The sequence below is a fragment of the Schaalia radingae genome, from assembly GCF_900106055.1.
Taxonomy (GTDB): Bacteria; Actinomycetota; Actinomycetes; order Actinomycetales; family Actinomycetaceae; genus Pauljensenia; species Pauljensenia radingae_A.
Genome location: NZ_LT629792.1, coordinates 1,095,761 through 1,153,431 on the forward strand (window position 1 = coordinate 1,095,761; position 57,671 = coordinate 1,153,431).

A 57,671-nucleotide genomic window follows, 5' to 3' on the forward strand; every position below is an offset into this window, starting at 1 on the left:
ACCAGATGCGTCCAACCTGTTTTAATCACCCCAACCAAGGAGAAACCCATGAGTGAAATGCCACATGGTCACCATCCGGCACCGGTTCACGACCCTCGCGACCGGACCGACATTGACCCCGAAGAAGTCAACGCGCGCGACAATTACTCGCTGCAGTGCGTCTTCCGCACCGTGGTGCCGTTGCCGGCCGACAGCGCACACGACTTGGCGGCGGCAATGGAACGAGCCGTGCGGGACACCGGCGTGGAAATTCGAGGGTGGTATGACGTGGGCGGATACCGCGCTGACGCTGACCTGATGATGTGGGCACTGTCTGACAGCGCCGACAAACTGCAGGCCGGCTACCATGCGATCGTTGCGTCTGACTTGGGCGCAGCTCTCGAACCCGTGTGGTCAGCAATGGCGGCACACAAGGCTGCCGAATTCAACACCCGTCACCTGCCCGCCTGCTTCAACGGTGCAGCGCCGCGCGGATACTGCGCCGTCTACCCCTTTGTGCGCAGCTGGGACTGGTACTACCTGCCGAAAGCTCGCCGCGCTGCCATCTTGAAAGAGCACGGCATGAACGGCGTCGACTACCTGGACGTGCAGGTTTCCACGCTGGCCGCATTCGCGCTGGGGGACTACGAGTGGACGGTCGCCCTCGAATCCGACAGCCTCGACCGCGTCATGGGTGTGCTGCGTCGCCAGCGCGACGCGGAAGCTCGACTATTCGTGCGCGAAGACACTCCGTTCTTCACCGGGCCTCGCGTCGAACTGACCGAGTGGACGGATCGCCAGCCGCTACAGTAGAAGGATGACTACAGACCTTCTTCCCGTCATTGTCGGCGGTGACATCGGCGTGTACGCCATCGGGCGTTCATTCCACGAAGCCTACGGGTGCCGCTGCATCTGCCTGGCGGCATCCCCAACAGATGCGATTACACGCTCCGTCTTTTTTGACGTGGAAACACTTCCGCCACATGCGGATGACCGGCAGACACTTGCAGTCCTCCGCGGGCTGGCAGCTGCGAATCCCGGCAGGAAACTCGTACTCATGGCGAACGACGACCGACACTCGGTATTCGTCGGGCGCTATCACAGCGAACTTGAAAAAGCAGGATACTCACTGCCTTTCCCACCCGTTGAGGTCACCGAATGCGTCACAGATAAAGCTCAGTTCGCACAGATCTGCACCGAACTTGGCATTGACACACCTCGCACCGTCAGCGTGAACGTGGGGAGTGGTGAGACACCCTCGTTACCGTTCGACTTCCCCGTCGTTGCCAAAGCGGCGCGAGGGGACGCCTACGACCAGGTCGACTTCCCAGGTAAACGGAAGATCTATTTCATCGAGACCGCAGCCGAACTGGACGAGCTGTGGGCGACGCTGCGTAAGGCAGGATTCGACGATACGTTCCTTGTGCAGGAACTCATCCCCGGAGACAACACGCAGATGCGTTCCATCACCGCGTACGTCGACTCTCACGGCGACGTGACAATGATCGGGTCGGCACGCGTGCTGCTCGAGGACCATGCGCCCACCATGATCGGCAACCCTGTTGCGATGATCACCGAGCCATTCGACGATCTGTGGGACAGTGCCCGTGCTTTTCTGACCGACACCGGATATCGCGGATTTGCCAACTTCGACGTCAAAGTGGATCCGCGTGACGGCCGAGCCGTGTTCTTTGAAGTCAATCCGCGCATCGGACGCAACAGTTGGTACATGAGCGCCGCCGGCGTGAACCCCATGTCCATCATGGTGCGCGACCTGATTGACCATGAGCACGTCAAGCCGCAGGAAGTGCACAACAAAATTCTCTACTCCCTAGTTCCCGATGCACTGCTGCGCCACTACGTGCGCGATGAAGAACTGCGCCAACGCGTCCACGCGTTGCAGCGCAGCGGCAAGCGCAAGAATCCGCTGGTCTACACCGCTGAAACGTCACTGGTACGATCGGCGATCGTCGCTCTCCAGACGCTCAACCATATCCGCAAGTTCCGACGTTTTTACCCTGAGGCCACAGACCGCTCATTCTAAGGAGGAGCCATCATGGCAACCGAGCTGCGTGAACTGACCGCAGATCAGATGAGGATCGCCGCCGCTGGCGTGATACCGCTGCCGATCGAACAGGCAGCGCCGTGGGAGGCATTCGAACAGACGCAGGGACGGCGACTATGGGGCCGTTTTGCATGGGAAAAAGACGATAAAGACCAGGCGATCATCGCACTGTACGAGTATTCGCTACGCGGAGTGAAGTACTTGTGGGCCAAACACGGACCAGTCTGGCTGAAAGAACAGTCACCCGATAGTGAAGCTGCCTTGCGGGCCGACCTGGTACGCATGGTCAGGAACCGCGACAGAAGCATCGCCTTTATCCGCATGCACGCCTTCTTCCAGGCGCCGGACCTGCATGAGTCACTCCAGTTCATCACATATGACCGCACCGCAATCATTGACATCAGCGGCGGCACTGAGGATTCGATTCTCGCGACCATGACGAAAGACGGACGCCGTGCAGTACGCAGAGCCAAGAAGAAGATGGCCGAGGGAGGCGCGCGAGTCGTTGAAGAAACAGGCCTGACGCGCGCAGCATTCCGTGAGTACTACGAGGTGATGAAGGAAACAGCGCGCAGGGATGGGTTCCATCCACATCCGCCGCAGGTCTACTGGTCGATGCTGGACTCCATGCCCGAATCTTCCCGACTGTTCGGCGTGCGTCTGCCCGATGACACACTGGTGTGCTGGGATCTGGTGTTGGTGCACGATAAGCAAGCTGTTGCCTACTACGGCGCATCGACAGATCAGGCGCGCACCGTGCTGGGGCCTGACGCATTGGATTTTGACGTGGCTGTTCGGCTGGCGAAGGAAGGCGTCAAGGGGCTTGACCTGATGGGCGTGTATTCGCCACGTGTGCCGGAGCTGTATTCGGTGGGCCGCTATAAGCGTCGCTGGTGCCAGTCATTTACTGACGTGGACGGAGCGTGGGACGTGCCGGTGATCCCCGGAGCAGTCAGCGCCCTGAAGGCTGCGTTGGCCACGAAACATGCAGTGGAGAATCTGGTTCGCCGCGCACGCGCTACGATGGCTTGGGACATTGATCGGCACGCACCCGTACAGCGTGCCAGAGAAGGAGCATCATCGTGTCAGAACTGACCGCGACCATTGACGGCAACATTGAACAGATTGACGAAGGAACAACAGGAGCTACGTGGTACTCCTCCAACCGGCGGGTAATCGCCATGAACGTCAACGGCGCACCGACCGATCTGACCGCTGAAATTCCCAATGGCGCTGAAGTCAGCGCTATTACGCTGGATTCTCAGGAAGGTCTGCAGATTCTGCGCCACTCCACCACGCACGTGCTGGCCCAGGCAGTGCAGGATGTATTTCCGGACGTCAACCTGGGAATTGGCCCGTTCATCACGGACGGCTTCTACTACGACTTCGGCAACATCGATGCAGTGACCCCAGAAATGCTTCGCGACCTCGAAAAACGCATGAAGCGGATCATTAAGGAAGGCCAAACGTTCCGCCGCCGCGTCGTCACCGAGGACGAGGCGCGCGCCGAACTGGCTGACCAACCTTACAAGCTCGAATTGGTCACTACGAAGGGATCAGGCGCAGAAGGCGCGTCCGTTGAGGTCGGCCACGGCGAACTGACAATCTACGACAATGTGCGGCGCGACGGCAGCGTCGCATGGAAAGATCTGTGCCGCGGCCCGCACCTGCCGTCCACCAAACTGATCGGCAATGGCTTCGCATTGACGAAGTCGTCGGCAGCGTACTGGAAAGGTGATCAGAACAACGATCACCTGCAACGCATTTACGGCACCGCGTGGGCCAGCAAGGACGACCTCGTCGCCTACCAGGAACGAATCAAGGAAGCACAGCGCCGCGACCACCGGCGACTGGGACAGGAACTTGACCTGTTCTCATTTCCCGAGGAAGTTGGCCCCGGCCTGGTTCTGTTCCACCCCAAAGGCGGTATTTTGCGTCACGTGATCGAAGAGTACGTCACGCAGCGCCACCTGGAAGCAGGCTTTGACTTCGTACATACGCCTGAGATCACCAAGTCAGGCGTATTCCACACCTCGGGTCACCTCCCGTACTACGCGGACACGATGTTTCCGCCGATGATGGTCGATGAAGAACGCGCAGAAGACGGACACGTGACGCGTGAAGGCCAGGAGTACTACCTCAAGGCCATGAACTGCCCGATGCACAACCTGATTTTCCGTTCACGAGGGCGTTCCTACCGTGAACTGCCTCTGCGATTTTTCGAAATGGGACACGACTACCGCTACGAAAAGTCCGGAGTGGTGCACGGCCTGACACGTATGCGCGGATTTACGCAGGATGATTCGCACACGTACTGCACACCTGAACAGGCGCGCGACGAAATCACGATGCTGCTGAACTTCTTCTTGTCGATTCTGCGCGAATTCGGATTGACGGACTTTTATCTGGAACTGTCCACCCGCAGTGATGACGAGTCGAAGAAAGACAAGTTCATCGGCTCGGATGAGGACTGGGATGCGGCAACTCGGATCCTGGAGGAAGCATGCGCGTCAACAGGGCTGGACCTGGTGCCAGATCCAGGCGGTGCCGCGTTCTACGGTCCGAAGGTTTCCGTTCAGGTCAAGGATGCGATCGGCCGCACATGGCAGATGTCCACCGTCCAGTACGACTTCAATCAGCCTGAACGCTTCGGCCTGGAATACACCGCGCCCGATGGTACGCACCAGCGTCCGGTGATGATTCACTGCGCCAAGCTCGGATCCGTTGAGCGCTTTATCGGCGTGCTGACTGAGCACTACGCCGGCGCATTCCCGGCATGGCTGGCACCTGTGCAGGTCAAACTCGTTCCCGTAGCAGACGCATTCGATGAGTACGTCGACCAGGTGGCTGCGAAACTGCGCGCGCGCCACGTGCGTGTTGAGGTCGACCATTCCGATGATCGTTTCGGCAAGAAGATTCGCAACGCCTCGAAGGAAAAAGTGCCGTTCGTGCTGATCGCGGGCGGTGAGGACGAAGAAGCAGGCGCTGTCTCGTTCCGCTACCGTGACGGAAGCCAGGATAACGGCATTCCGGTTGATGAAGCCGTTGAACGCATCGTGCACCACATTGAGACTCACAACAACGAGGACAAAGCGTAGAGAAGGGGAGCAGCGACATGAGGAACGGTCAGCCTCATCCGGGTGACCCGCAGGCGGAAGACTCAGGCGATTTTGCCGGTGAATTGGATGGCTTTGACCGGCTGTGGACGCCCCACCGCTGGGTCTACATCCAGGGAGATCACAAGCCTGCGGACTCGTCAGCAGGAGAATGCCCCTTCTGCGCGGCGCCGGACAAGACAGATGAAAAGGCACTGATCGTTCACCGCGGACGCACCTGCTTCGTATTGATGAATCTGTTCCCCTACAACTCCGGCCACATGCTCGTGTGCCCGTACCGCCACGTTGCCGACTACACGGATTTGACGGACGAGGAACGCATCGAGCTGGGCGAGCTGACCGCCACGGCCATGCGTGTGGAACGTGAGACGGCGGGTGCGCAGGGCTTCAACCTGGGCATGAACCAGGGACAGGTTGCCGGAGCCGGAATCGCCGCGCACCTGCATCAGCACGTGGTACCCCGATGGGGAGGAGACTCAAACTTTCTGCCGATCGTGGCCCGCTCACGTGCACTCCCCGAACTGCTCGGTGATGCGCGGCAGCGTCTGGCCAAGGCGTGGCCTCAGGGAGATGACAAGTAGATGCTCGGTAATCATGGCAGGTCGGTGGCGGCGACGATCTTCACACCTTTCGCCAAACTTCTGCATCGCCTTCACGTCACACCGAATATGGTGACAGCAACATCGACGACACTGGTCGTCATGATTTCCTGTGCGGTGCTGGCACGCGGCTACGTCTGGCAGGCTGGCGTCATACTCGGCGTGATCCTGTTTTGTGATTCCGTTGATGGAGTGCTTGCACGCTACAGCGGACAGACCTCACGGTTTGGCGCGTTCCTGGATTCGACGATGGACCGCCTCGGTGACGGGGCAGTGTTCGGTGCGCTGCTGGTCAATGCCGTATTCCACCTGGAGCCTTCACCTGAACGCACGACCGCGATCATCGCCGGAACAGTCGCGATGGTGGGCGTGGCAGCCGTTCCTTATGCCCGTGCCAAGGCTGAAATTATGGGGATTACCGCGTCGGTCGGTATAGCTGAACGCACTGACCGACTCATCATCGCGCTGGTGTGCGCAGCCCTGACCGATTGGAACCTGTGGTCGTGGTTCTACCCGATCGGACTGATATGGGTGGCATTCGCCTCGCTTATCACGGTGACGCAGCGCGTGCTGTACACGAAGAAGCAGATCGAGGCAGGCGACGCGGGTGAGTAACGCCTGGCAGCTGTCAGCATTTCGCCTCGCTCCGCGCCTGCCACGCTCACTTCTGTTCGGTGCGGCACGAACGGCAGGTGACATCGTCGCCGCACTCCCGCTAGACGTGACGGCGCGGCTGCGCTCCAACCACGAGCGAGTCGCCGGGCATTCGCTCCCTTCGAGCCACGTGCGCCAGGCCGTCCGACTGAGCGCGCAGACCTACGCCGAACAATTCGCGCTCACACACCTCATTGACGGCAACTTGGATGACATGGTGGACGTGCCGCGGATGGACATGCTGCGCGAACTGGCTGCTGACGGCCCCGTTGTGCTCGCCCTCGCACATGCCGGAAACTGGGACCTGGCCGGCGCATGGATGTGCCGCAACGGCCTTCCCGTGTTGACCGTGGCTGAAAAGCTCGACCCACCGGAATTGTTCCAGGCATTTGTCGACCTGCGCGAAGACCTCGGTATGGAAATTATCGGGGTGGGGAAGAAGGAATCCGTCTTTCACCAGCTCGCTGCCCAGGCGAAGGGACGCGCCAACCTTCTGGTACCGCTGCTGGCAGACCGCGATATTTCAGGCAGAGGCGTTGACGTTGATTTTGGAGGCCGCCGCGCACTTGTCGCAGCAGGCCCCGCGGCGTTGGCACAGCGCCTGGACCGCCCACTGGCAGCCGCGATGATCTATCACACCACAGGTAGCCACATTCGCATCGATATTTCCGACGTGATCGACAATCCCGGCGCTACCCAATCGCGTACCAGTGTGGAAACACACACCCAGGCGTGGGTCGACGCGCTTGTCCCTATGATTCGTGAACATCTGGCACACTGGCACATGATGCAACCGCTATTTGTCGACGACCTCGATCCAGAACGCCTGGCCAGGGCCCGCCGACGCGTCGAGGACTCACAGTGAAAATCGGAATCGTCAACCCCTACGCATGGGACGTGCCTGGAGGCGTCCAGTTCCACGTGCGTGACCTTGCTGAAGAGCTTATCCGCCGAGGCCACACCGTCTCCGTTCTGACTCCGGCCAAACACGACACAGACTTACCGAGCTGGGCCGTCGGCGCGGGTGAGACCATTCCGATCCCCTTCAACGGGTCCGTCGCACGCCTCTCATTTACTCCACGTTCAGCCGTACGCACCAGGAAATGGCTCGACGAGGGCGACTTCGATGTCGTCCATATCCATGAACCAGGGGTGCCATCTGTGTCCTTCCTGGCCTTGATCAATGCGGATGTGCCCATGGTGGGAACATTCCATTCAGCAATGGAGCGCTCCTACGCCAGGGAAATCACCGCGGGCATGATCCGCCCCCTCATGGAGCGCCTGAGTGCGCGCATCGCAGTGTCGGCTGAAGCGCGCCGCACCCTGATCGAACACCATGGTGGTGACGCTGTGATTATCCCCAACGGCGTTGAGACGGAGAACTTCCGTCGCGCTCAGCCGCTGCCACAGTGGGAAGCCACCCAGCACAGGCCGGTGGTCGTCTTCTTGGGACGCCTCGATGAGCCGCGGAAAGGACTGGGCATATTTGCCGGTGCGATCCGCACAGTGCTTGAACACGTCCCCGGGGCGCGCTTTATGATCGCAGGACGCGGCGATGCCGGCCAGATACGAACCGATCTGGAAGGCCTGGGAGACTCAGTGGAGTTCCTGGGCGAAATTACGGACGAGGAAAAAGAATCACTGCTGGCTGGCGCGACAATCTATGTTGCGCCGCAAACAGGGGGAGAATCCTTCGGCATTGTGCTGGTCGAAGCGATGGCTGCAGGGTGTGCCGTCGTCGCATCCGATATCGAAGCCTTCCGAGCCGTTCTCAACAATGGTGACGCCGGAATGTTGTTCCACAGCGGCGATTCGGCTGCACTGGCGGACGCCCTCGTCAATGCCTTGAGCGACGCGGACGCTTTGGACGAACTTGCCGTACGAGGGCAGGCCGCATCAGCCGCCTATGACTGGTCGACCGTCACTGATCGCATTATGGCTGTGTACCAGACCGTTGTGGCCGGGGCGCGTGAAGATCCTGGCAGGCAGAACGCCTTGTCGCTCATGCGTGGCGGACGGCTGCGGGAGGTTGACCAATGAGCCTGTGGCAGTGGATTCTCCTGGCCGGTGTCATCGTGGTTGTGGCGGTATTGATCTGGCAGTGCGTCATGTTGGCTGGGCGCCTGGACAGGTTGCATTGGCGCGTGACGATGTCACGCGTCGCCCTCGACACGCATTTGATCAGACGAGCCGTCGATGCAGGGCTGCTGGCGGCCAGCGGACTGGCAGGACAGGGAAGCGCCGACTTGGACGATGCTGCCGCGCGCTGCCTGGCGTTGAGCGGAACCCCACTGGTGGATGACGATTTCGACCGCAAGCGTGACATTGACGGACTGTCTGACGGCGATGCGCAGATGGCTGCAAGACGTCTGAATGCCGAGTCGGCCCTGTCGCGACAGATTCGTGCGTGCATGACACCCCAGTTGCGCGACGAGGCGCGTGACGATGCCGATGCTGCACACCTGATCAGCGCTCTCGACGCGTCGCACTACCGCGTGCATGTGGCTCGTTCAGTGCATAATCTAGACGTGACACAAATTAGGCGACTGCGTGCTCATCCGTTGGTGCGCATCGCTCACCTGTACGGCCATGCACGAGTGCCATCGAGCATCGACTTCGACGACGCGCAGTAACTAAAGGCGGTGAGACCCGTGAGCGAGCAACGTGTGAAGTGGGGAGGTCCCGGCGAGGACTACCGCCTTGACAGGATTGGTCGCGTCGGCGGGAATCAGTGGGCTGACGCCCCGGCAGGCGCGCCGGCAACGGGTGTGCCCAGTCCGCAGGAAGTCGCTCCCGTATGGTCTCCGCCCACGCGCAAGCGCTCGATTGCGTGGTTTGAAATCATTTTCACCATTGTTGGCGTGGCGGCACTGGGTTTTGCGCTGTTCGGATACGTGCGCACCGGTGGTTTACCGTCAACAGTTCTGACCGGAGTGCTGGCATTGATTCCCTTGGGATTCATCATCGCAGTGCTGCGTTTTATTGATCGCTGGGAACCCGAACCGTGGGTCGCGATGCTCGTGACCTTCGTGTGGGGAGCGGGAGCTGCAGCAGTGGTGGCGATGGTGATCAACACTGCGCTGCAGACGAACATCCAGTTGATCACCGGGCACTCAGGCCTGACGATGGTAGCTACGGCCTCGATCGTGGCACCCATCGTGGAAGAGACCCTCAAGGGCGCGGGCGTGGTGTTTATTCTGGCCTGGCGACGTCACCGCATCAACTCGCTGATTGACGGTATCGTCTACGCCGGAATGGCAGGCGCAGGTTTCGCGTTTATCGAGAACATCCAGTACTTCCTGCGCAGCTCAGAAGAGGGCCAACTGATGATCACGTGGTTCCTGCGCGGCATCATGAGCCCGTTCCTGCATCCGATGGCCACCTCGTTCATCGGGCTGGCGGCAGCGTGGGGCGTGGTGCGCCACAAGTCGGATCTCGCATGGGTCTGGACCTTGCCGCTGGGGTGGATCGTCGCGGTCCTCATCCACGGATCGTGGAACTACCTGGCCAGCACGTCGATGGAACGGTGGTTCGTGTTTTACCTCTTCGTCGAGGTCCCGATTTTCATCGCGTGGATCGTCGCGCTGCTGGTCATGTCCGCGCGGCAGGCGCGCACCATTGCCAACGGGCTGGAGCCCTATGTGCGTACCGGATGGATCCTGCCGGGCGAAGTGACAATGGTGGTCAACCGCGGTGCCCGCCGTTCAGCCGTTAGGTGGGCAGCTCAGGGCGGTCGCGCTGCCAAACGCGCCATGAAGAATTTCCAGCGACTGGCTGCCGCATTGGGAATGGATGAAATGATCCACCGTAAGGCGGGCAGGCACGCAGATCGCGTGGCACAGGATCAGGACATGCTGCAGCAGTTGATCGCGTCCCGAGACGTGTTCCTGACGCGCACGCGCAGTGCTCACGCCAACAGGCAGATTGGACGATAACGAGTGAGTGACCTTGGACCGGAATGGATTCCAGACCAAGACGGCATACCGTTCCGACGCGCTGCCCGCGTAGCCGTATTCGACGAGGACGGCAAGCTGCTCCTCGTGCGCGGACACGATTCAGAAAATGTCAGACGCTCCTGGTGGTTCACCACAGGAGGCGGGCAGGAAGAAGGCGAAACACTGCAGCAGACGGCGGTGCGCGAAATTCGTGAAGAGACGGGGATCGCCCTGGATCCGACTCGTCTTGTTGGCCCTGTCCTGCATCGGCGCGCGCTGTTCGATTTTCTCAACGTGACAGCGCGCCAGGAGGAATGGTTCTTCGTTGCGCACGTGCACCGCACAGAGTTGAACTGGGACGGCTGGACTGAACTGGAGCGCAGCGTGCTCGATGCGATGACGTGGTGGGACTTGGACGATCTTGAGGTCGAAGCCCGAAGAGCGGAAGTCTATCCACGTGACCTGGTCGCGATGGCTCGTCAATGGAAAGACGGGTGGGATGGGACCATGATCGAGCTTGACGAGTCATCCGTCGGGTAAAGTAGCCACCACATCAGCCACTGAGGAGAATGTCATGTATGTGCCCGTAATTCCCACTGTCCGACATGCCGATATGTCCGAGGGTGCAGGACGGTTCTCACCTGTCACGACGAAACTGGTTCAGGACGCGACGCAACTGGGTATTGACACGGCACTGGAGCCTTTCCAGGAAAAGGAGGCGTACGCCCTGACGATCGGTGAGGACGGCACTCATATTCGGGCCATCACCGAGGTTGGTGTGGTGCGCGCCAGCCGCACACTGAATCAGCTCAAGAGAGGCGGAGTCGCGCTGAGCGGAACGATTGTGGACTGGCCCGAATTCGAATGGCGCGGCCTCATGATCGACACTGTGCGCCACTTCTTTTCCCTCGATGTCCTCAAGGAGATCGTCGATTTGATGGCAAGCCTGTCACTGAACGTCCTTCATCTGCACGTGAGTGACGACCAGGGGTGGCGAGTCGAAATTCCCGCTCTTCCCGAACTGACGGAAAAATCATCACAGAGTGCCGTGAATGGCGAAGGTGGCGGATACCTGACTGTCGAGCAGTACAACGATCTGCGACGCTACGCGAGTGCCCGCGGAGTTGACGTGGTGCCTGAGGTTGATATGCCGGGACACACCAACGCCGCACTGCACGCGATGCCGGGTCTGAATCCCGACGGTCAGGCGCGGGATGTCTACGAAGGTATCGACGTGGGAATGTCGACGCTGAGCACGCAGGCAGCCGACACCGAACGCTTCATGGACGAAGTGATCGGACAGCTGGCAGCTGACTCGCCGCTCGGTATGCATATCGGCGGCGACGAAAGCCATTCCACACCTCACGACGAGTTCCGCGCCCTGGTCACAATGGCGGTGGAACGCGTCCACGCATGCGGCAGGCGGGCGATCATGTGGCAGGAAGCGGGCGCAATGGCACACGAGGGCGACATCGTGCAGCTGTGGGATACCACCAACAATCATACTGAGGGCGTGCTGGCGGGCATTGAGCGCGGTGCACGCGTCATCGTGTCGCCTGGACAGAAATCATATCTGGATATGAAAGAGAATGCCGATGAGCCGTGGGGCCAGGACTGGGCCGGGCCTCTACCGTTCCGGACAGCGCTGGAGTGGAATCCGCGCACCGCGCTCGAAGGGCTGGATCCTCGGGCGGTGATCGGTGTTGAAGCATGTGTGTGGGCAGAGTACATCCGCACGCGTGAACAGCTCTTTGAGAAGCTCCTGCCGCGTCTGACTGCCATTGCTGAGGTCGCATGGACCGGCAGTGGTGACGACAAGTGGGAGGAATTCTCCCGGCGCGTCACCTCACTCACGGAACTGTGGGATGCCAAGCGGCTCACCTGGCACCGTTCAGAAGGCGTCGACTGGAAGTAGCCGAACCTAGAACAGGGCAGCGACGAGCGCGTCGAGGCGACGCACGGCCAGAGAATTGGGAATCGCGTCGCGGACAGCGGACTTGGCGCAAAAAGCGACGCCCCATCCTGCGGCCTGCATCATGGGGATGTCGTTCGCGCCATCACCAATGGCAACGCACCGTGAGGGGGATACTCCCAGCTGAGCTGCCCATTCAGTGAGCTTACGGACCTTCACGTGCGATGTCACGATCTCTCCGAGGACGTGGCCGGTCAGGTGCCCGTCACGCACTTCCAGTCGGTTCGCACAGTAAAAATCGATGCTCAGTCGCGTTGCCAATGGGCCGACGACTTCCTCGAACCCGCCGGAGACCACACCAAAGGCACCGCCGGAAACGGAGTGGACACTTTTGATGAGTTGCTTGGCGCCGGGGGTGACGGTGAGGGAGCGGGTAACGTGGCGGAACACGGTCTCAGGGACGCCGGCAAGTGTGGCGACCCGCTCCCGCAAGGACTGCGCAAAATCGATCTCACCGTTCATTGCCCGCGCGGTCACTGCCGCCACTTCCTGACGCGTACCGGCCCACTCGGCAAGTTCTTCGATCACTTCCTGAGCGATCAGCGTTGAATCCACGTCGGTGACGATCAGCGCTGGCCCGCCTTCTTCACGAACAGAAACAGGGACAACCAGAACATCTCCCCACCGTGACAACGCGGCGTGCGCACCGTCAAGATCCAGCATGCCCACACCGTCATCACCCTCGCGCACGCAGGCCACCACGCACGCAGGGACGTCCCCGCCAATCGGGTTCGCCACGAACGGCAATGCTCGCACATGTATTTTTGAACGGCGCACACCGGCAAAATCTGCCAGTGCGCGAACTGCCGGAGCCTCGTACGGAAAACTTGCGACGTCATGCGGGGCAATGACGCAAAGTGCTGCGCCAGCCCGTTGGCTCACTTAGTCACCACCATGCCCTTGGGGACGACGGTGATGCCGGACTCGGTGACGGTGAAACCGCGAGCGCGATCATGTTCCAGGTCCACACCGACCGTCGCTCCTTCTTCCACGACGACGTCCTTATCCAGGATCGTCTTGGAGACGATGGAGTGGCGACCCACGCGGGTGTTGCCCATGACGACCGAGTCAGTGACCTGAGCCCACGAGTGCACGTACACGCCAGGCGAAATGATCGAATGGTAAACCTCGCCGCCCGAGACAATCGAGCCGGGGGAGACAAACGAGTCGACGGCGTGCCCCATACGCGAATGCTCATCGCCGTAGACGAACTTTGCCGGCGGCAAGGAGCCATCGATGAGGGTCATCGTCGGCCAGTCGCGGTTATAGAGGTTAAAGATCGGGTGGACGCTGATCAGGTCCATATTCGCGTCGTAGTACGCGTCCAGTGTGCCGACATCGCGCCAGTAGTCGCGGTCCCTCTCTGTGGACCCGGGCACGATGTTGTCCTTGAAATCGTAGACACCGCACTGCTGACGTTCGACGAACCACGGGATGATATTGCCACCCATGTCGTGATTTGAATCCTCGTTTTCCGCGTCTGCACGAAGTGCGGCGACGAGGGCGTCCGTATCGAACACGTAGTTACCCATAGATGCGAGCACTTTGGTCGGATCATCCGGCAGACCCTCAGCGTTTTGCGGCTTCTCGAGGAAGTTCTTCACCACGCCACCTTCGGCGTCGATGACGCCCAGAGCGGGGGCGAGTTCAACCGGTTGGCGGATGCCTGCCACAGTTGCCGGAAGACCGGACTCAATGTGGTGCTCCACCATCTGAGAAAAGTCCATGCGGTAGATGTTGTCGGCACCAATGATCACCATGTAGTCAGGGTGCTCGTCCTCAATGACGTTCAGGGACTGGTAGATCGCGTCGGCACTGCCCAGGTACCAGTGCGGTCCCCGTCGTTGCTGCGCCGGTACGGGAGCAATGAAGTTACCCAGCAACGGTGACATATACCACGTCTTTGTAACATGTCGGTCCAGCGAATGCGACTTGTATTGGGTGAGCACGACGACACGCATGTAGCCGGAGTTGACGATATTGGACAGCGCGAAGTCAATCAGTCGGTAGTTTCCACCAAAAGGTACTGCAGGCTTGGCTCGATCCATGGTCAAGGGCATGAGACGCTTGCCTTCGCCACCCGCAAGAACGATTGCTAGGACATGTTTTTTTGCCATGTCTCAAGGGTAGGCAATAATCAGCGTGAATGTGCGCAAACGACACGAGATGCGCTGCTGTTCGATAAGCTCTCAGTAGGAGGCAGCCATGCGTATAGATTTATTGACACGTGAATATCCGCCGCACGTCTACGGCGGTGCGGGTGTTCACGTGACTGAACTGGCTCGCGTATTGCGAAGCCTAGGTCCTGACATTCGGGTTCACGCATTCGATGGTCCCAGGAAGCCGGGGGACGAGGGTGCCCTCGACGGTGTGCGAGGATACGACGAACTTGCCGAACTGGACGGCGCAAATGCAGCGTTGCGCACACTCGGGGTGGATCTGCAGATGGCGGCCCACACCGACGGAACTGACCTGGTGCATTCGCACACGTGGTACGCCAACTTTGCCGGATATGTGTCGAAGCTGCTGTACGACGTCCCTCACGTTGTTTCCGCACACTCGCTCGAACCGTTGCGTCCGTGGAAGGCCGAGCAGCTGGGCGGTGGCTACCGTCTGTCCAGCTTCGCTGAGCGCATCGCCTACGAGAACGCTGACGCGATCATTGCGGTGTCCAACGGGATGAAAGATGACATCCTGCGCTCGTATCCCAGTGTCGAAGAGGACAGGGTTCACGTCATCTTTAACGGTATCGATCTGAATGAGTGGCGCAAACCCTCCACCGAGGATGAAAAAGCCAACCAGGCGCGCGTGCTCAAGGAATTCGGTATTGATCCTGACCGGCCTACAGTGGTTTTCGTTGGGCGGATCACCCGTCAGAAAGGTCTGCCGTACTTCCTGCGCGCAGCTCGCCAGCTTCCACGAGATGCTCAAATCGTGCTGTGTGCAGGAGCGCCGGACACCAAGGAAATCGCCGCTGAGGTCGACACGTTGGTCAAGGAACTGGCGGCCGACAGAGACGGGGTCGTGCTCATCTCCCAGATGCTGCCGCGAGCCGATCTGTGTGCAATCCTGGACGTGGCGACCGTCTTCATCACTCCGTCTGTGTACGAGCCGCTGGGCATCGTGAACCTGGAGGCTATGGCGATGGAGTTGCCGGTGGTGGGCACACGCACCGGCGGAATTCCCGACGTTATTGTCGAGGGAGAAACCGGCTACCTTATTCCCATCGAGCAGAAGACTGACGGAACCGGAACCCCCATTGATCCAGAAGCGTTCGAATCTGCGATGGCTGAACGCATCGATGCCGTGCTGGCTGATCCAGGGCAGGCGCGTCAGATGGGCAAAGCCGGCCTGGAGCGGGCGCGCACTGAATTTTCGTGGGACACAGTCGGCCAGCAGACACTCGACCTTTATCGCGCGCTGGTGGGCTGATGAGGCAAGGTTCTGGCTACACTGAAGACATGGAGAACGTTGTTGATCTACACGACGTCACGCTTGAGCGCGGCGGATCCCACCTTGTTGATTCCCTGACGCTGTCGACGCATCGCGGTGAACACTGGGTCATTGTTGGCCCGAACGGTGCAGGCAAAACCAGCTTGATCCGACTGATTAGTGGGCGCGAGCGCGCAACCAGCGGTTCCGTGACCATTCTGGGCACGCCGATCGAAGAAGCCGACCCCGGGGAATTGTCCGCGCGCATCGGCTTTGCTTCACAGTCACTGACGGCACGAATTTCAGTGTCCATGCCGGTGCGCATGGCGGTGATGACCGCAGCATGGGGCAGGTCGATTACCTACGGCGAACAGTACGACACTGAGGACGAGGGGCGCGCAGATAACCTGCTGCACCTGTTCGGCGTCTCGCACCTGGCGGAGCGCCGTTTCGGAACGCTGTCAGAAGGGGAGCGCCAACGCGTCGCACTGGCTCGCGCACTCATGGCGGACCCGGAAATTCTGATACTTGACGAACCGAGTGCCGGACTTGATCTGGGGGCGCGTGAACTGCTGGTGGAGGCGCTGACGGAGCTGAGCGGGGATACGCGTTCACCACAACTGCTGCTGGTTACCCACCAGATTGAAGAAATTGCACCCGGCTTCACGCACGGCGTGGTGATGTCACAGGGCCACCTCGTTGCGAGCGGGCCAATTGAACAGACTTTGACCAGTGAGACCCTGTCGACGGCATTCGATCTGCCGCTGGAGGTCGGTCACGGTGACGGGCGCTGGTGGGCGCGTATGAACAGGGACCGGAAGCCCGACAGTTCCCGTCGACACTGAAACGGAGGAAACAGTGGTCTTTTATTGGTGGCTTCTCATCGCACTAGGCTTGGGCATCGTCGAGATGCTGTCACTCGACCTCTTCTTCCTCATGCTGGCTATTTCGGCACTTGCAGGCGGAATTGCCAGCGCTGCCGGAGGGGAAACAGGCGTGCAGGTGGCCGTGTTTGCGGTCGCCAGCCTGCTTCTTCTCCTTCTCGTTCGTCCATGGGCTAAGGCGCATCTGACACGCACGAACCCGAATATTCGAACCAATGCACAAGGGCTGATTGGAACAGACGCCCTCACGCTTACTCGAGTCAACAGAATCGACGGGCGTGCCAAAGTTGCCGGCGATACGTGGAGCGCGCGCTCGGCGGATGGGCGGGAAATCCCCGCCGGCGTCCACGCGCACGTTGTCCGCATCGATGGGGCAACAGCCATTATTGAACGTAACGAACCCCCTATGCAGTGAGAGGCTGTCACAATGTTTAACTCATTCGGGCAGACAATCGGAATGGCGCTGATCTTCCTCATCGTGCTGTTCGTTGTCGTCACCGTAGCCAAGTCAATCCAGGTGGTCCCGCAGTCGCGGGCCCTGGTGGTGGAACGTCTCGGCAAGTTCCAGTCGGTGCTCTACGCCGGACTTCACGTCCTGGTACCTTTCCTTGATCGCATCGCAAGCAAGGTTGACCTGCGTGAACAGGTCCAGTCGTTCCCACCCCAACCTGTCATTACCGCTGACAACGTTGTGGTCTCCATCGATTCGGTCATTTACTACCAGGTCAACGATCCGCGTAGCGCGACCTACGAAATCGCGAACTACATTCAGGCTATCGAGCAGCTCACCGTCACGACGCTGCGTAACGTGATCGGCTCAATGGACCTCGAGCAAACACTGACCAGCCGCGACCAGATCAACTCTCAGCTGCGCGGCGTCCTGGACGAGGCAACCGGCCGCTGGGGTATTCGCGTGAATCGAGTCGAGCTCAAGGCCATCGATCCGCCGCCGTCCATTCAGAACGCGATGGAGCAGCAGCTGCGCGCTGAGCGCGACAAGCGTGCCGCCATTTTGACTGCTGAAGGTGTGCGCCAGTCTCAGATCCTCAAGTCTGAAGGTGACAAGCAGTCCCAGATTCTGCGCGCTGAAGGTGCCGCACAGGCCGCAGTGACGAAAGCTCGCGGTGAATCCGAGGCCATCCAGACCGTGTTCAACGCCATTCACGCCGGCAAGCCGACCCCGGATCTTCTGTCCTACCAGTACCTGCAGATGCTGCCGCGTATCGCTGAAGGTGAAGCATCGAAGGTCTGGGTTGTGCCAACTGAGCTGACAGCCGCCCTCGACGCTGTGGCGAAAGGCTTTTCAGGTGGGGGAACGGATGGAGAATCCGGGCCGGCTAAGCCGACCATGCCGCCCAACCCTGTGAGGCACTCAAGCCAGGCACCGATTGTAGACACCCGTCCCAAAGGGCCGAGCGTCCTCGATGAGCCAACGCAGGCCCGCCCCTCCGAAAAGCTCAAAGACCTGATTGAGCCGATCGAAGATGTGGAGCTGCCTCCAGAGGAGAATGAGAAATAGATGGATCAGTTGTCCGACTCGGTGATGCGTGAAGTTGCCGATCAGGAAATTCGCTTTATCCGCCTGTGGTTCACGGATGTGGCCGGCGTACTCAAATCGCTGGCCATTGATCCAGGTGAATTGGAGGATGCGCTCAGCGAAGGTATCGGCTTTGACGGTTCCTCGATCGAGGGGCTGACACGCGTCCACGAGTCGGACATGCTCCTGAAACCAGATCCCAGCACCTTCCAGGTTTTACCGTGGGGTAGTGAGGACGACAAAGTTGCACGCATGTTTTGCGATGTGCTCACCCCCGACGGTGAGCAGGCTCGATCCGATCCGCGAGGAACGCTGGAACGTACTGTGCAGCGTGCAACCGACATGGGATTCACCGTGATGGTGCATCCCGAGATCGAGTTCTACCTGCTGCATAAGCCTGCAACCCCCGATCACCTCGTTCCCATTGACGGTGCCGGCTATTTCGACCATGTCACGCGATCCATTGCCCACGATTTTCGTCGTCGCCTGGTTCACATGCTCGAAAGCATGGACATCGCCGTCGAACTGTCCCACCACGAGGGCGGCCCTGGGCAAAACGAAGTTGACCTGCGGGCAGTCGATGCGGTTCGGGCAGCCGACAACATCATTACCGCCCGCACGCTCATTGAATACGTGGCACTGAGCGAGGACGTCGTCGCCACGTTTATGCCTAAGCCGTTTGCCGATTACCCCGGCTCAGGCATGCACACCCACCTGTCACTGTTCGAAGGTGACCACAACGCATTTTACGATCCGGCCGGCACGTATCAGCTGTCAGCTACCGGACGCCACTTCATCGCCGGACTGCTGGCGCATGCCCGCGAAATCAGCGCGATCACCAATCAGCACGTCAACTCGTTCAAACGTTTGTGGGGCGGGGGAGAAGCTCCCTGCTACGTGTGCTGGGGTCACAACAATTCATCGGCACTGGTTCGTGTGCCACTGTATAAGCCGGATAAACGGCGCTCAGCGCGGATTGAATACCGCGCACTTGATCCGGCGTGCAACCCCTACCTTGCGCTGTCAGTGCTCATCTCCGCAGGCTTGGATGGCATTGACAAGAAGATGGAGCTCATGCCTGAAGCTGAGGACAACGTGTGGGACCTGTCCGAACACGAACGTCAGGTTCTTGGCATCGATTCCCTGCCCGCCTCCTTGCACAGCGCCCTGGAATGTATGAAGAATTCCGATCTTGTCGCTCAGACCCTGGGTGAAGAAGTCTTCGACTACGTGCTGCGCAACAAGTTCAAGGAATGGGCTGAGTACCGCCACCAGATCACGCCCCAGGAAATCAGACAATTCATTAAGGCCAATTGATGCGCAGCGAGCGCATTGAAGCGCACCTGCGCAGTGCAGGCTTTCACGATGCCCGCACCAGCGCGGACTATTTCAGGCAGCTTCCTGACAGTGCCGACATCTGGATGCGGGCAGCTCAGACCAGTGCCGATCCAGACCTGGTTGCCCTCCAGCTCGTGCGACTGCACGAAGCTGACCCGAATGCTCTGCGCCACGTACTCAACCACGGTGCGGCGCGCCAGCTTGCCGCCGTGATGGGCGCATCGCGTCCCCTCGGCGATTTTATTGTTGCCCACTCTGACGCCATTGACGCGGTGTGGGTCGAGGCACGTGATGCTCGCCAGGTCATCCTCGACGCTCTTGCCTCGGCTACCGCAACAGCAGATGACCTGCGACGAGCGTACAGAAACGTGTTGATTTCGATTGCCGCCACTGACCTGACGGACTCCGACCCGGTTGGGCACTTGCCTGAGGTGGCTGCACGGCTGACTGATGCTGCTGACGCGGCGTTGGAAGGTGCCCTGTTGCTGGCACGGCGCCAGATCGACCCCGATCACACCGTCAAGTTCGCGATCATCGCTATGGGTAAGACGGGGGCGCGTGAACTGAACTATATTTCCGACGTTGACGTCATGTACGTGGTGGGCGTGCAGGAAGGCCAGTCAGAGCGCAGCGTTATTGAAATCGCCACGCGGCTGGCAGCGATGACCGCTCAGGCGTGTTCTGGTGCGGGCAGTGAGCCACCGCTGTGGGCAGTTGACGCCACGCTGCGGCCGGAAGGCCGTGACGGCGCGCTGGTCAGAACCGTCGAATCCTACGTCGCCTACTACCAGTCCTGGGCGCACACCTGGGAGTTCCAGGCACTGCTCAAAGCGCGCCCGGTGGCAGGGGATCGTCATGTCGGACAAGACTTCATTGACGCGATTACTCCATTTGTGTGGTCCGCCGCGGACCGCGAAGGGTTCGTGGACAACGCCCGCACCTTGAGGCAACGCGCCGAAGCCCTGGTCCCGGCTGCGGACAGCGACCGGGAACTTAAACTCGGTGCCGGAGGACTTCGGGACGTCGAATTTACGATTCAGCTGCTCCAGCTTGTTCACGGGCGCACAGACGAATCGATCCGTATTGCCGACACCGTCGGAGCAATCCGGGCACTGTCCGACGGAGGATATGTTGCCCGAACGGATGCACGCGACCTGACGCACTGCTACTGCTTCCTGCGCACTGTTGAGCACCGGGCCCAGCTGGCACGCATGCGCAGAACACACATGATCCCCTCATCAGGACACGAACTGCGGCGTATTGCCCGAGCGATGGGGCCGGAGCTCATGAGCGCGGAAAACCTCATCGACACCGTGGACGACGTGCGTGAGCGCGTCCGCAGGCTGCATGACGATATGTTCTACCGGCCGATTATCGCGGCCACCGCCCGCCTGACTCCCGACGAAGCCGCGCTGGATCTGGAGGCTGCCAAGGCTCGTTTGGCGGCGCTGGGGTATCTGGATCCTGCCGGAGCGCTCGGTCATATCAAAGCTCTGACACACGGCACGTCACGCCGTGCCACCATTCAACGCCACCTGTTGCCTGTCTTTATGACGTGGCTTGGGCACGGAGCTGACCCTGACCTCGGGCTGTTGAACTTCCGTACCCTGTCCGAACGCATCGGCGATTCGCATTGGTACCTGTCGCTTCTGCGCGATTCAGGTCTGGCGGCCTCACGACTGTGCGAACTCTTACCGTCCTCACGCTGGGTTGCCTCCGCTCTTGCTGAGTTGCCTGAAGCAGTGCAGTGGCTTGACGGTGATGAGCAGCTCAAAGCGCGCGACCGTCAGCGCCTGATCAACGAGGTGGACGCGCTTATCTCGCGACACAGCGACACTGAACAGGCCATGTGGCGCGTGCAGGCGGTACGTGTACGTGAAGTGACGCGCGCAGCCCTGGGAGATGCACTGGCACATGTTGCCCCTGTGCGAACCGCCATTGCGGACGCTTCGGATGTGGCGCTTCATGGCGCACTGACTATCGCGACTCGCCAGTGGAGCAGCGAGCACGCAGACGCGCAGCCGCCACGCCTGGCTTTTGTTGCGATGGGTTCATACGGCGGACGCGAATCCTCATTGATGTCCGACGCCGACATTATTGCCGTTCACGAGGGGGACGCCGGTGCCGCCGTTGACATCACCATGCGCGTGAAAAAGCTGCTCAGCTCTGTCCACGAGGGATCGGGGCTGAGCGTGGATATGGATCTGCGACCGGAAGGAAAATCCGGGCCAGTTTCGCGCACGGTGAGCTCCTATGAGGAGTATTACCAGCGGTGGGGATCAGTATGGGAACGTCAGGCACTGTTACGAGCCAGACCCGCAGCAGGTGACGGGGAGCTGCTGGCCGACTTCTTTGCCGCCATTGATCCGATCCGCTACGATCAGTCACCCTCGGACGCTGATATCCAGCAGATTCGCCTGCTGAAAGCTCGAATGGAACGCGAGCGACTGCCTCGTGGCATTGAGCCGACGCGGCATGTCAAACTTGGCGTGGGGGGAATGAGCGACGTGGAGTGGGTCGTGCAGCTCATGCAGATGCGTCACGTTCACAGCTGTGAGGAGCTGCGCACCACCTCCACGCAGCGCGCGCTGGCGGTCCTACGACACAGCAACCTGATCAGCGGAGAGGACGCTGATGACCTGGATCGCGCGTGGAGTTTAGCTCGACGCATCCGTACGGGAAACGTGCTGGCAACCGGGCGCACATCCGGGGTCAAAATCGACGTGCTGGCGCGCTCGGGTGCGAAACTGGCCTCGCTGGCGCACTTGTTAGGATATGGGGCAGGCGGCTATCACGCCCTGGAAGAGGACTGGCTGCGTGCGGCCCGGCGTTCACGGGATGTGATGGAAAGGCTCTTCTGGTCAGACTCACGGTGAATGGCATCTTGAGGAAGTAGGAAATGAAACTTGTTCTTGTCCGGCACGGACAAACCGCCGCCAATCGATCACACGCACTGGATACGGGCCGCCCCGGCGCACCCCTCGACAAGCGAGGACGTAAACAGGCCGAATCGCTGGCAGCGCGGTGGGAAAACGATATTGCACCGGCACCAGGCCTGGTGGTCGTCTCACCTTTGACCCGAACGCGGCAAACAGCAGCACCGCTGATCGCCCGCTTCAATTCACACGTGTGGATTCGACCCGGCATCCGTGAAATCGAGACAGGCGACGGTGAAATGGCGGTGGACCGCGCCTCGGAAATGACGTACATGCGCACCATCGTCCACTGGGCTCAGGGCAATCTGGATGCCAGAATGCCGGGTGCGCAAAACGGGCATGAAGTGCTGGCACGGGTGCGTCCCGTCATCGGTGAAATTGAACAGTGGGCCGAGGAGCACAAGGACGGAGTCGTCGCACTTGTCGCGCATGGCGCTATTTTGCGCACAATCACACCCGTGCTTGCCTCGAATGCGGATGCGCGCATGACGGTAACCAATCCGATGCGCAACACCGGCACCACGGTGCTCGATCGTGAAGGCGGCCAGTGGGTTGCGCGCACATGGAACGACCGTCCGATCGACCAATGGCCCGTGCCCGACGGCGAGATTCCACTGGTGCGATCAGAACTGAGTGCTTAGAGAACCTTCGAGAAGAACGCCTTGGTGCGTTCGCGCGTGGGATGCTCGATGACGTCGGAAGGCTTCCCCGCCTCCACAATCACACCCTCATCCATGAACACGACCTGGTCGGCCACTTCGCGCGCAAACCCAACCTCGTGCGTGACAGCCACCATCGTCATGCCGGAGCGGGCCAGATCTTTCATCACGCCGAGCACTTCGTCAACCAACTCAGGGTCGAGGGCTGACGTCGGCTCATCGAACAACAACAGCTCCGGGTCCATGGCAAGTGCGCGTGCAATGGCAACACGCTGCTGCTGGCCACCGGACAGCTGCGAAGGATAGTGCTGAGCACGGTCAGCCAGACCGACACGATCCAGCAGCGACAGCGCCGTTTTCTGCGCCTCTTTTTCCTTGACGCCCTTGACGTGCACAGGTGCTTCCATCACATTTTCGAGGGCGGTCATATGGGGGAACAGGTTGAAACGCTGAAACACCATGCCAATGCGAGAGCGTTGCTGAGCGATGACCTTGTCGGGCAGGTCATGCAGAACAGGCTGACCAGATGAGTCAGTGGTTTCGCGGTACCCAATCAGGTCGCCTTCAACATAAATCCTGCCTGCGCTGATACGTTCCAACTGGTTAATGCAGCGCAGGAGGGTTGATTTTCCTGAACCGGACGGCCCCAGGATCACGCACACCTCGCCGCTGCGTACCGTCAGGTCGATGCCGCGTAATACATGAAGATCACCGAAGAACTTGTGAACTGCCTGCACGGAGACCATCGGGGCAAGTGAAGAGCTCATGGTGTGACCTCGATAAATGGATCGTTTTTCGTGGTGTGAGAGGAATTGATGGCGCTCTGGCGTCCCGTCTTGTGCGAGGAAGTGCCGGTCGTGCCTTCCGGGCGGTCAGAGGTGAAGCCACGCCCATAGTGCTGCTCAATGAAGTACTGAATGACCATCAACAGCGAGGTGATCGCCAGATACCACAGTGCGGCCGCGATCAGCAGGGGGATCGGCACGAACAGCGCTTGCCCCTTGGTGCGCGCCACGAACGTCAATTCCAGAGTGAACGGAATGGCGGCAACCAGAGAGGTGGTCTTGAGCATCGAGATCGTCTCATTCCCGATCGGCGGGACAATCACGCGCATTGCCTGCGGCAGGATAATGCGACGCAGGATCAGACCGCGATGCATACCGAGCGCGGTCGCTGCTTCTTCCTGTCCCTTATCAACGGACAGCAGACCTGCGCGGATAATTTCAGCCAGGTAGGCGCCCTCGTTGAGTCCCAGGCCAATGAACGCCATCCAAAACGGCGTGAAAACCTGAGCGGTGTCGAAGGTGACGAACTCGGGGCCAAAGGGAATACCAAGTGAGAGCTGAGGGTAGAGGGTTGGAAGCAGAGACCAGAAGATGAGTTGCGTGTAGATTGGTGTGCCGCGGAAGAACCAGATGTAGAACGTGGCGACCCACCGCAGGATCGGGTTGGGCGACTGACGCATAATTGCCATCGTCACCGCGAGGACCGTGCCGAGGATCATGGCGACGATCGTCAGGAGGATCGTGTACATCACGCCGCTGACAATGGTGCGTGAGAACAGCCATTGCCACACGACGTCCCACCGGAAGTTCGGGTTGGTCAGCAGCGTGTTGATCGCCATGGCGACAAGCACGGCGACAATCGCAGCCGACACGAGCCGACCGATACGTGGCACGGGTTTGGCGTGAATAATCTCAACGCCGTCACGAATGTCTTGCTTCGGCACTGGTCACTCTTTCTCTGGTTAACCGACAGGTCACTCAACCGGCGGGTTGACAGTGGCCGTGTCGAGGGCGGAGGAGTCCGCGCCGTAGGGCGCGAGGATTTTCTCTAGGTATCCGCTGTCCATCAGGTACTGCATGGCCTTGGCAAGGGCATCTGTCAGAGCCTGATCAGACTTGGAAACCGCAACGCCCTGTGGGGCTGCTTCGATGACGTCTCCAACCTGTTCGAGCTGTCCCTGGGTGAGCTTGACCGTGTAGCTGATCACTGTGGAATCTGCCAGGGTTGCGTCGTACTGTCCACCCACAACCTTCGTGGCGACGTCAGTCTGCAGATCCATCGGCATGACCTGAATGGCGGGTTTGCCGTCGGCTTCACACTTTGCGGACAGCTCGTTGGCGTACTCGTGCTGGAACGTGCCGTTCTGAACGCCGAGGGTGGCGCCACAGGGGTCAGCGGGGTCGAAGTTCTTCGGGTTGCCTGTCGATACGGCGTATGCGGAACCAACCTCGATGAACTGAACGAAGTTGGTTTCTTTCTCACGTTCTGGAGTAATCGTGAACGCCGACATGCCGATGTCAAACTTGGTGCCCAGTGCCGGAATGATCGTGGGGAACTCGGCGTGCGTGGTGGTGCCTTCCGACAGACCCAGCACCTGTGCGAGGCCGCGCACCAGGTCAACTTCGTAGCCAACAGGGGTCTGACCATCGTCACCGCGGAATTCCGCCGGCGCGTAGTCCGTGGAGGCACCATTTCGCAGGACGTCACGATCCTTGATTTCCTGTGGAACGAGGGCAGCGATATCATCCTGGACTGGAATCTGGCTGGTATCGAAGGGGGTGATCCCCGTGGATGCCATTGGATTGTCGGCAGATGAGGTCGCTGATTGTGCTCCGGATGATGCGCCGGCATTCGACTGATCGGCAGGGACGTCATCGGGATCAGAGCACGCGGCCAGGCCACAGGCGGTCAGGGCAGCAATTGCAGTGACGACAGTAAACTTACGCATGATTTCCTCCAATATGCGAGCAACGCGAAGGAACTATTTCTCCACGTCGACCAACATATACGAGTATGCGCATAAAAGTATAGTGATGCGTCGCCGTCTCAATATGTGAAGCGACCGGCGCGGCGGCATCGCCGCTCAAACATGGTCAGTGGCCACGCAGGGCACGACGCGACGGGCGCGCCTTCATGGGATCAATGCTGCGAGGAACGCGTTGGTGCGTCTTGTTCTCCAACGCTGTCAACCGCTGAGAGATCGCAGGAACTTCCTCACGAGTCAGCGTCTTCTTGAGCTTCCGGATACGACGGTCAAGCTGCCCGAGGGTGATCTGTCCATCACCATGGCCCACCTCAATCAGGTGAATCGGAACGTTCTGGGCGACACGCTGCGTGTTGCGACGCTCCTGATTCAACATCGGGCGCACACGCGAGGAGGGTCCCTCGGAAATGAAAACCACACCGGGCCTGCCGACAAGGCGCCACACCAGATCCTGATGGCGATTCGCTGCAACAGGCTCTTCGCTGACAATCCACCCGCGCTTGATCTGACTGATAACCGCATACACGGATCCGATCGTGCCGTCGATCTGCTGATACATTGCGCGGCGCACAAGTGCGGCGAGCAGACCCATGCACAGCAGCAGTGCCAACATGACTCCCGTCAGGATCCACATGAACCATGAGTTGGTGAGGAATCCGAGGAGGATGCCGAGAGCGATGAGAACGATGGAACCACCGATCATCACCCATCCGATCCACGGATATGAGCGCGCAGTGATCTTATAAGCGTCAGCGAAGTTCTGATACCACCGACGCTTCTTTTCCTGGGGTGCATTTTCCTTTGCCATAACGGTCCTATCCTACCTGTGATTGGAGCCGTGCGGGACCACGGCTTCCTGCGCGACGCAAAATCTCACCCGTGAGTGCGATAACAAGTCCGGCGCACACTGCGATCGCATACGCCCACGGCGCACCGGACGAAGACGCCACCATGCCACCCGCGGCTGATCCACAGGACACGCCGATTGTGACCGAAGACTGCATCGACGTCATCGCCACTGAAACACCTTGTGGGGGAGCCAGGCGTTCCGACAATGAAAAGGCCGTCACCATTGTGGGCCCCACGAAGAGTCCGGCAATGAGCAGCATGAGAGCAGTCAGGATAATGCTCGAGGCCCCAGCTGTTGCCCCCATTGCTGCCGCAATTCCGACCCCGCCGATGATGACGCGCCACGACAGTCGCACGGATTCGGGAATCAAGACAACCATCAGGGCCATTGCGGCTGACCCGATACCCATGACCGCGTAAATCAAACCGGCCTGCGTCTGCATTCCGGCCATTGCTGCTCGTTGGGTGGTGCCGGCCTGAACGGAGCCAAATATCGTACCGATACAGGCCATGATGAGGATCGCCGGAAGGACAACGCGCAGCACCGAGGCGATCGACACCGGCGGGGTTTGCGTGCGATCAGCGTCGTCCTCGTTCGGCAGGGAAGCGGGCGTGCGAATAGCGAAAGGAATCCCGGCGCACAGCACGAGGAGGACGGCCAGTGCCAATGGCGCGGCAGGTGCTGCGGCGGACGCGGCGATGCCAACGAGGGCTGGGCCGAGGACGAAGACGAATTCATCAGCGGTGGACTCATAGGAAAAGGCTGCGGCCAGATGATGGGGGGAGGTAGTGCGCGCCACCCAGCGTGCACGCGTAAATGAGCCAATCGGAACGGCAGTCAGGCCCACGCATAAGGCAGCTAGCCACAAACCTGGGCCACTGTGAGCAGTCAGCGCTACAGCGCATAGTCCAGTTAGGGAGAGCGCGTTGAGGGGGAGCAGCGTGAGCAGTACCGGTCGTTGTCCGCCAAGGTCAGCCCAGCGTCCGATCAGCGGCGAAGCGATGGCTGTTGACAGAGAGACCACACCGGTCGCCAGTCCGCCGGTTGCGACGGATCCAGTAGAGGCGGTGATTGCCGTCATTGTCCCCAACGGAACCATGGCGTAAGGTGCGCGAGCCACAAACGCGATGATGAGCTCGGGCCACCCAACCAGAGCGGGCAGAATACGATAATGCGCCAGAGCGCGAAATGGTGATGTCTGCACGAAAGCATGTCCCAACATAGGCGTGCCCTCAAGGGTCTTGCCAGGCAAGAGCAGGAGGGCTTGCTGCGCCACGGCAGCGGTGTCATTCTAGCGTGTATCCATGCGCCATCCACAGATTGCGATTGCGTATTGTGTCATAGGGGAAGGCCCGTCACAGTAGGGGCATGGATATCAATTCCTACGAGTTGCGGTCATTGGCCTCGATGAGCCATGCCGGCCCCATGTGGCACACACTGACTCGCGATGGGAACGCAGGCCTGCTGGCACTGCGGTCAGCTGACGATGCGCAGCGCCTGGAGTCACGGTGGCGCGCCTGGGCGCAGATTGACTGTGACAACGTGGTACGGCTCCACGACGTGGCGCGCCATGACGATGGACGGTGTGCCGTTGTGATGGAGTACGTCACCGGTCGCACACTCGACACGCTGATCGGGACCCCCTCACTTCGTCGCAGGCAGGTGCGCGAGCGCATCAGCGCGTCCGTCCGGCGCGGTGTGGAGGCGCTCCACGAGCACGGCATCGTGCACGGCGACCTGTCTCCATCCAATATCGTGGTGCGCCCCGACTATCAGGCGGTCCTCATTGACATTATCGATGGTCCCGAAGGCATCATCGGCACTGAAGGATGGTCCGATGGTGAGGGCACAGTCGAGGGCGACTGGGACAGCGTTGCGCGTATTGAACGCAAGCTCAGCGGCCCTGGCAGTGTGGGCGACGAATTAGGGGAGGTGCTGCGTCGCGCGGCGAACACGGAGCTCACACAGCATGAGAACGCGCCGGCACGGCATAAGCGACCTCGGTCTTCTCACGCAAAAGTCGGTTTTGCAGCGTGTATGGCGTTCGGAGTCGGCGCATGGGTGATCGGGCATGCAGTGCGCAGCGATGCTGAACAGAGCGTCTCCGAATCGGGCGCGGTATCAGCGTGCCCGAGCAGTGATGAGGCTCGTGACGTCATCACCGATGTGCTGCGTTCACGTGACAGCGCATTGATGAATCGCGATGTTGACGGGCTGACGTATGCAACCAGTGGTGTGTTGCTGGAGTCGGACCAGGCACTGATAGAGAATCTGGTCGCAGGCGGTGTGGAATTGAAGAATCTGTCGACAGCCGTTGTGGGCGATGTGACGGTTCGCTGCGACGGGCAGATGGTGACGGTCAGCACCCGCATTCAGCAGGCCAGCCACCAGCGCTGCGAGGCTGGACTGTGTCGCAGCGTCGGCACCCAGCCTGAACACAACGTGGAACTGACACTGGGCGGACATCCGCTGAGTGTTCACGACATAGCAAGCGGGGATGCGCCGAGTAACTCGAGCGCACCCCCGCCTGGTGAGGATTTCTAGAGACCCAGATCTGCCTGGAATGCTCCCTGCTCCAGACGACGCTTGACGTCCATCAGGTAGCGGGCCGCGTCGCCGCCGTCGACCAAACGGTGATCGTACGACAGGGCCAGGTACACCATCGAGCGGATGCTGATTGAATCATTGCCCATCGCGTCCTTGACAACCACAGGGCGTTTCACGATCGTTCCGACGCCCAGAATTGCGGTTTCCGGCATGTTGAGAACCGGAGTGTCGAAGAGTGCTCCACCCGATCCCGTGTTGGTAATCGTGAAGGTGGATCCGCTCAGGTCATCGACACCTGCGCTGCCATCGCGTGTGCGCTTGGCCAGGTCATTGATCGAGGCTGCAATTTCAGGAAGTGACTTGCTTCCTGCATCCTTGATGACCGGAACCAGCAGCCCGCGCTCGGTGTCGACGGCAATGCCGATGTGCTCGTGATCGTGGTACGTCACCTTCTTGTCGTCGATCGTTGCGTTGATCTTCGGGTGCGCAACGAGGGCTTCGGTAGCGGCCTTGACGAAGAAAGGCAGGAACGTCAGCTTCGTATTGTGCTTTTCCTGGAACGGAGCCTTGGAGGCTGCGCGCAGGGCAGCAATACGGGTGACATCCACTTCGACCACTGTGGTCAGCTGAGCAGCTGTCTGCAAAGACTCGATCATGCGCTTTGCGATCGTCTGGCGCAGACGCGTCATCTTCTCAGTCTTTCCACGAAGTTCAGACGGCTCGAAGACGATCGGCTCATCGGATGACTGCGGTGCAGGAGCCCCACCAGATGCGGCCGGCGCTGCCTTCGACGAGGAGGACTCAATGGCTTTTTCGACGTCTTCGCGGCGAATACGGCCACCAACACCCGTGCCAGTCACGGTGGACAGGTCGATGCCGGCCTCACGTGCCAGCTTGCGCACGATCGGTGTGACGTACTGACCAGAAGCAACGGACTGTTCAGGCTGGTCCGCAACCTTCGTTCCGGACTCGGTAGCTTTCGGCGCCAGCGTTTCAGGCGTCTCGAATTCCTTCTTATCCGAATCGCCTGGCTGATGCGGCATCGGAGGAGCCGGGGGTGCAGGCGGTGCGGGTGGCGCAGGGGGTGCCGGAGGCGCCTGACGAGGTGCGGGCGGCTCGGCCGATGGGGATGGAGCCGATGTATCTTCCGACGGCTCATCGGGTGCGACAGCATCTGCCGTCTTCTTTTCCGCCGACTGGTCAGATGCTGCGCCGCCGGCCTGATCGGAGATCACGGCCACCACGGTGCCGACCTCCACCGTTTCGTCTTCTTCCACCCGGATTTCCACCAGGTAACCGGATGCGGGGGAGGGAACTTCAGAGTCGACCTTGTCAGTGGACACTTCCAGAAGCGGCTCATCTGCTTCGACCTCGTCACCGACCTGCTTGAGCCAGGTTGTCACCGTGCCTTCAGTGACTGATTCGCCCAAGGCGGGCATGGTGACCTCGGTGGTGTTACCGCCGCCCGAGGCAGGGGCCTGCCTGGATTCGGCTTCCGGCTCTGGTTCGGATTCCTCGGAGGCAGCTTCCTGTGATTCATCGGCGCTCTGGTCGCCCTCGTCGCCTGCCTCGTCCGCTGAAGCCTCTTCACCTTCCTCGCCAATCAGGGCGATCTCGGTTCCGACCTCAACGGTTTCGTCTTCTTCAACCAGGATCTTGAGCAGAACGCCGCTGGCGGGGGAGGGAACTTCAGAGTCGACCTTATCGGTGGACACTTCCACAATCGGTTCGTCAGCTTCAATCTTGTCGCCCACCTGCTTGAGCCACGTTGTCACTGTTCCTTCAGTGACGGACTCGCCCAGAGCGGGCATCTTCACTGCTGTCGCCATCGTTCAATCTCCTTTATGCGTGACTCAGTTGTGGGAGTGAAGAGGTTTGCCGGCAAGGGCCAGAGCTGCTTCACCAATTGCTTCGTTTTGGGTGGGGTGAGTGTGAATCAGCGCGGCCAGATCCTCCGGATACGCTTCCCAATTCACCATAAGTTCGCCTTCACCGATCTGTTCACCCATACGGTCACCCACAGCATGGAACCCGACGATCGGGCCATCCTGGACGTTGATCAGCTTGACGAAACCACTGGTATTCAAGATATTTGATTTGCCATTGCCAGCCAAGTTGTATTCGACTGTGTGAACGGCATCATCACCGTACTTTTCACGAGCCTGCTTTTCAGTCAGACCAACAGAGGCGATCTCCGGTTCACAGAAGGTGACGCGCGGAATTCCTGTCTCATCGATGACCTGAGGATTGAGCCCCGCGATCTCCTCGGCGACAAAAATTCCCTGCAGGAAGCCACGGTGAGCCAGCTGCAATCCGGGGACGATGTCGCCCACAGCGTAGACGTTGCCCACGCCGGTGCGCAGACGCTCGTCGGTAATTACGAAACCACGATCCATCGTGATGCCGGCCTCTTCGTAACCCAAGTCGTTGGTAACAGGACCGCGTCCGACTGCGACCAGCAGAATGTCGGCGTCAATTTCCTTACCGTTTTCGGTCGTGACGTGAACGCCGGAATCATCCTGCGTGGCACCGGCAAAACGCGTATTCGTGTGGAACTTGATGCCGCGCTTGCGGAACTGGCGCTCCAGCTGCTTTGAGACCGCTTCATCTTCGTTATTGGCCAGGTGCGGCAGTGCCTCGATGATCGTGACCTGAGCACCCAGTGAACACCACACGGAGGCAAACTCCAGGCCGATCACACCGCCGCCCAGGACGACCACGGATTCGGGCACCCATTCCATCTGCAGCGCCTGCTCAGAGGCGATAATACGGCCACCGATCTCGAGACCGGGGATTGAGCGCGAGTATGACCCCGTCGCAAGGACGATGTTCTTTCCCGTCACGGTGCGACCGTCAACGTCAATCGTGGTGGGGGAGGTCAGACGGCCCCATCCCTCGATCACGTCGATCTTTCGCTGGGAAATCAGCCCCTGCAGGCCCTTGTAAAGCTTCTTGATGACAGAGTCGCGGTACTTCATCAGCTGTGGCATGTCCACGCCTTCGAAGGAGGACTTCACACCGAAGTGCTCGGATTCCTTGACCGTGTCGACGATCTCAGCGGCATGCAAATAGGCTTTCGTTGGAATGCAGCCGCGGTGCAGGCATGTGCCCCCGACTTTGTCTCCCTCGATCAGTGCAACTTTCAGTCCTAATTGGGCGCCTCGTAAGGCAGCGGCATATCCGCCGGATCCTGCTCCTAAGATGACGATGTCGTAATCGGGCTCGCTCACTTATTCACTCCTCAAAGTTGGACTCGTGTGGACCGTCATGGACCAACTGGGTCTATTGTCCCACTTGCAGCGGTTTTTTTCTGACTTGTACGTGGGAACTTTTGGTGCGCCATCCCATATCTGGCGCCATCGCGCCAAGAACGGCCGTTTTGTCGCTTCTGGGCCGTACTATGTCATATGCGACAGTACCGCCATTGCTGAAAGGAGACACTGTCCATGGGTGTTACGCCGGCACCACAGCCAGCAGAAAGCGTGGCAGATGATCGCGGCCCGTCATGGGGCTTGGGCCGCCTTGTTCCTGCCGCGTACTGGCTTTTCGGTGCATGGACAACGGTCGTGTCGATTCGTAGCCTGACAAGTCGGGGCGAGGAACCGCTGGGGCCCTATGTGCTCGCCCTGGTCGCCTCACTGCTGTACCTCGTTGCAGCAGCGGCGTTGACTCATAACGGGCGCCGCATGCGCATGGTCGGATGGGCCAGTGTCATCACTCAGACGGTCGGCCCACTGATCGTCGGACTGTCGTTCTGGGGAATCAACGAGCCCACATCCGAGCGATCCCCGTGGAGTCGTTTCGGCGCGGAATACTATTATCTGCCGCTGCTGCTGGCAGTCGTCGGACTGGTGTGGCTGTGGTGGTCAAATCCGCGTCGTATCGTGGAACTTGCCGAACAGATCGAACGCCAGCCGAGGCGCCGCAGTTAGCACGAGTGCGGGAATCCGATCTGACGCCAGGCCTCATACAGGCCGATAGCAGCCGAGTTCGCCAGGTTGAGTGACCGGATCCCCTCGCACATGTGGATACGGACCCGCGACGTCACACGCGGATCATCCATCACGTCCTCAGGCAGACCGGTCGGTTCGGGGCCAAACATCAACCCGTCGCCGTCGCTGTAGGACACATCGGTGTACATCGTGGTCGTGTGTCCGGTAAATGCCCAGATCTTTCCGGGAATGTCGGCCAGTGCATCGTCGAGGTTGGGGTGAACCTTCACGTGCGCCAAGTCGTGATAATCCAGGCCGGCGCGACGCAGTTTCGCGTCATCCATGTCGAAGCACAGTGGCTCAACCAGATGCAGCATCGATCCGGTGCATGCGGAAAGCCGGATGGCGGCTCCCGTATTGCCCGGGATGCGCGGTTCATAAAAGATCACATGTAGCACGTGTTCAATCTTGCCCCCTGTCGGGCGCTGACAGCGACATGGCGCGTCGTGATCTTTTACTCCTGAGGCGTGGCAAAGGTTGCCGTCAGTCTCCCTCGTGCAATCGTGTGGAACATGGTTGCGAAGGCAACCTGGGCGGCCGAGGCGTCCTCGTCCACCTCGAGGGTTTCGACGTCCAGTGCGTGAACGGCAAAAATGTAGCGGTGCGGGCGATCTCCAGGCGGCGGGGCGGCTCCGTAGTACGAATGGTCGCCGTGGTCTGCGCGAATATGGAAAGCGGCGCCGTCAAGGTCAAGGTCGGAGGATCCGGCACCTTGTGGAAGTTCGGTCTGCGTGGCAGGAATGTCCACGATTATCCAGTGCCACCACCCTGACGGTGTGGGGGCGTCCGGATCGAAACATGTGACGACGAATGAGCGGGTCTGCTCGGGGAAGCCGCTCCACGCCAGATGGGGTGAGACGTTTCCTCCCTCGGCGCTGTGGATGGCGGGAAGAGTCTGGTTGTCAACAATGTCGTTGGAAGTCACGGGAAAAGTAGCGTCAACAGGCAGGAGATTGTAGGGATCGGGGGCTGTTGGGCGATCGTTGAGGTTCACCATTGCTCCTTTCGTTTGTGATATCCACCATAGTCGTGCTGTGCGTGATTTTCGAGGGCGACTGGCGGATGAGCTCCAGATGCCGGGGGAGTGTCCTATGATATCGAACATCTGTTCGAAAGGAGGGGGAATGGCACTGAGTGCACGCGAACGACTGGAGCACGCACGCGCAGCGCTTGCTCAGGCGGAAGAAGAAACTGGCGTGCGTCATCGCGACGAGTATGACATCCAACGCCATCTGAACTCACGTGCTCACGACGCCGAGGCTCCGGTGGGCTGTATTTTTCACGTTGAGCCCTCTGCGGCTCACCTGATCCGCGCCGTTATTGACCTGGCACCGCACGGAGCGTGGTGCGCATTTGTCGGCGTGGCGAATATGGGGTGGGAAGCGGCATCGAACATGGGACTTGAACTCGAACGCGTCATCGATGTGCCGCACCCGGATCGCTGTGCTGCCCAGATCCTGAGTACCCTGATCGACGGCGTGGATGTCGTCGCAGTGGGGCGGGTCGAACTGACCGTGCGCGAACAGCGCCAACTGGCAGGCAGAGCGCGCACACGCGGGATACGGATCGTCACTGCCTACCCGTGGATCGGTCTTTCGCGTCCGCTGGCTGCAAGTCTGGTGGCTCCAACGAAGCAGGCGGTCTGAGATGGCGGCCAGCAGACGCGTGGTGGTGTGGGTTCCCGACTGGCCTACCCAGTCACTTGCAGTTAACACGCCGCCAGGAGGGCGAGCCATTATTGCGTCAAATGGTCGCGTGCAGGCTGCGACACTGGCTGCGCGCCGCGCAGGTGTGCGCACGTCGATGCTCTTGACGACTGCGCAGTATCTGTGCCCCGACGCACTGATCTACCCAGATGATCCGCTTGAGCAAAATGCCGCATTCGAACATGTGCTCGATGCATGCGACCGGGTGGCCGCACATGTGACGTGCCTGCGGCCAGGACTGGCGTGGGCGCCTGCTGCAGGCCCGGCGCGGTGGGTTGGATCGGAAGAAAAACTCGCACAAAAACTGACTGAAACGATCGTCGAGGAATGCGGGGTCGAATGCCACGTGGGGATTGCGACGGGGATACTGACAGCAATATGGGCCGCCCGCTCTGATGAGATCGTTCCCGCCACCTGTGCCGAACAGTATGTGAGTGAAATACCGCTGGCGCATATTCCACGCATCGTACCGTGTCAACGCACACAGGACGCACATCATGCGATCGAGGTGCTTGAGGACCTGGGGGTGACAACGTGCGCTGATGTGCTGCGTGTCGGCAAGAAGGCGCTGCTGTCACGATTCGGGCGCTCAGGGGAGGACCTGTGGAGCCTGGCCAGCGGGGGTGACCTGTTTATTGCGCCGCGTGCACGCACCACCTCAGCGGTGAACGTGGAACGCACATTCGATGACCCAGTGACCAGTCTTGACATGGTTGCCTTGCAGCTTCGAGCAGTGGCGGAAAATCTGCGGCAGAAACTGTGGAGCCAGGGTGTCAACGCGCACGCGCTGAGTATCCGCGTCGCGACGACAACAGGACAGGACTGTGAGCGCACATGGTGTGGGGTGAACTGCCTGGACCCCAGTGAAGTTGTTGATCGTCTGCGCTGGCAATTACGCGGCTGGCTTGACCGCCTGCTTCCACAGGACGATGGCGATGCCGGTGGGTTGAGCACGATGCAGGTGGTGGCCTGCGACCTGTACGACACAGTAATGCCGGACCAGCTGTGGGCAGGGCCGGAGAGCAGTCGACGCGCTGAACGGGCCGCTTTGCGGGTGCAGTCAGTGGTCGGCACCGAGGGAGTGCGCGCGGTATGTATGCAGGGAGGATTCGATCCACGGTCGCGTGTGCACTCTTCCCCTTGGGGAAGCCCGGGACAAGAGCCCGTCAGGAGCGAAGGAGAATGGGACGGCGCTCTGCTGCGCGCGCCCACAGTGATGCTGGACAAACCCGAGCAGGTTGAGGTGCGCGCCGGGCTGACTCCTGTCGTGGTGACTGAACGCGGATACCTCAGCGCACCGCCCACACATATCGTGCGCGCCAGGGAACAGATCTCCATCGTGCAGGTGCAGGGCATCTGGGTTGTCCAAGGGCGCTGGTGGGAGGAACAGACAACAGAACGTTCGGCACGTGTCTATGTCATTGCAAGTCGGGACGGAAGCGACGTCCTGCTGAGCTTTCAGTCAGGCAGATGGTGGATCGAAGGTTTCTTTGAATAAAACGAGCTCGGGTACCATCAGGCTCAGGAGGACACGGTCGACGAGGAAAGGGAAGCTGTGGCGAAACTGTACTTCCGATACGGAGCGATGAACTCAGGCAAATCAACTGCACTGCTTCAGGTTGCCTACAACTACGAAGAACGTGGCCAGCATGTCCTGGTGATCAAACCGCGCGTCGACGTGCGCGGCAACGACACAGTGGTGTCCCGTCTGGGAGTAACGCGCACCGTTGATGTCCTTCTGGACTCCACCGATGACGTCTTTGAAGCGCTCGAGGCAACCGGCCGCATGGCTTCCACCTCCGCCATCCTGGTGGACGAAGCGCAATTTCTCACCCCACGTCAGGTTGACGATTTCCTGCGGGTAGCCGTCATGGATGGCATCCCCGTCCTGGCTTACGGCATTCGCACCGATTTCCGGACCAACGCATTTCCTGGTGCTCGCCGCCTCCTGGAAATCTCGCACAGCCTCGAAGAACTCAAAACGATTTGCCGATGCGGAAAGAAAGCAGTCTTCAACGGCCGCATCGTCAATGGCTCCTTCATCTTTGACGGCGGACAGGTCGCGATCGACGGTGTCGACTCAGGATATGAATCACTGTGCGCACGCTGCTACCTGCGTGAATCAGGCGGGAAGCTGGGAGACTGAGCATCTGCGCGCGCGGCGTCATAAACTGGAAAGATGGCTCCACGCGACATCGTGACGTATGTTCACCACCTCAGTGACGACGACATCATGATGCGCGTAGGCCCGGCAACGTGGGCAAAAGGGTTGGCGTTCTTTACCCGAGGCGACGTCCTGGACACCGACCTCACGTCAGAACGCGAAGCCCAGTGCCGCGTCAAAGGCCCCGGATTGACCTACCGCACATGGGTGAGCCTGCGTGACGGCGCCCCTGTCCACCTGGATCTGAGCTGCGCGTGCGCGATCGGACGTGATTGTCCGCACAGTGTGGCAGCCTTACTTGCCGTGCGCTCCGTGCCCGCAGAATCGGAGGAGGGCCCCACATGGCGTGACAGGCTGCGCACCCTTTCCGGCACCACGGCGATGGAGGGTCAGCCACTGGCGTTACTGGTTGATACGCATAACCCTCGTGAACCTATTGCACTGACACCGCTGCGCCCTGGAATGCACAGCGCGTGGACCACGAAGCGTGCAACGTGGCAGGACCTGACCGCCACGCAGTGGGAATCGGTCACAGATGGACTCAACCCCACACACGTCGCGCTGATCAGGCAGGCCTACCGCCACTCACGTTCAGATGGAACGTACCGCTCACCAAATGACGTCACACTGGAATCGCTGGGCGTGCAGGCAGGGCCGTGGATTGAGGCAGCTACGCGAGCCGGCCTTGACATGTTCGTTGACCTCGACCCGCTCACACCACTGAGCGTCGACCCGACTCCCTGGCACGTCAGTCTCGACACCACTCGCACTGGCGAAACAGGCGACATTCTCATCAAACCCGTGCTCACCGACGGTGCGCGCATCGCCGCCCGAGTTCGCATCAGCGCAGCCACGCAGCTGGCATTCTTCAACGCCGGGCGCACAGTCGCACATATTCGTTCAGGGGCGCATCTGCTCGACGCGTTCGAAGGTGCCTCACCGCTGATCATTCCGGCTGAAGACGCGGCCGAATTCCATGCCCAGTGGCTTCCTCGGCTCAGCGGCACCAACCCGGTCATGTCCAGTGACGACTCAGTGAGCGCAGACGTTTCAGTTAAGACAAGCATCGTCGGACGCGTCAGTATGGATCACATCGAACACGTCGTGATGCGCTGGTGGGTCGATCAAGCTGTCGGCACCTCTCATGTGCGCACCGCCTACGACAGTACAGACCCCGATGTCACGCACCTGGCACGCAGCGTACACTCTGCAATCGGCCAGATCTCGCTTCCCACCGGCGCGCCCTTGACCGTCGGCACACCCATCCGTATGCCCGCCTGGAAAGCCCCGGAACTGCTTGCCACCCTCGACGAGGTGACCGCCGACGCTCTGCAATGGGACGTGAACCCTGATGTGCGGGCACTGAGCATCAGCAATGAGGAACTGACGATCCACACGGACGCTGAACCGTCCTCATCCACCGACTGGTTTGATGTCCATATACGCATCCGCATCGGTGACAGTGATGTCGCCCTATCTGATGTCCTCACCGCACTTGCCGATGGACGCGATCATATGCTGGTTGAGGGGACGTGGGTCGCCCTCGACAGCGCTCGTATCAACAGGCTGCGCGCCCTGCTCCACAACGCGCAGGAACTGGGCGGCAGCTTTACTGAATCTGACCTGCAGCTATCGAGCATGCATGTGGGGCTGTGGGAAGAATTCGACGACCTGACGGACTCGCTCACCGTGCCCAACTCCCTGCGCCGCACTATCGACGTACTTACTGCCCGAGGTGCGCGCGATCCGTTGCCGCTGCCTGACACCCTTAATGCGGATCTTCGGCCCTACCAGGTCGACGGTCATCAGTGGATCACCTCCCACATTCACAACGGATTGGGCGGCATTGTCGCTGACGATATGGGCCTGGGCAAGACCCTGCAAATCCTCGCCTCGATCGCGTCGCAACGCGCTGGTGGCACCGAGCCGCCAGTTTTGGTGGTGGCACCGACCTCCGTCGTCGGCACATGGGTTGAACAGGCCGAACGCTTCCTACCCGAGCTGCGAGTCGTCGACATTACGTCAACCTCCAAACGTCGCGACGAATCACTTGACAGTGCCATCCGCGATGCCGACATCGTCGTCACCACATACACCATTGCGCGCCTGGAATCAGACCAATGGGCAGCGCGCGAATGGGGCGGCCTGGTGATCGACGAAGCGCAGCACGTGAAGAATCCGCGCACTGTCATCCACCGCCTGCTCATGCAGCTGTCCCGGCCGTGGACACTCGCAGTGACCGGTACACCCGTGGAAAATTCCGCAGCGGATCTGTGGGCGCTCGCAGCCCTGGTTGCTCCCGGCTTGTTGCCCGGCTGGAAAACGTTCAGCACACGTATCTTACGGCCCATTGACGAGGGGGACGTGAACGCCGCCGCAGCGTTGAGCGCAGCGATCCGACCGTTCATCATGCGACGCACCAAGGAAGCAGTGGCACCTGATCTTCCCGCCAAGACTGAAACAACCGTCGGTGTGGAGCTGGGAGTTGAACACCGCCAGATCTACGACCAGTATCTGACGCGCATACGCGTCCAATTGCTCGATCTGCTTGACGACGCTTCACGGCACCGCATCGACATTCTGGCCGCGCTGACGCGACTGCGTCAGCTGGCCCTTGACCCGGCATTGGTCGATGAACACTACCAAGGTATTGGGTCGGCAAAGATCGACGTGCTGGTGGACCACTTGACGCAGATTCTGCCTGCAGGTCACAAGGCCCTGGTGTTCAGCCAGTTCACGTCCTACCTGGCACGAATCCGGGAGGAGCTGAAGCGGCGCTCCATTTCCTGTGTCCAGCTCGACGGTTCAACCCGCAATCGCCGCTCAGTGATTCAACAGTTTCGCGAGGGGGACGCTGACGTGTTCCTCATCTCCCTGAAGGCTGGGGGGACAGGACTGACATTGACGCAAGCGGACTACGTGTTCGTCATGGATCCATGGTGGAACCCGGCCGTGGAAGAACAGGCAGTGGATCGTGCGCACCGCATCGGGCAGGAACGTCCTGTCAGTGTGTACCGTCTGGTCGCCCTCGACACCATTGAACATAAAGTCGTCGAACTACAAGAACGCAAACGTGAACTTGTGACATCCCTGGTTGATGCGGCTGTTGATCAGAAGGACGCGGGGCAGTGGACGCGCCTTAACGTGGCTGACCTGCGTGCGCTGATCGACGGATAAGACCGCTACAGAATCGAACAGATGTTCGATATGATGGTGGAGTGGTCGAACCTGCTCGTTACGCGGAATTACATGCTCACTGCGCATTCACATTCCTCGACGGCGCCAATATGCCCAGCGAGATGGTCGATGCTGCCTGCGCGCTGAACCTGGAGGCGCTTGCGGTACTGGATGTCGATGGTATGTATTCTGCAATACAGATGGCCACTGCCGGTCGAGCGCGCGGACTGCCGATTGTGTGCGGGGCGGAACTGACCCTGGATCCGCAGCAATTTTCAGCCCAGCCTGGATGGGGACTGGTTCCCGGAGCCGAAGAACCCGGCATCCGTCTTCCCATCATCGCCACGAATCCGTGTGGATACACGCAGCTGTGTGCGGCAATGAGTCGGCACACCCTTTCTCATCCAGGTCGGCGCACGCCGATACACATGCTGGACGAACTGGGTGCAGGGGAGTGGATAGTGCTCACCGGCACGTCGCGTGGCCCGCTGCGTCGAGCGCTGCGGGCGGGTGGCATGTCGGCCGCCCGCTCCATGTTGACACGCCTGATCAGTATCTTTGGACGTGACCGCGTCGCCGTCGAAAGCGCGCTGAGCCCCACGGAGCCACCTGAGACTCTGCGTGCACTCAGTGAATTGGCCACAGGTGCCCACGTGCCGCTGGTTGCCACAACGGCCGCGCGATGTGCCACCCCGGTATCCGGGCCCCTCGGTGATGTCCTGGCTGCCACCCGACTGGGAATGTCACTGGAAGAAGCTGAACCGCACCTGCCGGCCTTCCGTTCTTTTCTGCGCAGCGCAGAAGAAATGCTGCTGATGTACCACGACTACCCGGATGCTGTTCGCATGGCGGCAGACATCGGATCTCACGCAAGTTTTGACCTGCGCCTCGTTGCTCCCCGACTGCCTGAAACGAAGGTGCCCGAGGGATTTACGTCCGCGACATGGTTGCGTCATCTGACTGAACAGGGCGCCCTCGAACGTTACGGAACGCGGGCAGACAACCCCCATGCGTGGGAGGTGATTGACCACGAACTGTCCATCATCGAACGCATGGATTTTCCGGGATATTTCCTGATCGTCAAAGAAATCGTTGACTTTTGTGCCTCCCGCAACATCCTGTGCCAGGGACGAGGATCAGCCGCCAATTCAGCCGTATGTTTCGCCCTCGGCATCACTGCAGTTGACGCGGTGCGTCACTCAATGCTTTTTGAACGCTTCTTGTCGCCTGGACGTTCCGGCCCTCCTGATATCGATGTCGACATCGAGGCAGGGCGGCGCGAAGAAGTCATCCAACATGTCTACGAGCACTATGGGCGTGAACGCGCCGCACAGGTTGCCACCGTCATCACCTACAGGCACCGCTCAGCGATCCGTGATGCTGCTCGCGCATGCGGATATGCCGCCGGTGTTGCGACGAAGTGGAGCAAGAGCGAGGGCGACCCGCCCCCTGATCAGGTCACTCGAATCGCACAGAAAATGTCCGACCTTCCGCGTCACATGGGAATCCACACCGGAGGAATGGTGCTCACGCGCACACCGGTCAGTCATATCTGCCCCGTGCAGTGGGGAGCCATGGAGGGCCGCTCCGTTCTCCAGTGGGACAAGGACGACTGCGCTGATGCCGGACTGGTGAAATTCGACTTGCTGGGATTAGGAATGCTCACCGCCATTCGCCGGGCATTCGACTGGCTGGGGGAGCGCGGCATTACCGGCAGGAACGGGCGCGCGCTGGGACTGCATAATCTGACAGAAGAGGATCCACGTGTCTACGACCTGCTGTGCGCAGCTGACACGGTGGGAGTGTTTCAGGTGGAGTCGCGCGCGCAGATGAATACATTGCCACGCCTTCGGCCGCGCTGCTTCTACGACATTGTGGTGGAGGTGGCGCTGATCAGACCTGGCCCCATCCAGGGGCAGGCAGTGAATCCGTATCTGCGTCGAAGACAGGGCGCAGAAGCGGTGACGTATCTGCACCCGCTGCTCAAGCCTGCGTTGGAAAAGACTCTGGGTGTTCCGCTGTTTCAAGAACAGCTCATGCGCATCGCGCAGGATGCGGCAGGTTTCACCGCGGCGCAAGCTGACCGCTTGCGCAAGGCGATGGGGTCGAAGCGTTCACTCAAACAGATGGACATGCTCAAACCTCCGCTGATGGAAGGAATGCGTCAACGCGGAATCTCTGAGCAATGCGCACACAGGATTTTTGATCAACTCCGAGGCTTCGCATCGTTCGGTTTTCCTGAGTCGCACTCCTTTTCCTTCGCTCACATCGTCTACGCGTCAGCCTGGCTGAAAGTGCACTACCCGGAGTTCTTCTACGCAGGTATCCTGTCCAGTCAGCCTATGGGGTTTTATTCTCCGGATAGCCTGATCCACGACGCGCGGCGTCACGGCGTAGCAGTTGCTCGGGCCGATGTGCAGTTTTCTGACGTATCCGCATGCGTCCAGCCCTACGACCCGGCTGTCGAGCGATGTGCAAACGAACGCGTTGAACTGGACATGGATGACGATGCCATGATTCGGATCGGGCTGGAATCGATACGCGGACTGGGGGAGGGTGCCCACCGCATCGTCGATGCGCGAGCTGACGGTCCGTTTTCCAGTATGAGTGACGTGGCGCAGCGTGCTCACCTCACCGAGCGCCAGGTGGAAGCATGCGCGCGAGCCGGTGCTTTCGATTCGCTGGCAATCAGCAGAAGAGACGCACTGTGGGGTGCCGAGCGAGTGGCAGAAGAACACGCGTATCAGCCGTATATTCCTGGTATCGAGGTGGGCACGACGCCAGGGAACCTGCCGCAGATGAGCGATGTTGACCAGATGCGCGCCGACTATCAGGCCACCGGCCTGACCGTGGCAGAACATCCGCTGGCCCTGATCCGCTCATTCCTTGATGATCGCGGCGTCGTGAAAGCGCGTGACCTGATGGAGAAAGGTGACGATGGGTCCATCGCGTCAGTCGCTGGTATTGTCACGCACCGCCAACGTCCCCACACAGCGCGCGGCCTGATTTTCGTGTCTTTAGAAGACGAAAGCGGGTTTGCCAACATTGTGTGCTCACCGGGACTGTGGACGCGTTATCGCACCACCGCCACGACAGCGCAGGCGCTGATCGTCAGTGGCACTGTCGAAAGAGGCGAGGGTGTCGTCATGATCCGGGCACATTCGCTCAAAGAGCTGCACATGCCGATGCGCGTCCGATCACGAGACTTCCGCTGAAGCCTCGGTTTTCTGCCCGTCAGCCTCGGATTCGTCGTCGCCGCGGTTGCGGAAAAAACGCACAATTCTGGTGCCGATCTTGTTCTCGTGCTCTTCCTCAACGTCGGGCGCATTGCGGCGTTCAGGCAGCGGATCTTCGATCGGTGCATCACGCTCATACAGTTCAGAGAAGACAGACCAGATCACGCCGATAATCGGGATCGCGATGACGGCACCCAGCAGGCCCGCCGTGAGTGTACCGACGGTGACGCCAACACCGACAACCACAGGGTGCAAAGACACCTGCTTGCCCATGATGAGGGGCTGGAGAACGTGACCTTCGAGCTGGCCGATGCCGGCGATGCCGAGGCCAACGATGGCGGCCTGCATCAAACCGCCGCTTGCAGCAGCCACGATCATCGCAATGATCATCGCTGCGGGCGCACCAATCAGGGGAATGAAGGCACCAATGAACACCAGGACGCCCAATGCGGGCGCAACCGGCACGCCCAGGATCTGCAGGAAGATCCCCGCCAACAGACCATCGGTCGCGGCCACGATCATCGTGCCGCGCGCGTAGCCCGAGAAAGTGTCCCATCCTGCCAGAGCTGCGCGATGGATAGGCTCACGCCTGCGTGCCGGTGTGACATCCAGGAACCAGCGCCACATTTTTTCTCCCGACAGCAGGAAGAAGATCGTGATGAACAAGCCCAGTGCGGCGATTGTGAACGTGATGGCAGCGGCTGAGACATTTGACAGGAGGTCGGATGCCAGCCTGCTCCAGTTTTGCTGGACGTATTGCTGGCCTTTGGCGATCATGTCGTTCATCCATGCGGACACATCCTGCGGCGTGACCTTGATGTCGAATGGCAGGGAGGACAGGAAATCGGAGATCACATCCAGACCGCGTGAGAACTGATTGGCCAGCCTCGTCCACTGTCCCATCACGGAGTTGACGACCAATGCCATCAAACCTGCGAAGATGCCGAAGAATCCCAGCAATGTCAGAACCACTGACAGGCCACGCGGAATGAAGCGCGAAAGGAAATTGACCACGGGATTGAGAATCGCAGTGACCACCAGTGCGACGAAAACAGCGATGAAGACCGGGGTGACGCGTGCCAGAGCATAGACGACGGCGGCGACGATGATCATGATGCCGATCAGGGCCCACGCTGCCAGGCCGGATTTACGCAGCCAGTCAGGCAGATCGGGTCGTTTCACGGCAGTATTGGCCCGCGAATGCTTGGTCGGAGGTGAGGAGACGCGTCGCCGTCGGGGTGTGTGATATGAGGCAGGGTGTGCCGGCGTGGATGTGCGCGTCGTGGCCGGCACCTGAGTGACGTGCGGAGAACGTACGAACCGGCTCAGGTTCTGCTTCAGATTGCCGAACTTTGAGGTGCGTGATGAATCAGTCATGAGTGATCTCCCATCAGCAGCTGGCGCAGTTCGTCGGCATCGTGGGCAACTGCCAGTGCCTGATCGAACTCGCCAGGATGCGAATAGCCCCAGCCTGCCCCGATCGCCGGCAGACCGACTTCCAGAGCACCTTGCAGGTCCCATGAACGGTCACCTACCACGACGGGGCGAGAAATGTCGAGGCCTTTTTCCTCCAGGCGCTTCAGTGCATCGCGGATCACATGAGCTTTCGAATAGGCGGGATCTGGGATGGCTCCCGCAATGACATCGATGAAGCGATCAAAACCCAGATGAACCATCTGGTCGCGCGCCATGTATTCCTGTTTTGAGGTAGCCGTAGCCAAGGCGTATCCGGCGGCATGCAAATCTTCCAGAAGCTGTCCAATGCCGGGATACGGTTCTGGCTGAAGGAACAGTTCACGATAGTAGTGACGGTAGATGGTGGCAGCATTGTCAGCCTGCTCAGCATCCATCCCCAGATCCATGAAGGAGTCCCATAACGGTGGGCCGACGTATTTCCCCAGCTCATCGCGTGAACGAGACGGATAGTTCAAGTGTGCAAGTGTGCGTTGGAACGAGTCGATAACGACACTTGCCGAATCGACAATTGTGCCGTCCACGTCGAAAAGTACACAGGTCCAGCGAGAAGTTTCCACGTCTCTACTGTAGAGCAGAGTTAAAAATAATCGCGACACCGCAAGGTGTCGCGACCATTCTGCCCATTGTGCGCGGAGGGGGACTTGAACCCCCACCCTCTAAAGCGAGGACTAGCACCTCAAGCTAGCGCGTCTGCCTATTCCGCCACCCGCGCAACGCTCAATGAGAGCGGATAGAACTTTAACACGACAATGGTACCTGTCGGCAAATCGAAACGTCCAATATGAACGAGCGACACGTCACATTTGCTCATGAGTTAGGTGACAAAGGCCCGGGCACCCTGACAATCGAGCAAAGTTATGAGACAGTTGCCAACATGCACATCGACATTTGGTCTGACGTGGCATGCCCGTGGTGCTATCTGGGTCTTCACCACCTGCGCACGGCCCTGGGCTCATTCGAGCATGCTGACGAGGTTGAGATTCGACTTCACGCCTACTTCCTTGACCCTGACTTAGCAGAACCGTTGGAGCTATCTCAAAGCGAATACCTGACAGCACATCGTGGAATGTCAGAAGAAGATGCAGACAAGAGCCTGGCTCAATTCACTGAGTTGGGGATGGCTGAGGACATCACCTTCAACTTCGAAACGATGGTGGTGGCGCCCACCTCGAACGCACACCGGCTCCTCGCCGCAGCCTACGAACACGACCTTGCGCACGACACGCTGACAGGTGCGAATACCACTCAGCTTGCTCTGGCTGAAGCGCTTGACCGTGCCCACTTCGAAATGGGTCAGGACGTCTCCGATCCGGAGGTGTTGATTCAGTGTGCGAAGCGAGTCGGTATGTCAGCAGAAGATGTGGTGGCCGCCCTCGCTGATGAGCAGCGAGCAGCAGATGTAGTTTCCGACTACCAGATCGCCGTTGAAATGGGTATTGAGTCGGTTCCCACCATGCTCATCGATCAGAAGTTTGTGATCCAGGGCGCACAGAATGCGCAGGCCTTGGGGACTATGCTGGCGACCGCGTGGGAACACACTCACGCTGAAGCCTGAAGCGATCATCCAAAGGAGGATTCAATGTCGCTCGCTCCCTTCACGGTCACCGGTGCGCGCATCTCCCTGGTGCCACTAGCTTGTGACGATGCCAACGATATCTACCGTCTGTGCCAGGACCCTGCCATCATGCAGTGGACGACGGTTCCCTCGCCATATTCGCGTGACCAGGCCAGGGAATTCGTTGAAAAAGTCGCGACCGCCGGCTGGGAGAAGAACGAGCCACACTGGGCGATCCGCACCGTGGCCACCAACACGCTCGTGGGCACCCTGTCGATGCGGATTCAATCCGAGGACGGGACGCTCGATGTGGGCTACTGGGTAGGCGCCGACAGCCGTGGATCAGGCTACGCTACCGAAGCACTTATCCTGGCTGCGCGCGTCGCATTCGATACGCTGAACGCGCCGCGCCTCGTGTGGCGCTCACGGGTCGGCAACTGGCCATCGTGGCGCGTGGCGTGGCGACTGGGCTTCCACGCAGGCAAACGAGGGCGGCAAGTCGAAAACGACAAGGGTGAAGAAATCTGGGAAGCATTCCTTGAACCAGATGACACGATGGAGCCTGCTGCACCGTGGGACGGGCCGGCTGCACCCGCACCGGTGATGGGGCGGCGCAGTGGCACCTCGCACACACCGGGCCGCAGCACGCGTAGCCCCCAGGAACTGGTCAGCGAGTTCCACTCGACCTACCACATGCCCAACCGTGTGGCAGACGGCGGGGAACCCACACTGGACTACGACCGTGTCATGATGCGCATGAGCCTGATCGCTGAGGAATTCAGCGAACTGATTGGAGCCATGTGGGGACCTGACGCGAGGACACTCATCGAGCAGGCCTATCAGCAGGCAGCTGAAGGCGATCATGCCACCTCCGATATCGTCGAGACCGCTGACGCTTTGGCCGACCTGGTCTACGTCATCTACGGGATGGCACTGGAATCAGGCATCGACCTGGATACGGTCCTGGAAGAAGTTCAGGCATCGAACCTGTCCAAACTCATGCCGGATGGGTCGGTGAAGCGTCGTGAGGACGGAAAAGTTCTGAAGGGACCGAACTTTTTCCCACCCAATATTGCTCGCGTGCTCCACCTGGACGACTGACACGTGAGATGATGGCATCATCATCAACGAAGGAGATCAACTGTGACCAAAGTGGTAGTTGTCGGCGGTGGGTACGGTGGTGTCACCGTCGCGAAAGGACTGGATCCAGTCGCTGACGTGATCCTCATTGAGCAGAAGGACCAATTCGTTCACCACGCGGCCGCACTTCGGGCAGCGGTCGACGAGGTGTGGGAGCACGCCATTTTCATGCCGTACTCGAACCTGCTGAAGAATGGGCAGGTGATCCAGGGCGTCGTCTCGTCAGTGACGGGGACGACGGTGCATGTCTTTGGGCACGACCCCATCGAAGCGGACTACGTGATCCTGGCAAGTGGATCAACGTATCCGTTCCCCGCAAAGTACTCCTCCTCGAAAGCGACTGTGGCGAAAGCGCGCCTTGAACAGCTCCACGACGCACTGACATCGGCCGGCTCGGTCATGTTGGTAGGCGGAGGCACCGTCGGCATTGAGATGACAGGTGAGTTGGCCAGCGCGTTCCCTGATCTGGAGATCATTCTGGTTGAATCCGGTGACTCCATTCTGTCCACGCCTGGCTACACACAGGAGCTTCGCGACGCGATCACGGAACAGCTCGACGAACTGGGTGTGCGCGTGGTGACAGGCTCCCCGCTGGCATATTTGCCGCCGATTCAGGCCGGCCAGCTAGGACGCTTCAGTGTTCAGACGCATAACGGTGACCAGATCGAGGCAGATATATGGTTCCAGTGCTACGGCGCGACAGCGAACTCCGGATACCTGGCGGGAACGGAATACGAAGAACTTCTTCACCCGAACGGAACAATTCGTGTTGATCCCACGCTGCAGGTCAAGGGACACTCCAACGTGTACGCCATTGGTGATATCACCGACGTGCGTGAATCCAAGCGCGCAGATGCGGCACGTCAGCAAGCCCGAGTTGTCATTGCCAATATCACGCATCAGCTGGAAGGCGGAGAGCCCGATATCTCCTACCAACCCACCAAGGAGTGGGTCATCTTGCCGCTCGGGCCGTCGATGGGTGCATCGCAGCTGATCGACGCAGACGGGAATATGCGTATCCTCGGTGCAGAACAGACAGCGGAGATCAAGGGCACTGATCTGATGGTTTCCGTTATCCGCTCGCAACTGAATCTTCCCTGAATTGAGCACGTCAATTTAGGCGTGAACAGGTAGGCTGGGAGCATGACACAAGATCCTCGCGACGCGCTGAACTTACTCATCGCAGCATTTGAGCACCACTTTGATGTCGTCCAGGGCGGCACAGCCGCGTCGGATGCCGTCATTTCGCAGGCAGAAGAACGCCTCCGTGATGCGTTCTTCACCTACGACGACGTTCTCTTCACACGATTCGACGCTGAACTGCCGTTCGACATTCTGGATGAAGATGATGACGACGACGATGATGACGACTATGAGGACGACGGCGACGACGAAGATGATGACGATGACAGCTTCGACGGCTTCGACGATGACGAGTACGACCAGATCGACCTGGACGACGATAACGACGAGGACGACTAATCTACGCGCGGATCAGATACTTCGCTGAGTACCGTTCGGATCTGCTCAGGAAGTGGATCCTGACATTCGAGCAGCTGATCGAGCTGTCGGACCGTGCGCGGACCGACGATCGCGCTTGCCACACCCTCAGCGTCACGCACCCATGCCAACGCCACATCCATACTCGTGCGATCAAGCCCCTGAGCAGCGCGTTCGAGGGCGTTGAGCGTGCCAGACAAAGCAGGATCCAGGTAGCGTTCAACGGTATAACGCAGGTGCGGTGACGCGGCGCGTGAATCTGGGGGAGTGGCATGGCGATACTTCCCGGTCAGGACGCCGCACGCCAGTGGCGAATGCGCCAGGATTCCCATCCCGGCTGAGCGTGCCGGTGCAAACACCTGAGACTCGAGGCCGCGATCCAGCAGTGACCAGGAATCTTCCAACGCAACCACAGGCATCCCCGCCAGGGCCGCCCTCGTCGATGCTGATGCCGCCGTCCACGCCGATGCGTGAGCGATCCCTACGTAGCGCGCACGACCCGAGCGCCAGGCGACCTCCAGCGCGGACAGTGTTTCGTCGACCGGAATGTGCGGCGTGAACTCCGCGAGCCACAGGTCAACGAAATCGGTGTGCCACCGGGCCAGCGCATCGTCCAGACTGGCGAGCATGTCGCCGCGCGCCGCACTGGCACGCCACTTAGTGGACGCATCCAGGTGTGCGCCCCCTCGAAGTGCGATCACGAGCTGATTGCGACTGACTGTGCTGATGAGCGACCCGAGGACGTCCACCGCCGCGCCGTCTCCGTGCGTTGGTGCAATTTCGATCAGGTTCCCACCGGCATCGACAAAATGGCGCAGCATGTCTTCAGCTTCGTGCTCATCGGTGTCGCGGCCCCACGTGAGTGTGCCGAGTCCAACATCAGAGACGCTCAGGCCCGAACGGCCGCAAAAACGAGTGCGCATACTGTAACCGTAGTGTGGTGGTGACCGGGTGGCGCGGTAGGGGAATCGGCGTGGTGCCCGTACAGTAGGCCTCATGAGTTGGCTTGATGCAATCATCCTGGGGCTGGTTCAGGGCCTCACGGAGTTTCTTCCTATTTCCTCATCTGCTCACCTGCGCATTGTGGGAGAGCTGATCGGACAGGCAGATCCGGGAGCTGCCTTCACCGCGATCACGCAGATCGGAACTGAAACCGCAGTGCTGGTGTTCTTCTGGAAAGACATCGTGAGGATCGTGTCGAAATGGGCGCGTTCCCTTCCCGTAGTCGGCCCCGCCAAGCGCGTCAGCGGTGCCGATCCCGATGCGCGCATGGGGTGGATGATCATCGTCGGATCCCTGCCGATCGGAATCCTTGGACTGCTGCTCGAAGATTGGATCGACACATCATTCCGTAACCTGTGGATCACGGTGGCCATGCTTGTTTTCTTCGGTCTGCTGCTCGGCGCGGCTGATCGCTTGGGGCGCAGGGAACTCACCCTTGACCGCATGAGCTGGCGCGATGCCATTGCTTACGGCTTTGCTCAGGCGATGGCTCTCATTCCCGGCGTCTCCCGTTCAGGTGGCACCATCACGATGGGGCGCGCGCTGGGCTACACGAGAGAAGCTGCAGCGCGCTACTCATTCCTGTTGGCCATGCCCGCCGTCTTCGCATCGGGGTTCTACAAGATGGCCAAGGTGATCGGTGGTGGTGACATTGTTGCGGTCGGGCCGACGATCCTGGCCACGCTCATCGCTTTCGGCGTGGGATACGTGGTGATCATGTGGTTCCTCAAGTTGATCTCCACCCGCTCGTTCAGCCCCTTCGTCGTGTACCGCCTGGGTCTGGCCGCCCTCGTCGCGATCCTGCTGCTGACCGGCGTCCTGACGCCCGGGGGAGTCGCAGCCTGACGAGGGTGACTTACTGACTCGCACGCATGGACAGTACACGCTCGATGCCTTCTTCAGGAATATCGGGCACCTGACCGCCAAAGATGGGGCACATGGACTGCACGTGGCACCAGTTGCACAGCGGGTTTTTTGTCGGAACAAAACGACGCTGGCGAGCCGCACTTTCGATGCGCTCCCACAGCTGTGCCACATCGGCGCGAATGTCCACCATGTCGGCGTCGGTGGGGTCCAAGGTGAGGACCTGACCGGACTTGATGTACACCAACTGCGTGCGGGCCGGAAGTTCGCGTGTGAGCTGAAGCAGCAATGCGTAGAAGCGCATCTGGTAGAGAGCTTCGTCCTGGAAACGTGGACTGGGAGCCTTGCCTGTCTTGTAGTCCACAACGCGCAGCTGGCCTGTGGGAGCCTGATCGATGCGGTCGATGAATCCGCGCAGACGAATGCCTTCGGGCATCACCACAGTGATCAGTTCTTCACGTCCAACCGGTTCAAGCCATCGTGGATCCTCGATATGGAAGTACTGCTCGATTACGGTTCGCACGTCACGCATCCATGACTGCAAATCCTCTTCAGAATCGAACAGATCCATCACTGTATGATCGTTGCTGCGTAGCACTTCCCATTGCGGGGCAACCAGTTCCTGAGCATGCTCAGGGGTGCGATCGTGCTGCGGCACGTCGAAGAGATGCTCGAGGACAGCGTGTACGAGGGTGCCCATCGCCGTGGCACGTGTGGCGGGCGAGGGAATGCGATCCACAACTAACAGGCGGAACTTGAGAGGGCATTTCATGAAATCGCGGGCGCGCGACACCGACAGTGCGGGCGCCCACTGTTCAGACGATGATGAAGACGGCATGTGCCTACCGTAACGCCGCGCACCGGCATCTGCGTGCTCGCCTGCTCCGGTTGTGGATACAATCCCAGCGATGAGTACTCATAGTGAACTAGGTCAGGAAAACCGGCGCGGGCCACTGCGCGAAGGCGATCGGGTGCAGGTACGCGACCCGAAGGGACGATTCCACACCATCACGCTGGTGGCGGGCGGACGCTTCCAAACCAATCGCGGATGGCTCGATCACGACGCCGTGATCGGTCAGCCGGACGGCCAGGTGATCACCACGCCTGAAGGACGCTCATTCCAGGTGCTGCGACCCCTGCAAAGCGACTACGTCATGTCGATGCCGCGCGGCGCAACGGTGATCTACCCCAAAGACACCGGCACCATCATTCATATGGGGGACATTTTCCCCGGCGCACGCGTAGTGGAAGCAGGTGTGGGATCAGGTGCATTGACACTGGCACTGCTCAACGCGGTAGGCGAACACGGCCACCTCCACTCAGTGGAACGCCGCGAAGACTTTGCGGACATTGCGCGCGCCAATGTGGATCTCTGGTTCGGCTCTCACCACCCCGCGTGGACCCTGGAAGTAGGCGAGGTGGCTGATGTGCTCAATCGATGCGAGGCGCATAGCGTGGATCGCATCGTCTTCGACATGCTGGCCCCGTGGGAGAACCTTCAAGCCGTGGAACACGCATTGAACTACGGAGGAGTATTGACGTGCTACGTCGCCACAGTGACCCAGATGTCCCGTCTGGTCGAAGATATCCGCGCATGCGAACGATTCACAGAGCCACTGGCGTGGGAAACGATGCAGCGCGAGTGGCATCTCGAAGGGCTGGCCGTGCGTCCCGAACACCGCATGGTGGCCCATACCGGCTTTCTGGTCACCACGCGTCTGTTGGCACCGCACACCCGTCCGCAAACCGCCCAACGCCGCCCCGCTCCGGCTGCTGAAGGACAGAGCGGAATGTGGGACGACGAGGATGGGTGGACACCCTCGTCAATCGGGCAGCGAGTGCCCAGCGACAAGAAAGTACGGCGAGTGCGTCGTGACGCAACTGCGCGCAGCGAACATTGGGTGGGAGAAACATTACAGACCACGGTTCGGAAGGATCTGGAGGAATCCCACTGATCGTCATAGTGTTGAATGACCACTAAAACTGACTCGCGAGGAGGGTACGAGTGAGCACGTCTGCCGACCAACAGACCGTTGACGCGTTGCGGCGATCTGTCGCTTCTTTGGAAGAGAAGAACGAACGCCTCTCACGTGCCCTGTCGACGGCCCGCGGACAGCTTGTCCAACTCAACGAGAAAATCCACCGCTCTCAGCAGCCTCCACACACATTCGTCTCAGTTCTCGCGGTCGATACCGCCGCGCGTCAGATCGATGCGATGGTGGGCACCAAACGCATGCGCCTGACCGTTGACTCCAGTGTTGACCTGTCAACGGTGGCCGTCGGACAGCTGGTACGCCTCAACGAGAACATGGTCGTGGTGGGTGTGGACCACTTCGAGCGCACCGGGACACTGACATCGGTGCTGGAAGTACTGGGCGCCGATCGCGTACTGGTGTCCCTGGAAGGCGGCGCGGAACAGGTTCTGACGCTGGCCGGACCACTGCGGCATGGAAGCGTACGGGCAGGCGATTCCGTCATGGCGAATCTGCGCGCCGGTCAGGCCATCGAACGCGTCACCCGCTCGGATGTCGAGCAGCTGCTCACCCCGCAGGTCCCGGACGTCACCTACGACGACATCGGCGGACTGGATCAGCAGCTGGCCAGTGTGCGTGACTCGATCGAGATGCCGCTGCGTCACCCGCAGCTCTACCGCGATTACGGCTTGCGCCCGCCCAAAGGCATCCTGCTGTACGGGCCGCCAGGTTCGGGTAAAACACTCATTGCCAAAGCAGTGGCAAACGCCTTGTCGCAGACCGAATCAGGCGTGCGCGGCCACTTCCTGTCTATCAAGGGCCCCGAACTGCTCAACAAATTCGTAGGGGAGACAGAGCGCCAGATTCGGGCAATTTTCTCCCGTGCTCGTGCACTGGCGGCAACCGGGATCCCTGTTGTCGTGTTCTTCGATGAGATGGAAGCTCTGTTCCGCACGCGCGGCGCAGGTATCTCCTCTGACGTGGAAACCATGATTGTCCCGCAGCTTCTGGCTGAAATGGACGGAGTGGAAGCCCTCGACAATGTCATCATCATTGGCGCATCCAACCGAGCCGACATGATCGACCCTGCTGTACTGCGGCCCGGACGCCTCGACGTGCGTATACGCATCGACCGACCCGACCGGACGGGCGCGCGCGACATCTTCACGAAGTATCTGACCACGCACGTCCCGATTGCAGCGAGCGAGATTTCCCGCTATGGGAGCCACGAGGAGGCCCTCAATCAGATGATCGACGCCGCCGTGGAGCGTCTGTATGCACGCGATCAGTCCACTGCACTGTTCCACGCGACGCTGACCTCAGGCGCGCAGACGACGCTGTACCTGAGTGACATCGTTTCAGGCGCATTGATCGCCTCGAGCGTGGAGCGAGCCAAGAAACACGCTATCCGCGCCACGCTTGGCGGGAGCGAGCAGGGGCTGAGCCAGGAACACGTGCTGCGCGGCGTGGAAGAAGAGATGCGCGAATCAATGGAGCTGGCTGCTACGTCTTCGCCAGTGGACTGGGCACGCACCGTGGGAGTGCGTGATGATATTCAATCCGTGACCCCCATTCAAGGAGATCCACAATGAGCGTCCACCGCATCATGGGCACCGAAACAGAATTCGGTGTCTATCAGCCAGGCAACCCGTGGGCAAATGCGGTCGCACTGTCCACGCAGGCAATCGCTGCAGGCGGACAGCTGTCACGCGAGGACGACCCTGTTGGATGGGATTACACGGGTGAGGACCCGCTCAATGATCTGCGCGGTATGCGCCTGTCCCGTGCCGCAGCCGACCCGTCACTGTTGACCGATGATCCCTACCACCTGGCACCGTCAGGGGGCGTGGAAGCGTTGGAACGCCCCAGTGACAGTGAGCGCGCACTGCCAACCCCGACGGTGGCGGTGCTGACCAACGGTGCGCGCCTGTACGTCGACCACGCACATCCGGAGTATTCCGCACCTGAAACCTCGTCACCGCGCGAAGCAGTGCTGTGGGACAGGGCCGGTGATGAGATTGCGCGCCGAATCATGGCACATATCGATGCCAGCTCGGAGGAGCCGCTCGTCCTGGTCAAGAACAATACCGACGGTAAAGGTGCGGCCTACGGTACTCATGAGAACTACCAGGTGGAGCGTTCAGCTGATCTGGATGACCTGATCCGCGGCCTCATCCCATTCATGGTGACGCGCCCCGTCACCTGTGGTTCGGGTCGGGTCGGGCTGGGTCAAAAGTCACAGGCTCCCGGCTTCCAGCTCTCGCAGCGCGCTGACTTCGTGGAAAACGAGGTCGGCCTGGAAACCACTTTCAATCGCCCGATCATCAATACGCGCGACGAACCTCATGCCAATCCCGCACGGTTCCGTCGCCTGCATGTCATCGGAGGCGATGCCAGCCTCTTCGACATCTCGGCCTACCTCAAGATGGGGACGACCTCGATTGTCCTGTGGGCCATTGAACAGGGCACGTCGATGCAGTGGGATGGACTGAGCATTGACGACCCGGTGCAGGAAACATGGAACGTCAGTCACGACCCGACGCTGAGCCACAAAGTTCCGATCGCTGCCGGACGCACACTGAATGCCGTTGATATTCAGCAGATCTACCTGGATCTGGTGCTCGAAACACTCGACGAGACTGGCCAGAATCCGGATGAGGACACACGCGACCTGCTTGACACCTGGCAGCGAGTCCTGGACGGTCTGCGCACCGACATGTTCTCGGTGGCCACCGACGTTGAATGGGTGGCAAAATACCAGCTTTTCGATCGCCAGCGTGAGCGGCTGAACACCGACTGGGCCGACCCACGTCTGGCGGCAATGGATCTGCAATGGGCGGACCTGCGAGAAGAACGCTCCCTGGTGAACCGCCTCGACCGTGCGGGACGAGTCCGCAGACTCTTCACACCTGACGACGTGATCCGTGCGGCCGATACGCCGCCGCAGTCAACCCGCGCCAGAGTACGCGGACACGCTGTTGCCTCGATGCCGAACGTCGTTCGGGCATCATGGACATCAGTGGTAGTCGACGACCCCGAACACAACCGCCTGGTCCGCATCTCACTGCCTGACGCATCTGATACCACAACCGACATCTGTGACCTTGTCTAAGGAGCATCCATGGTTCAGTCACACACACATTCACCTCACTCAGACCCGCTCGACGAGGACGACGCCCAGGCCGGGCAGGTTCAGGCGAACACCGATTCCCTCGATGACCTGCTGGATGACATCGACACCGTTCTGGAAGAAAACGCGCAAAGCTTCGTTCAGGGCTTCGTGCAGAAGGGCGGCCAATAAAGTGAGGCGCCGAGTCGTCGGAATCGAAACGGAATACGGGCTGACCGCAGCTTCCATTACCTCCGCGCCCTCACCAGTGGATGCGGATCAGGCGGCGCGGTACCTGTTCGCCCCGCTCATTGACCAGGGACGTTCCTCGAACCTGTTCCTGCGCAACGGAGGGCGCCTGTACCTCGACGTCGGCTCACATCCCGAATATGCGACAGCCGAATGCGACCTGCTGGAGGACCTCCTGGCCCAAAATCGTGCAGGTGACCTTCTACTGGCTGACCTCGCCTCTCGCGCAGACGAGCAGCTCCAGTCCGAGGGTGTCCCAGCCCGACTCCACCTGTTTCGTAACAACGTGGACTCCCACGGAAACTCCTACGGCTGCCACGAGAACTATCTGCTGCACCGCCGACGTGACTTCAGAGAAGTCGCGGACGCCCTCGTCGCATTCTTCATCACCCGACAAATCGTCGTCGGAGCTGGACATATCCGCACCATTTCAGGACGCAGCACGTACGTCTTTTCCCAACGTGCAGACCAGATGTGGGACGCAGTTTCGGCAGCAACCACTCGTTCGCGCCCAATCATCAACACGCGCGACGAACCACTGGCAGATTCAGGCTCCTACCGGCGCATGCATGTGATCGTGGGGGATACGAACGTGTCCGAGCCGACAACCGCCCTGAAGGTCGGGGCAACCGAGCTGCTGTTGAGCGCGGTCGAAGATGGTGTGAAGCTGGCAGACCTGGCGCTGGCCGATCCCATGTCGGCTATTCGCTCCATCAACGCGGACCTGACGGGACAGGCACCTATCCCATTGGCCTCGGGAACATCCATGTCACCTGTGGCAATCCAGCGGGAAATCCGGCGCCGGATCCTCGACCACACGGACACCAGCGCCCTCGATCCCATGCACACCTACGTTCTGGACCTGTGGAAGGGTGGACTGGATGCGATCGAATCAGGAGACTGGTCCGGCGTCGAGACCGAACTGGATGTGGCGATTAAGCGCCGACTGCTGCGCCAGTACTGTGAACGCCGCTCAGTGCCGCTGTCCGACACGCGCGTGGCGCGCCTGGAGCTCAGCTACCACGACATCACGGCGACAGGCCTGCGTGACCGCATGGAAGGCGGCGGATTGATGCGCCGGCTGATCGCAGCCGACCAGGTGTCAGGCGCAGTCACCACGCCTCCTGCCACAACGAGGGCGTCCCTGCGCGGCCGGATCATCGGTGCAGCACAGGACGCGCGCCGGGATCTGTCGGTCGACTGGGTGCACGTGCGGCTCGGAGATATTTCAGCCACCCCACTGACGCTCAATGAC

52 protein-coding genes and 1 tRNA gene (2 of these 53 running past the window's edge) are annotated in these 57,671 nt (G+C 60.2%); 37 read left to right on the forward strand and 16 right to left on the reverse strand.

Annotated elements, in window-relative coordinates; translation table 11 throughout:
* The 13 genes in view from BLT69_RS04850 to BLT69_RS04910 are tightly spaced (at most 34 nt apart) and all read left to right on the forward strand, a layout consistent with a single transcriptional unit that may run on beyond the window.
* A protein-coding gene (locus BLT69_RS04850) for a ferrochelatase (RefSeq protein WP_070726594.1) crosses the window boundary here: on the forward strand, positions 1-56 show its final stretch. Its footprint begins 1,036 nt before the window's first position; only the last 56 of its 1,092 coding nucleotides appear in the window; its start codon lies off the left edge, out of view; its stop codon occupies positions 54-56.
* Positions 49-792: a hydrogen peroxide-dependent heme synthase gene (hemQ, locus tag BLT69_RS04855; protein ID WP_227469305.1), complete on the forward strand. Its 744-nt coding sequence runs from the start codon at positions 49-51 to the stop codon at positions 790-792. The genes BLT69_RS04850 and hemQ overlap by 8 nt, the downstream gene beginning before the upstream one ends.
* 4 nt (positions 793-796) lie before the next feature.
* Entirely contained in the window at positions 797-2,023 is a 1,227-nt protein-coding gene (locus BLT69_RS04860; protein ID WP_092648524.1) for a carboxylate--amine ligase, read from the forward strand.
* 12 nt (positions 2,024-2,035) lie between these two features.
* Positions 2,036-3,139, forward strand: coding sequence for a lipid II:glycine glycyltransferase FemX (locus BLT69_RS04865; RefSeq protein WP_070726596.1), 1,104 nt, complete (start codon positions 2,036-2,038; stop codon positions 3,137-3,139).
* On the forward strand, positions 3,127-5,142 hold the full coding sequence (gene thrS / locus BLT69_RS04870; RefSeq protein WP_092648526.1) for a threonine--tRNA ligase: 2,016 nt from the start codon (positions 3,127-3,129) through the stop codon (positions 5,140-5,142). The genes BLT69_RS04865 and thrS overlap by 13 nt, the downstream gene beginning before the upstream one ends.
* A 17-nt stretch (positions 5,143-5,159) precedes the next feature.
* Positions 5,160-5,741 carry an HIT family protein gene (locus BLT69_RS04875; protein WP_092648527.1) on the forward strand — a complete coding sequence of 194 codons (582 nt, stop codon included), beginning with the start codon at positions 5,160-5,162 and terminating at the stop codon, positions 5,739-5,741.
* The gene (gene pgsA / locus BLT69_RS04880) at positions 5,742-6,374 is read left to right on the forward strand and encodes a phosphatidylinositol phosphate synthase (protein WP_092648528.1); all 633 of its coding nucleotides are present in this window, start codon (positions 5,742-5,744) and stop codon (positions 6,372-6,374) included.
* Positions 6,367-7,278, forward strand: a complete 912-nt coding sequence (locus BLT69_RS04885; RefSeq protein ID WP_092648529.1) for a phosphatidylinositol mannoside acyltransferase — start codon at positions 6,367-6,369, stop codon at positions 7,276-7,278. The genes pgsA and BLT69_RS04885 overlap by 8 nt, the downstream gene beginning before the upstream one ends.
* Positions 7,275-8,453, forward strand: a complete 1,179-nt coding sequence (locus BLT69_RS04890) for a glycosyltransferase family 4 protein (protein ID WP_058236596.1) — start codon at positions 7,275-7,277, stop codon at positions 8,451-8,453. The genes BLT69_RS04885 and BLT69_RS04890 overlap by 4 nt, the downstream gene beginning before the upstream one ends.
* Entirely contained in the window at positions 8,450-9,046 is a 597-nt protein-coding gene (locus BLT69_RS04895; protein ID WP_070726607.1) for a hypothetical protein, read from the forward strand. Before BLT69_RS04890 ends, BLT69_RS04895 begins: the two co-directional genes overlap by 4 nt.
* Before the next feature lie 18 nt (positions 9,047-9,064).
* On the forward strand, positions 9,065-10,348 hold the full coding sequence (locus BLT69_RS04900) for a PrsW family intramembrane metalloprotease (protein ID WP_092648530.1): 1,284 nt from the start codon (positions 9,065-9,067) through the stop codon (positions 10,346-10,348).
* 3 nt (positions 10,349-10,351) lie between these two features.
* A complete protein-coding gene (locus BLT69_RS04905) occupies positions 10,352-10,888 on the forward strand; it encodes an NUDIX hydrolase (RefSeq protein ID WP_070726611.1) in 537 nt (178 codons plus the stop codon).
* 34 nt (positions 10,889-10,922) lie between these two features.
* On the forward strand, positions 10,923-12,263 hold the full coding sequence (locus BLT69_RS04910) for a family 20 glycosylhydrolase (protein WP_070726612.1): 1,341 nt from the start codon (positions 10,923-10,925) through the stop codon (positions 12,261-12,263).
* A 6-nt stretch (positions 12,264-12,269) separates the two neighbouring features.
* Here BLT69_RS04910 and serB read toward each other — a convergent pair whose 3' ends face one another.
* Entirely contained in the window at positions 12,270-12,932 is a 663-nt protein-coding gene (gene serB / locus BLT69_RS04915) for a phosphoserine phosphatase SerB (RefSeq protein ID WP_070726769.1), read from the reverse strand.
* 266 nt (positions 12,933-13,198) lie between these two features.
* Positions 13,199-14,437, reverse strand: a complete 1,239-nt coding sequence (gene glgC / locus BLT69_RS04920) for a glucose-1-phosphate adenylyltransferase (protein ID WP_070726614.1) — start codon at positions 14,435-14,437, stop codon at positions 13,199-13,201.
* Between the two features lie 88 nt (positions 14,438-14,525).
* On the opposite strand from glgC, the gene glgA reads away from it, so the two are divergent.
* The 7 genes from glgA to BLT69_RS04955 are packed head-to-tail and all read left to right on the forward strand — an operon-like array spanning position 14,526 to position 23,088.
* The gene (gene glgA, locus BLT69_RS04925) at positions 14,526-15,752 is read left to right on the forward strand and encodes a glycogen synthase (RefSeq protein WP_092648531.1); all 1,227 of its coding nucleotides are present in this window, start codon (positions 14,526-14,528) and stop codon (positions 15,750-15,752) included.
* 29 nt (positions 15,753-15,781) lie between these two features.
* Positions 15,782-16,597, forward strand: coding sequence for an ABC transporter ATP-binding protein (locus tag BLT69_RS04930; RefSeq protein WP_070726617.1), 816 nt, complete (start codon positions 15,782-15,784; stop codon positions 16,595-16,597).
* 13 nt (positions 16,598-16,610) lie between these two features.
* Complete coding sequence (locus BLT69_RS04935) at positions 16,611-17,051, forward strand: NfeD family protein (protein ID WP_070726619.1); 441 nt, start codon at positions 16,611-16,613, stop codon at positions 17,049-17,051.
* 12 nt (positions 17,052-17,063) lie between these two features.
* Entirely contained in the window at positions 17,064-18,155 is a 1,092-nt protein-coding gene (locus BLT69_RS04940) for an SPFH domain-containing protein (protein ID WP_092648532.1), read from the forward strand.
* Positions 18,156-19,490, forward strand: coding sequence for a glutamine synthetase family protein (locus BLT69_RS04945; protein ID WP_070726621.1), 1,335 nt, complete (start codon positions 18,156-18,158; stop codon positions 19,488-19,490).
* Positions 19,490-22,387: a bifunctional [glutamine synthetase] adenylyltransferase/[glutamine synthetase]-adenylyl-L-tyrosine phosphorylase gene (locus tag BLT69_RS04950; RefSeq protein ID WP_092648533.1), complete on the forward strand. Its 2,898-nt coding sequence runs from the start codon at positions 19,490-19,492 to the stop codon at positions 22,385-22,387. Before BLT69_RS04945 ends, BLT69_RS04950 begins: the two co-directional genes overlap by 1 nt.
* A 23-nt stretch (positions 22,388-22,410) precedes the next feature.
* Positions 22,411-23,088, forward strand: a complete 678-nt coding sequence (locus tag BLT69_RS04955; RefSeq protein ID WP_092648534.1) for a histidine phosphatase family protein — start codon at positions 22,411-22,413, stop codon at positions 23,086-23,088.
* On the opposite strand, the gene BLT69_RS04960 is transcribed toward BLT69_RS04955, so the two are convergent.
* From BLT69_RS04960 to BLT69_RS04980, 5 genes are all read right to left on the reverse strand, one after another.
* Positions 23,085-23,873, reverse strand: coding sequence for an amino acid ABC transporter ATP-binding protein (locus tag BLT69_RS04960; protein ID WP_058236607.1), 789 nt, complete (start codon positions 23,871-23,873; stop codon positions 23,085-23,087). The genes BLT69_RS04955 and BLT69_RS04960 overlap by 4 nt on opposite strands.
* Entirely contained in the window at positions 23,870-24,835 is a 966-nt protein-coding gene (locus BLT69_RS04965) for an amino acid ABC transporter permease (protein ID WP_227469306.1), read from the reverse strand. The genes BLT69_RS04960 and BLT69_RS04965 overlap by 4 nt, the downstream gene beginning before the upstream one ends.
* 30 nt (positions 24,836-24,865) lie before the next feature.
* Positions 24,866-25,840, reverse strand: a complete 975-nt coding sequence (locus BLT69_RS04970) for an ABC transporter substrate-binding protein (protein ID WP_058236608.1) — start codon at positions 25,838-25,840, stop codon at positions 24,866-24,868.
* A gap of 145 nt (positions 25,841-25,985) precedes the next feature.
* A complete protein-coding gene (locus tag BLT69_RS04975) occupies positions 25,986-26,684 on the reverse strand; it encodes a DUF4191 domain-containing protein (protein ID WP_058236609.1) in 699 nt (232 codons plus the stop codon).
* A 7-nt stretch (positions 26,685-26,691) separates the two neighbouring features.
* Positions 26,692-28,002, reverse strand: coding sequence for an MFS transporter (locus tag BLT69_RS04980; RefSeq protein WP_257590415.1), 1,311 nt, complete (start codon positions 28,000-28,002; stop codon positions 26,692-26,694).
* 92 nt (positions 28,003-28,094) lie between these two features.
* On the opposite strand from BLT69_RS04980, the gene BLT69_RS04985 reads away from it, so the two are divergent.
* On the forward strand, positions 28,095-29,270 hold the full coding sequence (locus tag BLT69_RS04985) for a protein kinase domain-containing protein (protein WP_092648535.1): 1,176 nt from the start codon (positions 28,095-28,097) through the stop codon (positions 29,268-29,270).
* Here the strand turns inward: BLT69_RS04985 and sucB are convergent.
* Both sucB and lpdA read right to left on the reverse strand, forming a co-directional pair.
* The gene (gene sucB / locus BLT69_RS04990) at positions 29,267-31,102 is read right to left on the reverse strand and encodes a 2-oxoglutarate dehydrogenase, E2 component, dihydrolipoamide succinyltransferase (RefSeq protein WP_058236611.1); all 1,836 of its coding nucleotides are present in this window, start codon (positions 31,100-31,102) and stop codon (positions 29,267-29,269) included. The genes BLT69_RS04985 and sucB overlap by 4 nt on opposite strands.
* Before the next feature lie 24 nt (positions 31,103-31,126).
* Positions 31,127-32,503, reverse strand: coding sequence for a dihydrolipoyl dehydrogenase (lpdA, locus tag BLT69_RS04995; protein WP_058236612.1), 1,377 nt, complete (start codon positions 32,501-32,503; stop codon positions 31,127-31,129).
* A 216-nt stretch (positions 32,504-32,719) separates the two neighbouring features.
* Here lpdA and BLT69_RS05000 point away from each other — a divergent pair, with 216 nt between their 5' ends.
* Positions 32,720-33,205 (forward strand): hypothetical protein, encoded by a 486-nt coding sequence (locus BLT69_RS05000; protein WP_070726632.1) that lies wholly within the window; start codon positions 32,720-32,722, stop codon positions 33,203-33,205.
* On the opposite strand, the gene BLT69_RS05005 is transcribed toward BLT69_RS05000, so the two are convergent.
* Complete coding sequence (locus BLT69_RS05005; protein WP_070726634.1) at positions 33,202-33,663, reverse strand: tRNA (cytidine(34)-2'-O)-methyltransferase; 462 nt, start codon at positions 33,661-33,663, stop codon at positions 33,202-33,204. The two genes, BLT69_RS05000 and BLT69_RS05005, sit on opposite strands and share 4 nt — an antisense overlap.
* A gap of 56 nt (positions 33,664-33,719) precedes the next feature.
* Entirely contained in the window at positions 33,720-34,259 is a 540-nt protein-coding gene (locus BLT69_RS05010; protein ID WP_092649096.1) for a YbhB/YbcL family Raf kinase inhibitor-like protein, read from the reverse strand.
* A 130-nt stretch (positions 34,260-34,389) separates the two neighbouring features.
* Here BLT69_RS05010 and imuA' point away from each other — a divergent pair, with 130 nt between their 5' ends.
* The 5 genes from imuA' to BLT69_RS05035 are packed head-to-tail and all read left to right on the forward strand — an operon-like array spanning position 34,390 to position 43,527.
* Complete coding sequence (imuA', locus tag BLT69_RS05015) at positions 34,390-34,911, forward strand: DnaE2-dependent mutagenesis accessory factor ImuA' (protein WP_092648536.1); 522 nt, start codon at positions 34,390-34,392, stop codon at positions 34,909-34,911.
* A gap of 1 nt (position 34,912) precedes the next feature.
* Complete coding sequence (locus tag BLT69_RS05020; protein WP_092648537.1) at positions 34,913-36,469, forward strand: DNA polymerase Y family protein; 1,557 nt, start codon at positions 34,913-34,915, stop codon at positions 36,467-36,469.
* Between the two features lie 57 nt (positions 36,470-36,526).
* Positions 36,527-37,117: a thymidine kinase gene (locus BLT69_RS05025; RefSeq protein ID WP_058236617.1), complete on the forward strand. Its 591-nt coding sequence runs from the start codon at positions 36,527-36,529 to the stop codon at positions 37,115-37,117.
* Positions 37,118-37,150: 33 nt separating this feature from the next.
* Positions 37,151-40,312: a DEAD/DEAH box helicase gene (locus BLT69_RS05030; RefSeq protein ID WP_092648538.1), complete on the forward strand. Its 3,162-nt coding sequence runs from the start codon at positions 37,151-37,153 to the stop codon at positions 40,310-40,312.
* 41 nt (positions 40,313-40,353) lie between these two features.
* A complete protein-coding gene (locus BLT69_RS05035) occupies positions 40,354-43,527 on the forward strand; it encodes an error-prone DNA polymerase (RefSeq protein ID WP_092648539.1) in 3,174 nt (1,057 codons plus the stop codon).
* On the opposite strand, the gene BLT69_RS05040 is transcribed toward BLT69_RS05035, so the two are convergent.
* The 3 genes from BLT69_RS05040 to BLT69_RS05050 form a co-directional block, all read right to left on the reverse strand.
* Positions 43,510-44,925, reverse strand: coding sequence for an AI-2E family transporter (locus tag BLT69_RS05040; protein ID WP_092648540.1), 1,416 nt, complete (start codon positions 44,923-44,925; stop codon positions 43,510-43,512). The two genes, BLT69_RS05035 and BLT69_RS05040, sit on opposite strands and share 18 nt — an antisense overlap.
* Positions 44,922-45,581 (reverse strand): HAD hydrolase-like protein, encoded by a 660-nt coding sequence (locus BLT69_RS05045; RefSeq protein WP_092648541.1) that lies wholly within the window; start codon positions 45,579-45,581, stop codon positions 44,922-44,924. The genes BLT69_RS05040 and BLT69_RS05045 overlap by 4 nt, the downstream gene beginning before the upstream one ends.
* Before the next feature lie 69 nt (positions 45,582-45,650).
* Positions 45,651-45,736 (reverse strand) — tRNA-Leu (locus BLT69_RS05050).
* 69 nt (positions 45,737-45,805) lie between these two features.
* Between BLT69_RS05050 and BLT69_RS05055 the strand changes: the two genes are divergently transcribed.
* Genes BLT69_RS05055 through BLT69_RS05070 form a run of 4 tightly spaced genes read left to right on the forward strand, consistent with a single transcriptional unit; the run spans position 45,806 to position 49,201 of the window.
* Entirely contained in the window at positions 45,806-46,579 is a 774-nt protein-coding gene (locus tag BLT69_RS05055; RefSeq protein ID WP_257590416.1) for a DsbA family oxidoreductase, read from the forward strand.
* 24 nt (positions 46,580-46,603) lie between these two features.
* Positions 46,604-47,680: a GNAT family N-acetyltransferase gene (locus tag BLT69_RS05060; protein WP_092648542.1), complete on the forward strand. Its 1,077-nt coding sequence runs from the start codon at positions 46,604-46,606 to the stop codon at positions 47,678-47,680.
* A gap of 42 nt (positions 47,681-47,722) precedes the next feature.
* Entirely contained in the window at positions 47,723-48,820 is a 1,098-nt protein-coding gene (locus BLT69_RS05065; protein WP_058236623.1) for an NAD(P)/FAD-dependent oxidoreductase, read from the forward strand.
* Positions 48,821-48,862: 42 nt separating this feature from the next.
* Entirely contained in the window at positions 48,863-49,201 is a 339-nt protein-coding gene (locus tag BLT69_RS05070; RefSeq protein WP_070726651.1) for a DNA primase, read from the forward strand.
* Here BLT69_RS05070 and BLT69_RS05075 read toward each other — a convergent pair.
* Positions 49,198-50,142, reverse strand: coding sequence for an aldo/keto reductase (locus BLT69_RS05075; RefSeq protein WP_092648543.1), 945 nt, complete (start codon positions 50,140-50,142; stop codon positions 49,198-49,200). The two genes, BLT69_RS05070 and BLT69_RS05075, sit on opposite strands and share 4 nt — an antisense overlap.
* A gap of 73 nt (positions 50,143-50,215) precedes the next feature.
* Here BLT69_RS05075 and BLT69_RS05080 point away from each other — a divergent pair, with 73 nt between their 5' ends.
* Complete coding sequence (locus tag BLT69_RS05080) at positions 50,216-51,067, forward strand: undecaprenyl-diphosphate phosphatase (protein WP_092648544.1); 852 nt, start codon at positions 50,216-50,218, stop codon at positions 51,065-51,067.
* A 10-nt stretch (positions 51,068-51,077) separates the two neighbouring features.
* On the opposite strand, the gene BLT69_RS05085 is transcribed toward BLT69_RS05080, so the two are convergent.
* On the reverse strand, positions 51,078-51,923 hold the full coding sequence (locus BLT69_RS05085) for a RecB family exonuclease (protein ID WP_092648545.1): 846 nt from the start codon (positions 51,921-51,923) through the stop codon (positions 51,078-51,080).
* A 70-nt stretch (positions 51,924-51,993) separates the two neighbouring features.
* Between BLT69_RS05085 and BLT69_RS05090 the strand changes: the two genes are divergently transcribed.
* The 5 genes in view from BLT69_RS05090 to pafA are tightly spaced (at most 50 nt apart) and all read left to right on the forward strand, a layout consistent with a single transcriptional unit that may run on beyond the window.
* On the forward strand, positions 51,994-53,040 hold the full coding sequence (locus BLT69_RS05090; RefSeq protein WP_092648546.1) for a tRNA (adenine-N1)-methyltransferase: 1,047 nt from the start codon (positions 51,994-51,996) through the stop codon (positions 53,038-53,040).
* A 50-nt stretch (positions 53,041-53,090) separates the two neighbouring features.
* The gene (gene arc, locus BLT69_RS05095; protein ID WP_092648547.1) at positions 53,091-54,650 is read left to right on the forward strand and encodes a proteasome ATPase; all 1,560 of its coding nucleotides are present in this window, start codon (positions 53,091-53,093) and stop codon (positions 54,648-54,650) included.
* Positions 54,647-56,170 (forward strand): depupylase/deamidase Dop, encoded by a 1,524-nt coding sequence (gene dop, locus BLT69_RS05100; protein WP_092648548.1) that lies wholly within the window; start codon positions 54,647-54,649, stop codon positions 56,168-56,170. Before arc ends, dop begins: the two co-directional genes overlap by 4 nt.
* A 9-nt stretch (positions 56,171-56,179) precedes the next feature.
* Positions 56,180-56,359, forward strand: coding sequence for a ubiquitin-like protein Pup (locus tag BLT69_RS05105; RefSeq protein WP_058236631.1), 180 nt, complete (start codon positions 56,180-56,182; stop codon positions 56,357-56,359).
* Position 56,360: 1 nt separating this feature from the next.
* Positions 56,361-57,671 carry the 5' portion of a Pup--protein ligase gene (pafA, locus tag BLT69_RS05110; protein WP_092648549.1) on the forward strand. The gene runs 78 nt beyond the window's last position, so the window shows 1,311 of its 1,389 coding nt (coding positions 1-1,311); it begins with the start codon at positions 56,361-56,363; its stop codon lies off the right edge, out of view.

What these genes read in the sequence shown, in the direction of transcription:
- BLT69_RS04950 (WP_092648533.1), top strand. Translation starts at nt 19,490, where the DNA reads ATGCGCAGCGAGCGCATTGAAGCGCACCTGCGCAGTGCAGGCTTTCAC.
- BLT69_RS05060 (WP_092648542.1), top strand. Translation starts at nt 46,604, where the DNA reads ATGTCGCTCGCTCCCTTCACGGTCACCGGTGCGCGCATCTCCCTGGTG.
- BLT69_RS04895 (WP_070726607.1), top strand. Translation starts at nt 8,450, where the DNA reads ATGAGCCTGTGGCAGTGGATTCTCCTGGCCGGTGTCATCGTGGTTGTG.
- BLT69_RS04940 (WP_092648532.1), top strand. Translation starts at nt 17,064, where the DNA reads ATGTTTAACTCATTCGGGCAGACAATCGGAATGGCGCTGATCTTCCTC.
- BLT69_RS05020 (WP_092648537.1), top strand. Translation starts at nt 34,913, where the DNA reads ATGGCGGCCAGCAGACGCGTGGTGGTGTGGGTTCCCGACTGGCCTACC.
- BLT69_RS05000 (WP_070726632.1), top strand. Translation starts at nt 32,720, where the DNA reads ATGGGTGTTACGCCGGCACCACAGCCAGCAGAAAGCGTGGCAGATGAT.
- BLT69_RS04955 (WP_092648534.1), top strand. Translation starts at nt 22,411, where the DNA reads ATGAAACTTGTTCTTGTCCGGCACGGACAAACCGCCGCCAATCGATCA.
- BLT69_RS05075 (WP_092648543.1), bottom strand. Translation starts at nt 50,142, where the DNA reads ATGCGCACTCGTTTTTGCGGCCGTTCGGGCCTGAGCGTCTCTGATGTT.
- BLT69_RS05085 (WP_092648545.1), bottom strand. Translation starts at nt 51,923, where the DNA reads ATGCCGTCTTCATCATCGTCTGAACAGTGGGCGCCCGCACTGTCGGTG.
- BLT69_RS05070 (WP_070726651.1), top strand. Translation starts at nt 48,863, where the DNA reads ATGACACAAGATCCTCGCGACGCGCTGAACTTACTCATCGCAGCATTT.
- dop (WP_092648548.1), top strand. Translation starts at nt 54,647, where the DNA reads ATGAGCGTCCACCGCATCATGGGCACCGAAACAGAATTCGGTGTCTAT.
- BLT69_RS04860 (WP_092648524.1), top strand. Translation starts at nt 797, where the DNA reads ATGACTACAGACCTTCTTCCCGTCATTGTCGGCGGTGACATCGGCGTG.
- BLT69_RS04970 (WP_058236608.1), bottom strand. Translation starts at nt 25,840, where the DNA reads ATGCGTAAGTTTACTGTCGTCACTGCAATTGCTGCCCTGACCGCCTGT.
- BLT69_RS05105 (WP_058236631.1), top strand. Translation starts at nt 56,180, where the DNA reads ATGGTTCAGTCACACACACATTCACCTCACTCAGACCCGCTCGACGAG.
- BLT69_RS05040 (WP_092648540.1), bottom strand. Translation starts at nt 44,925, where the DNA reads ATGACTGATTCATCACGCACCTCAAAGTTCGGCAATCTGAAGCAGAAC.
- BLT69_RS04945 (WP_070726621.1), top strand. Translation starts at nt 18,156, where the DNA reads ATGGATCAGTTGTCCGACTCGGTGATGCGTGAAGTTGCCGATCAGGAA.
- BLT69_RS04930 (WP_070726617.1), top strand. Translation starts at nt 15,782, where the DNA reads ATGGAGAACGTTGTTGATCTACACGACGTCACGCTTGAGCGCGGCGGA.
- BLT69_RS04875 (WP_092648527.1), top strand. Translation starts at nt 5,160, where the DNA reads ATGAGGAACGGTCAGCCTCATCCGGGTGACCCGCAGGCGGAAGACTCA.
- BLT69_RS04960 (WP_058236607.1), bottom strand. Translation starts at nt 23,873, where the DNA reads ATGAGCTCTTCACTTGCCCCGATGGTCTCCGTGCAGGCAGTTCACAAG.
- BLT69_RS05090 (WP_092648546.1), top strand. Translation starts at nt 51,994, where the DNA reads ATGAGTACTCATAGTGAACTAGGTCAGGAAAACCGGCGCGGGCCACTG.
- BLT69_RS04985 (WP_092648535.1), top strand. Translation starts at nt 28,095, where the DNA reads ATGGATATCAATTCCTACGAGTTGCGGTCATTGGCCTCGATGAGCCAT.
- glgA (WP_092648531.1), top strand. Translation starts at nt 14,526, where the DNA reads ATGCGTATAGATTTATTGACACGTGAATATCCGCCGCACGTCTACGGC.
- pgsA (WP_092648528.1), top strand. Translation starts at nt 5,742, where the DNA reads ATGCTCGGTAATCATGGCAGGTCGGTGGCGGCGACGATCTTCACACCT.
- BLT69_RS04865 (WP_070726596.1), top strand. Translation starts at nt 2,036, where the DNA reads ATGGCAACCGAGCTGCGTGAACTGACCGCAGATCAGATGAGGATCGCC.
- BLT69_RS05030 (WP_092648538.1), top strand. Translation starts at nt 37,151, where the DNA reads ATGGCTCCACGCGACATCGTGACGTATGTTCACCACCTCAGTGACGAC.
- hemQ (WP_227469305.1), top strand. Translation starts at nt 49, where the DNA reads ATGAGTGAAATGCCACATGGTCACCATCCGGCACCGGTTCACGACCCT.
- sucB (WP_058236611.1), bottom strand. Translation starts at nt 31,102, where the DNA reads ATGGCGACAGCAGTGAAGATGCCCGCTCTGGGCGAGTCCGTCACTGAA.
- BLT69_RS05055 (WP_257590416.1), top strand. Translation starts at nt 45,806, where the DNA reads ATGAACGAGCGACACGTCACATTTGCTCATGAGTTAGGTGACAAAGGC.
- glgC (WP_070726614.1), bottom strand. Translation starts at nt 14,437, where the DNA reads ATGGCAAAAAAACATGTCCTAGCAATCGTTCTTGCGGGTGGCGAAGGC.
- imuA' (WP_092648536.1), top strand. Translation starts at nt 34,390, where the DNA reads ATGGCACTGAGTGCACGCGAACGACTGGAGCACGCACGCGCAGCGCTT.
- BLT69_RS04975 (WP_058236609.1), bottom strand. Translation starts at nt 26,684, where the DNA reads ATGGCAAAGGAAAATGCACCCCAGGAAAAGAAGCGTCGGTGGTATCAG.
- BLT69_RS04910 (WP_070726612.1), top strand. Translation starts at nt 10,923, where the DNA reads ATGTATGTGCCCGTAATTCCCACTGTCCGACATGCCGATATGTCCGAG.
- BLT69_RS05080 (WP_092648544.1), top strand. Translation starts at nt 50,216, where the DNA reads ATGAGTTGGCTTGATGCAATCATCCTGGGGCTGGTTCAGGGCCTCACG.